At 70.9% G+C, this 48,969-nt stretch carries 45 protein-coding genes; 17 read left to right on the top strand and 28 right to left on the bottom strand.

From position 1 onward, the window contains the following. The 12 genes from Vqi01_RS22155 to Vqi01_RS22210 all read right to left on the bottom strand — a co-directional run. A partial coding sequence (locus Vqi01_RS22155) for a hypothetical protein (protein WP_372444401.1) occupies positions 1-203 on the bottom strand: 203 nt, incomplete at its 3' end. A 173-nt stretch (positions 204-376) separates the two neighbouring features. Further along, positions 377-1,852 (bottom strand): Asp-tRNA(Asn)/Glu-tRNA(Gln) amidotransferase subunit GatA, encoded by a 1,476-nt coding sequence (gene gatA / locus Vqi01_RS22160; protein ID WP_204036759.1) that lies wholly within the window; start codon positions 1,850-1,852, stop codon positions 377-379. Next, complete coding sequence (gene gatC / locus Vqi01_RS22165) at positions 1,849-2,154, bottom strand: Asp-tRNA(Asn)/Glu-tRNA(Gln) amidotransferase subunit GatC (protein WP_204036760.1); 306 nt, start codon at positions 2,152-2,154, stop codon at positions 1,849-1,851. The genes gatA and gatC overlap by 4 nt, the downstream gene beginning before the upstream one ends. A gap of 189 nt (positions 2,155-2,343) precedes the next feature. After that, positions 2,344-4,767 carry a putative bifunctional diguanylate cyclase/phosphodiesterase gene (locus Vqi01_RS22170; protein WP_204036761.1) on the bottom strand — a complete coding sequence of 808 codons (2,424 nt, stop codon included), beginning with the start codon at positions 4,765-4,767 and terminating at the stop codon, positions 2,344-2,346. A gap of 157 nt (positions 4,768-4,924) precedes the next feature. Next, positions 4,925-7,060: an NAD-dependent DNA ligase LigA gene (ligA, locus tag Vqi01_RS22175; RefSeq protein WP_204036762.1), complete on the bottom strand. Its 2,136-nt coding sequence runs from the start codon at positions 7,058-7,060 to the stop codon at positions 4,925-4,927. Positions 7,061-7,164: 104 nt separating this feature from the next. Next, a complete protein-coding gene (locus tag Vqi01_RS22180; protein ID WP_204036763.1) occupies positions 7,165-8,178 on the bottom strand; it encodes an ADP-ribosylglycohydrolase family protein in 1,014 nt (337 codons plus the stop codon). A gap of 78 nt (positions 8,179-8,256) precedes the next feature. Then, a complete protein-coding gene (locus Vqi01_RS22185; protein ID WP_204036764.1) occupies positions 8,257-9,321 on the bottom strand; it encodes a methionine synthase in 1,065 nt (354 codons plus the stop codon). 539 nt (positions 9,322-9,860) lie between these two features. After that, the gene (gene mnmA / locus Vqi01_RS22190) at positions 9,861-10,934 is read right to left on the bottom strand and encodes a tRNA 2-thiouridine(34) synthase MnmA (RefSeq protein WP_204036794.1); all 1,074 of its coding nucleotides are present in this window, start codon (positions 10,932-10,934) and stop codon (positions 9,861-9,863) included. A 53-nt stretch (positions 10,935-10,987) separates the two neighbouring features. Then, entirely contained in the window at positions 10,988-12,163 is a 1,176-nt protein-coding gene (locus Vqi01_RS22195) for a cysteine desulfurase family protein (RefSeq protein WP_204036765.1), read from the bottom strand. A gap of 449 nt (positions 12,164-12,612) precedes the next feature. Further along, the gene (locus Vqi01_RS22200; protein ID WP_204036766.1) at positions 12,613-13,572 is read right to left on the bottom strand and encodes an electron transfer flavoprotein subunit alpha/FixB family protein; all 960 of its coding nucleotides are present in this window, start codon (positions 13,570-13,572) and stop codon (positions 12,613-12,615) included. 12 nt (positions 13,573-13,584) lie between these two features. Further along, a complete protein-coding gene (locus tag Vqi01_RS22205; RefSeq protein WP_204036795.1) occupies positions 13,585-14,364 on the bottom strand; it encodes an electron transfer flavoprotein subunit beta/FixA family protein in 780 nt (259 codons plus the stop codon). 124 nt (positions 14,365-14,488) lie between these two features. Then, positions 14,489-14,929: a hypothetical protein gene (locus Vqi01_RS22210; RefSeq protein ID WP_204036767.1), complete on the bottom strand. Its 441-nt coding sequence runs from the start codon at positions 14,927-14,929 to the stop codon at positions 14,489-14,491. Between the two features lie 41 nt (positions 14,930-14,970). Here Vqi01_RS22210 and Vqi01_RS22215 point away from each other — a divergent pair, with 41 nt between their 5' ends. The 3 genes from Vqi01_RS22215 to Vqi01_RS22225 are packed head-to-tail and all read left to right on the top strand — an operon-like array spanning position 14,971 to position 16,103. Beyond that, positions 14,971-15,357: a YidH family protein gene (locus tag Vqi01_RS22215; RefSeq protein WP_204036768.1), complete on the top strand. Its 387-nt coding sequence runs from the start codon at positions 14,971-14,973 to the stop codon at positions 15,355-15,357. Next, on the top strand, positions 15,357-15,659 hold the full coding sequence (locus tag Vqi01_RS22220) for a DUF202 domain-containing protein (RefSeq protein WP_204036769.1): 303 nt from the start codon (positions 15,357-15,359) through the stop codon (positions 15,657-15,659). The genes Vqi01_RS22215 and Vqi01_RS22220 overlap by 1 nt, the downstream gene beginning before the upstream one ends. Before the next feature lie 30 nt (positions 15,660-15,689). Then, entirely contained in the window at positions 15,690-16,103 is a 414-nt protein-coding gene (locus tag Vqi01_RS22225) for a PLD nuclease N-terminal domain-containing protein (RefSeq protein ID WP_204036770.1), read from the top strand. Between the two features lie 13 nt (positions 16,104-16,116). Here the strand turns inward: Vqi01_RS22225 and Vqi01_RS22230 are convergent, their stop codons facing one another. Together Vqi01_RS22230 and Vqi01_RS22235 are read right to left on the bottom strand one after the other, a co-directional pair. Beyond that, positions 16,117-17,739: an acetolactate synthase gene (locus Vqi01_RS22230; protein WP_204036771.1), complete on the bottom strand. Its 1,623-nt coding sequence runs from the start codon at positions 17,737-17,739 to the stop codon at positions 16,117-16,119. A gap of 78 nt (positions 17,740-17,817) precedes the next feature. Then, positions 17,818-18,591 (bottom strand): enoyl-CoA hydratase/isomerase family protein, encoded by a 774-nt coding sequence (locus Vqi01_RS22235; protein ID WP_204036796.1) that lies wholly within the window; start codon positions 18,589-18,591, stop codon positions 17,818-17,820. Between the two features lie 99 nt (positions 18,592-18,690). Between Vqi01_RS22235 and Vqi01_RS22240 the strand changes: the two genes are divergently transcribed. Both Vqi01_RS22240 and Vqi01_RS22245 read left to right on the top strand, forming a co-directional pair. Then, positions 18,691-19,164, top strand: a complete 474-nt coding sequence (locus Vqi01_RS22240) for a DUF6232 family protein (protein WP_204036797.1) — start codon at positions 18,691-18,693, stop codon at positions 19,162-19,164. Positions 19,165-19,239: 75 nt separating this feature from the next. Continuing rightward, a complete protein-coding gene (locus Vqi01_RS22245) occupies positions 19,240-19,722 on the top strand; it encodes a DUF6232 family protein (RefSeq protein ID WP_204036798.1) in 483 nt (160 codons plus the stop codon). A 47-nt stretch (positions 19,723-19,769) separates the two neighbouring features. Here the strand turns inward: Vqi01_RS22245 and Vqi01_RS22250 are convergent, their stop codons facing one another. From Vqi01_RS22250 to Vqi01_RS31370, 3 genes are read right to left on the bottom strand one after another with little or no spacing between them, the layout of a single operon-like run. Continuing rightward, positions 19,770-21,401, bottom strand: a complete 1,632-nt coding sequence (locus tag Vqi01_RS22250) for an amidase (protein WP_204036772.1) — start codon at positions 21,399-21,401, stop codon at positions 19,770-19,772. Beyond that, the gene (locus Vqi01_RS22255) at positions 21,398-21,700 is read right to left on the bottom strand and encodes a hypothetical protein (protein ID WP_204036773.1); all 303 of its coding nucleotides are present in this window, start codon (positions 21,698-21,700) and stop codon (positions 21,398-21,400) included. The genes Vqi01_RS22250 and Vqi01_RS22255 overlap by 4 nt, the downstream gene beginning before the upstream one ends. Further along, on the bottom strand, positions 21,672-21,806 hold the full coding sequence (locus tag Vqi01_RS31370) for a hypothetical protein (protein ID WP_275408837.1): 135 nt from the start codon (positions 21,804-21,806) through the stop codon (positions 21,672-21,674). Before Vqi01_RS31370 ends, Vqi01_RS22255 begins: the two co-directional genes overlap by 29 nt. A 60-nt stretch (positions 21,807-21,866) precedes the next feature. Here Vqi01_RS31370 and Vqi01_RS22260 point away from each other — a divergent pair, with 60 nt between their 5' ends. Continuing rightward, positions 21,867-22,622, top strand: coding sequence for a hypothetical protein (locus Vqi01_RS22260; protein ID WP_204036774.1), 756 nt, complete (start codon positions 21,867-21,869; stop codon positions 22,620-22,622). Between the two features lie 78 nt (positions 22,623-22,700). Here the strand turns inward: Vqi01_RS22260 and Vqi01_RS22265 are convergent, their stop codons facing one another. Together Vqi01_RS22265 and Vqi01_RS22270 are read right to left on the bottom strand one after the other, a co-directional pair. After that, positions 22,701-23,600 carry a ribokinase gene (locus Vqi01_RS22265; RefSeq protein WP_204036775.1) on the bottom strand — a complete coding sequence of 300 codons (900 nt, stop codon included), beginning with the start codon at positions 23,598-23,600 and terminating at the stop codon, positions 22,701-22,703. An 81-nt stretch (positions 23,601-23,681) separates the two neighbouring features. Beyond that, the gene (locus Vqi01_RS22270; protein WP_204036776.1) at positions 23,682-24,524 is read right to left on the bottom strand and encodes an ABC transporter ATP-binding protein; all 843 of its coding nucleotides are present in this window, start codon (positions 24,522-24,524) and stop codon (positions 23,682-23,684) included. 99 nt (positions 24,525-24,623) lie between these two features. Here Vqi01_RS22270 and Vqi01_RS22275 point away from each other — a divergent pair, with 99 nt between their 5' ends. Continuing rightward, on the top strand, positions 24,624-25,631 hold the full coding sequence (locus tag Vqi01_RS22275) for an ABC transporter ATP-binding protein (protein ID WP_204036777.1): 1,008 nt from the start codon (positions 24,624-24,626) through the stop codon (positions 25,629-25,631). Then, positions 25,628-26,668: an ABC transporter permease subunit gene (locus Vqi01_RS22280; protein WP_204036778.1), complete on the top strand. Its 1,041-nt coding sequence runs from the start codon at positions 25,628-25,630 to the stop codon at positions 26,666-26,668. The genes Vqi01_RS22275 and Vqi01_RS22280 overlap by 4 nt, the downstream gene beginning before the upstream one ends. Before the next feature lie 6 nt (positions 26,669-26,674). Here Vqi01_RS22280 and Vqi01_RS22285 read toward each other — a convergent pair whose 3' ends face one another. Then, complete coding sequence (locus tag Vqi01_RS22285; protein ID WP_204036779.1) at positions 26,675-27,850, bottom strand: ROK family transcriptional regulator; 1,176 nt, start codon at positions 27,848-27,850, stop codon at positions 26,675-26,677. A gap of 144 nt (positions 27,851-27,994) precedes the next feature. On the opposite strand from Vqi01_RS22285, the gene Vqi01_RS22290 reads away from it, so the two are divergent. Further along, a complete protein-coding gene (locus Vqi01_RS22290; RefSeq protein ID WP_204036780.1) occupies positions 27,995-29,446 on the top strand; it encodes a glycoside hydrolase family 3 N-terminal domain-containing protein in 1,452 nt (483 codons plus the stop codon). Positions 29,447-29,661: 215 nt separating this feature from the next. On the opposite strand, the gene Vqi01_RS22295 is transcribed toward Vqi01_RS22290, so the two are convergent. Then, the gene (locus tag Vqi01_RS22295; RefSeq protein WP_204036781.1) at positions 29,662-30,321 is read right to left on the bottom strand and encodes a GNAT family N-acetyltransferase; all 660 of its coding nucleotides are present in this window, start codon (positions 30,319-30,321) and stop codon (positions 29,662-29,664) included. 159 nt (positions 30,322-30,480) lie between these two features. Between Vqi01_RS22295 and Vqi01_RS22300 the strand changes: the two genes are divergently transcribed. Beyond that, positions 30,481-30,666 carry a DNA repair protein gene (locus Vqi01_RS22300; RefSeq protein ID WP_204036782.1) on the top strand — a complete coding sequence of 62 codons (186 nt, stop codon included), beginning with the start codon at positions 30,481-30,483 and terminating at the stop codon, positions 30,664-30,666. A 146-nt stretch (positions 30,667-30,812) separates the two neighbouring features. Further along, positions 30,813-31,331 (top strand): hypothetical protein, encoded by a 519-nt coding sequence (locus Vqi01_RS22305; protein WP_204036783.1) that lies wholly within the window; start codon positions 30,813-30,815, stop codon positions 31,329-31,331. Positions 31,332-31,335: 4 nt separating this feature from the next. On the opposite strand, the gene Vqi01_RS22310 is transcribed toward Vqi01_RS22305, so the two are convergent. Then, complete coding sequence (locus tag Vqi01_RS22310; RefSeq protein ID WP_204036784.1) at positions 31,336-32,049, bottom strand: Clp protease N-terminal domain-containing protein; 714 nt, start codon at positions 32,047-32,049, stop codon at positions 31,336-31,338. A gap of 181 nt (positions 32,050-32,230) precedes the next feature. Between Vqi01_RS22310 and Vqi01_RS22315 the strand changes: the two genes are divergently transcribed. The 3 genes from Vqi01_RS22315 to Vqi01_RS22325 all read left to right on the top strand — a co-directional run bounded on the left by Vqi01_RS22315 (position 32,231) and on the right by Vqi01_RS22325 (position 36,284). Beyond that, on the top strand, positions 32,231-33,478 hold the full coding sequence (locus Vqi01_RS22315) for a glycoside hydrolase family 16 protein (RefSeq protein ID WP_204036785.1): 1,248 nt from the start codon (positions 32,231-32,233) through the stop codon (positions 33,476-33,478). A 119-nt stretch (positions 33,479-33,597) separates the two neighbouring features. Beyond that, positions 33,598-34,449 (top strand): DUF72 domain-containing protein, encoded by an 852-nt coding sequence (locus Vqi01_RS22320; protein ID WP_504740172.1) that lies wholly within the window; start codon positions 33,598-33,600, stop codon positions 34,447-34,449. Positions 34,450-34,673: 224 nt separating this feature from the next. Next, positions 34,674-36,284 carry a DHA2 family efflux MFS transporter permease subunit gene (locus Vqi01_RS22325; protein WP_239098578.1) on the top strand — a complete coding sequence of 537 codons (1,611 nt, stop codon included), beginning with the start codon at positions 34,674-34,676 and terminating at the stop codon, positions 36,282-36,284. An 84-nt stretch (positions 36,285-36,368) separates the two neighbouring features. Here Vqi01_RS22325 and Vqi01_RS22330 read toward each other — a convergent pair whose 3' ends face one another. Next, positions 36,369-36,770, bottom strand: a complete 402-nt coding sequence (locus tag Vqi01_RS22330; RefSeq protein ID WP_239098579.1) for a hypothetical protein — start codon at positions 36,768-36,770, stop codon at positions 36,369-36,371. 204 nt (positions 36,771-36,974) lie between these two features. Here Vqi01_RS22330 and Vqi01_RS22335 point away from each other — a divergent pair, with 204 nt between their 5' ends. Then, entirely contained in the window at positions 36,975-37,517 is a 543-nt protein-coding gene (locus Vqi01_RS22335) for a helix-turn-helix transcriptional regulator (protein WP_204036787.1), read from the top strand. On the opposite strand, the gene Vqi01_RS22340 is transcribed toward Vqi01_RS22335, so the two are convergent. From Vqi01_RS22340 to Vqi01_RS22360, 5 genes are all read right to left on the bottom strand, one after another. Further along, on the bottom strand, positions 37,442-38,029 hold the full coding sequence (locus Vqi01_RS22340) for a DUF4760 domain-containing protein (protein WP_204036788.1): 588 nt from the start codon (positions 38,027-38,029) through the stop codon (positions 37,442-37,444). The two genes, Vqi01_RS22335 and Vqi01_RS22340, sit on opposite strands and share 76 nt — an antisense overlap. A gap of 160 nt (positions 38,030-38,189) precedes the next feature. Beyond that, positions 38,190-40,883: an RICIN domain-containing protein gene (locus Vqi01_RS22345; RefSeq protein ID WP_204036789.1), complete on the bottom strand. Its 2,694-nt coding sequence runs from the start codon at positions 40,881-40,883 to the stop codon at positions 38,190-38,192. A gap of 117 nt (positions 40,884-41,000) precedes the next feature. Then, on the bottom strand, positions 41,001-42,443 hold the full coding sequence (locus Vqi01_RS22350; protein ID WP_204036790.1) for an RICIN domain-containing protein: 1,443 nt from the start codon (positions 42,441-42,443) through the stop codon (positions 41,001-41,003). 177 nt (positions 42,444-42,620) lie between these two features. Then, positions 42,621-43,997 carry an endo-1,4-beta-xylanase gene (locus tag Vqi01_RS22355; protein WP_204036801.1) on the bottom strand — a complete coding sequence of 459 codons (1,377 nt, stop codon included), beginning with the start codon at positions 43,995-43,997 and terminating at the stop codon, positions 42,621-42,623. Positions 43,998-44,329: 332 nt separating this feature from the next. After that, positions 44,330-44,920, bottom strand: a complete 591-nt coding sequence (locus tag Vqi01_RS22360) for a TetR/AcrR family transcriptional regulator (RefSeq protein WP_204036791.1) — start codon at positions 44,918-44,920, stop codon at positions 44,330-44,332. A gap of 53 nt (positions 44,921-44,973) precedes the next feature. Between Vqi01_RS22360 and Vqi01_RS22365 the strand changes: the two genes are divergently transcribed. Then, positions 44,974-45,399 carry an SRPBCC family protein gene (locus Vqi01_RS22365; protein WP_204036792.1) on the top strand — a complete coding sequence of 142 codons (426 nt, stop codon included), beginning with the start codon at positions 44,974-44,976 and terminating at the stop codon, positions 45,397-45,399. 182 nt (positions 45,400-45,581) lie between these two features. Beyond that, positions 45,582-48,599, top strand: coding sequence for an immunoglobulin-like domain-containing protein (locus Vqi01_RS22370; RefSeq protein WP_204036793.1), 3,018 nt, complete (start codon positions 45,582-45,584; stop codon positions 48,597-48,599). Positions 48,600-48,969 lie beyond the last annotated feature (370 nt).

The following is a 48,969-nucleotide window of genomic DNA, read 5'->3' on the forward strand; positions in this document are numbered from 1 at the left end:
GAACGCAACGACGCAGCGTACGGGGCGATGCCGCCCGAGGCGGTGAAGGTGTGCGTCGGGTACGGCTCGTGGGCGGTCACCGGCGACGCGGGCATCCCCGAGGTGATGGTGACGCCCTCGGGGGCGGCCACCGCCGCCGGCGCACCGCCGAGGACCAGCACCATGAGCAGCGAGACGATCGTGATCGGTCGCAGCGTCTTCATCGCGCACATCCAGAGATCGATCGGAAGGCCGTACCCGCGTTCCACCAGGGAATTGGCACTCTATCCGACCACCGTCAACGCCAAACCTCGGCGCGTCGACCCAACCTCGGGAAGTTGCATGACTGTGCGGCGGCAACTTCCCGAGTTGAGTGGATCGTCCCCGACAGGCCGGTTCAGAGCTCCGGTGGGGTGAGGGTGCCGACGGCGGTTTCCAGGGCGGCGGCGACCCGGTACATGCGGTCGTCGGCCATGGTCGGGGCCATCACCTGGAGGCCGACCGGCAGTCCGCCGGAGAGCCCGCACGGCACCGAGATGCCCGGCCCGCCGTACAGGTTCGCCGGGACGGTGAACAGGTCGGCCAGGTACATCTGGTAGGGGTCGGAGGTACGCGCGCCCAGCGGGAAGGCCACGAACGGGGTGGCCGGCGAGATCAGCGCGTCGACCCGCTCGAACGCGGCGGTGAAGTCCCGGGTGATCAGGGTGCGGACCTTCTGCGCCTGACCGTAGTAGGCGTCGTAGTAGCCCGAGGAGAGCGCGTACGTGCCGATCATGATGCGCCGCTTGACCTCGGGGCCGAAGCCGGCCTCCCGGGTCAAGGACATGACCTCCTCCAGCGACCGGTTGCCGTCGTCGCCGACCCGCAGGCCGAACCGGACACCGTCGAAGCGGGCCAGGTTCGAGGAGCACTCGCTCGGGCCGATCAGGTAGTACGCGGGCAGCGCGTACTTGAAGTGCGGGCAGGACACCTCGACGATCTCCGCGCCCAGCTTCGTCAGCGCGTCGACGGCCTCGTTGAAGGCGGCCAGCACGCCCGGCTCGGCGCCCTCGCCGGCGAACTCGGTGACCACACCCAGGCGTACACCGGTCAGATCGCCGGTCGCGCCGAGCTTCGCCGCGGCCACCACGTCCGGCACCGGGGCCGGGATGGAGGTGGAGTCACGCGGGTCGTGCCCGCCGATCGCCTCGTGCAGCAACGCGGCGTCGAGCACCGTACGCGCGCACGGGCCGGGCGTGTCCAATGAGGAGGAGAACGCCACCAGCCCGTAGCGGGAGGTGCCGCCGTAGGTCGGCTTGGCGCCGACGGTGCCGGTGACCGCGCCGGGCTGGCGGATCGAGCCGCCGGTGTCCGAGCCAATGGCCAGCGGCGCCTCGTACGCGGCGAGCGCCGCGGCGCTGCCCCCGCCCGAGCCGCCCGGAATGCGGTCGGTGTCCCACGGGTTGCGGGTCGGCCCGTACGCGGAGTATTCCGTGGAGGAGCCCATCGCGAACTCGTCCATGTTGGTCTTGCCGAGCATCACCGTGCCGGCGGCCCGGAGCCGCTGCACGATCGTCGAGTCGTACGGCGGACGCCAGCCCTCCAGGATCTTCGACCCGGCGGTGGTCGGCACACCCTTGGTGGTCAGCACGTCCTTGACCGCGACCGGCACGCCGGCCAGCGGGCCCAGCGCCTCGCCAGCGGCACGCCGGGCGTCCACGTCGCGGGCGGCGGCCAGCGCACCTTCGCCGTCGACGTGCAGGAAGGCGTTGACCCGGCCGTCGACGGCGGCGATCCGGTCCAGATGTGCCTGGGTCACCTCGACGGCGGAGGTCTCGCCGGCGGCGACCAGCCCCGCGATCTCGACAGCACTCAACTTCGTCAGTTCGGTCACGATGCCACATCCTCGTCGAGGATCCGCGGTACGCGGAACCGCTGCTCCTCCGCGTCGGGCGCGCCCGACAGCGCCTCCTCGGGGGTCAGGCCCGGCGTCACGACGTCCTCGCGGAGCACGTTGGTCAACGGCACCGAGTGCGAGGTCGGCGGGATGTCATCGGCGGCGACCTCGCCCACCTGGGCGACCGCCTGAAGGATCACGTCGAGCTGGCCGGCGAAGGTGTCCAACTCCTCCTCCGACACGGCGAGCCGCGACAGTCGCGCCAGGTGCGCGACCTCCTCGCGGGAGATGGCGACCATCGGTGCCCCCTTCGTGGCTGTCCTGGGTCTGGGTTGTCCCACCTTCGGTCCGGCTGAGCGCGACCCGCGGTGACGGCAGCGAGTCTATTGTTCCGCGCCCGGCCGGCCGCCCCCGGCTCCCCCGCACCGGCGAATCGACCACGCCACCCGCTGCGCGCGCCGGGCCGCGAGCCGGACGGACAGCGCGGGTCACCGCGTACGGCGGTGAGGCAGGTCCGCGTCGTCGTGGCCGCCGAACGGGCGTAGCGGGCGATACCGGGCCAGCCAGGCGACGAGTTCCTCGGCCGGCATCGGGCGGGCGTAGAACCAGCCCTGGGCGACGTCACAGCCAGCGGCGTGCAACATCCGCCAGCTCCGCTCGTCCTCCACGCCCTCGGCCACCACCCGCAGCCCCAGCGCCTTGGCCAGCTCGATCGTCGACCGTACGATCGCCGCGTCGTCGGCGTCGTCGACCATGCCGAGGACGAAGGACCGGTCGACCTTCACCTCCGACAGCGGCAGCCGGCGCAGGTGCTGGAGGGAGGAGTATCCGGTGCCGAAATCGTCGAGCGCGATGCCCACCCCGATCCGGTGCAGCCGGGTGATGGTGGTCAGCACCCGGCGCGGGTCGGCCATCAGGGCACCCTCGGTGATCTCCAGTTGCAGCCGGTCCGGGGCCAGGCCGTAGCGGGCGAGCCGGTCGGCGATCTGGTCGGCGATCTCGCCGGTGTGCAGGTCGCGCACGCTGACGTTGACCGCTGCCCGTAGCCGGAGACCCGCCGCCGACCACTTGGCGAGCTGCTCCATCACGTCGTCGACCACCCGGCGGGTGAGCAGGCGCATCACCGCGCTCTGCTCGGCGACCCGGATCAGCTCCTCCGGGTCGACCATCCCCCGTCGCGGGTGCCGCCAGCGCAGCAGCGCCTCCACGCCGACCAGTTCGCCGGTGGCGATCGCGATCTGCGGCTGGTAATACATCATGATCCCGCCCGCGTCCCCGGCCGGCTCGGGTGGCTCGTCGGGTCGCACCTGCCGGGCCCACACCTCGTCGGGGGCCGGCGACTCGGCGGACTGGGCGGCGCGGCGCAGGATCGGGTCCGCGCCGGTGACGATCCGTTTTATCAGCTCGTCGTCGTGCGCCGCGATCGGCGAGCGGCCCCGGTGCCGGCTCCACCACCGGTGGCCGGGGCGCTCATGCGTCACGGCTTCCGTCGGCGTCACCCCGGCCGGGTCGGTGGGCGCCGTCGGCACTGCGGGCAACATGGCGCCGTCTCCGCCGCGTACCGCGGGTGCGGCCGACACGTCCCCCTCGCCCGGTGGGCCCGCCGGCCCCGCCTCCAGCGCCCGGCGCAGGTCGGCCAGCAGGCTCAGGCGCTCGGCGGAGTTGTGGTCGGACTCGGCCGTGTAGACGGCGACGGTGTCGTTGCGGTGCTTCGCGTCGTACATCGCCACGTCGGCGTGGCGCATCAGGGTGGCGAAGTCCTCGCCGTGTTCCGGGTACAGGGCGATCCCGATGGAGCCGCCGACGTCCAGCGGCAACCCGTCCAGCGGCACCGGCTCGGCCAGCACCTGCACCACCTGGCCGGCCAGGTCCCGGGCCTGCGCGACGTCGGTCAGCCGGGTCATCACGATCGCGAACTCGTCACCGCCGAGGCGGGCGACCAGGTCCGGCGGCTCGACCACATCGGTCAGTCGGGCGCTCACCTCGACGAGCAGCCGGTCACCGACCTCGTGCCCGAGCGCGTCGTTGACGTTCTTGAACCGGTCCAGGTCGATCAGCAGCAGGGCGAGGCGGGCGTCCGGCTCATCCCGCGCGCGGCGCTCGGCGTGCCGGTGGATCTGTTCGCTGACCTCGGTCAGCAACGCCTTGCGGTTGGCCAGGCCGGTGAGCGGGTCGAGTGAGGCGAGTTGGTGCTGCTCGACGGTGAGCCGGGCCATCCGGTACACCGCGAAGAGCGGCACCAGCACCAACGGCACCAGGGCCGCGCTGGCCCGTGCGGCGGTGACGAGCACCGGCGCGAGCAGCAGCAGGCTGCCGGTGGAGAGCAGCTCGAAGGGCAGCCCGTGCCAGGCGTTGGGCCACCACCGCTCGCCGAACCGCAACCGTACGGCGGCGGTGACCAGGCTGTAGTTGACCACGAGCCAGGCCAGCCCGGCACCGCCGATCGCGGCGATGTCCGTCCAGGCGAGCGGCCCGCCGTCGAAGACACCACCGGGCCCGAGACGGGTGACGGCGTACGCGGCAGCCAGGGAGCAGGCGTACTGGCCGGCGTTGAAGGACGTCCGCCAGGGGGCGTGCCTCATCCGGACCCCCGACACCAGCACGGCGACCGCCTGCACCGCGACCGCGGGACCGAGCCCCCAGCCGAGCAGGATCGCGAAGGTGAAACAGGTCGACGGGAAGACTGCCGAGGACTGCCGCCGGCCGGGTGGGACGAAGGGACGCGCGTCGCAGGCCACCGCGAGCACCGCCATGGTCCAGAACGCCACCGGCAACTCGGGCGGGCTGGTGGCCAGCGACACCAGCGGGTCGGCCGAGACCAGCACGGCCAGGGTGAGCACGCCGCCGACGAAGGCCGCGAACTGTGCCGCCCGTCCAGGCGGGACCAGGTTGCGCGGGTCGGGCGGCTCCATCACACCTCCCCGGTGCGTCATCGCGGCACGTGGGTTCACGCGCCGTGTTCCCAATGAAACGCCCCTGGTGGCTGATTTCCCGCCACGACAGACAATCGGCCCTAGTCGTAATTAAGTTGGTATCTGGACGAGTGACCACGGACCGGCCGGCGGTGACTCACTCCTCGACGCGCGCCACCGCGCGGGCCGCCTCCGGGCCCGCGTCGAGCAGCACCTGGAAACCCTCCTCGTCGAGGATCGGCACCTTGAGGTCGGCCGCCTTGTCCGCCTTGGACCCCGGGTTGTCGCCGACCACCACGAACCCGGTCTTCTTCGACACCGAGCCGCTCACCTTGCCGCCCCGGGACTGGATCGCCTCGGTGGCCTGGTCCCGGGAGAACCCGCTCAGGGTGCCGGTGACCACCACGGTGACCCCCTCCAGCGGGCGCGGTCCCTCCGCCACCGCCGCCTCGGTCATCCGTACGCCCGCCTCGGCCCACTTGCGGACCACCTCGCGGTGCCAGTCGACGGCGAACCACTCGCGGATGCTGGCGGCGATGGTCGGCCCGACCCCGTCGACGGCGGAGAGCTCCTCCTCGGTGGCGTTGTCGATCGCCTCGATCGAACGGAACTGCCGGGCCAGGGCCTGCGCGGCGGTCGGCCCGACGTGCCGGATGGAGAGCCCCACCAGCACCCGCCACAGGTCGCGTTCCTTGGCCACGGCCAGGTTGTCGAGCAGCTTGACCGCGTTGCTGCCGAGGCTGCCGTCCTTGTTGACGAAGAACGGCGACCGGGCCAACTGCTCCGCGTCGAGCGAGAAGAGGTCGCCCTCGTCGGTGATGATCTGCGCGTCGAGCAACGCGGCCGAACTCTTGTAGCCGAGCGCCTCGATGTCGAACACCTTGCGGCCGGCCAGGTGGAAGACCCGCTCGCGCAGCTGAGCCGGGCAACTGCGGGAGTTGGGGCAACGGATGTCGACGTCGCCCTCCTTGGCCGGGGCCAGCGGCGTCCCGCAGGCCGGACAGCTGGTGGGCATGACGAACGGTCGGGCGTCGGCCGGACGCAGGTCCACCACCGGGCCCAGCACCTCGGGGATCACGTCGCCGGCCTTGCGGATCACCACCGTGTCGCCGATCAGCACCCCCTTGCGCTCGACCTCACGCGCGTTGTGCAGGGTGGCCAGGGCGACGGTGGACCCGGCCACCCTGACCGGTTCCAGCACGGCGAACGGGGTGACCCGGCCGGTCCGCCCGACGTTGACGTCGATGTCGAGCAGCCGGGTGTTGACCTCCTCCGGGGGGTACTTGAACGCGATCGCCCAGCGCGGTGCCCGGCTGGTGGAGCCGAGCCGGCCCTGGATCGGCACCGGGTCGACCTTCACCACCACCCCGTCGATCTCGTGCTCGACGTCGTGCCGGTGCTCGGCGTAGTGCGCGATGTAGTCCCGGACGCCGGTCAGGTCGGGCACCACCCGCCAACGGTCGCTCACCGGCAGGCCCCAGGCCCGCAAGGCGGCGTACGACTCGGACTGGGCAGCCGGTTGGTAGCCGCGGCGGGCGCCCGTGCCGTGCACCACCAGGCGCAGCGGCCGGGAGGCGGTGATCCGCGGATCCTTCTGCCGCAGGCTGCCGGCGGCGGCGTTGCGCGGGTTGGCGAAGGGCTCCTTGCCCTGCTCCACCAGGCCGGCGTTGAGGTCGGCGAAGGCGGCGACCGGAAAGTAGATCTCCCCGCGCACCTCGATGAACTCCGGCGCCGGACCGAACTCCGCCGAGTCGGTGAGCCGGCTCGGCACGTCCCGGATGCTGCGGACGTTGGCCGTGACGTCCTCGCCGGTGCGGCCGTCGCCCCGGGTCGCCGCCCGGACCAGCCGGCCCCCCTCGTAGGTGAGGTTGATCGCCAGCCCGTCGACCTTCAGCTCGCACAGGTAGGGCACCGGCCCGCCGGCTTCCCGCTCGACCCGCTCCACCCAGGCCGCGAGCTCCTCGTCGGCGAAGGAATTGTCCAGCGACATCATCCGTTCGGCGTGGGCGACCGGGGTGAAGTCGGTGGAGAAGGTGCCGCCGACGCGCTGGGTCGGCGAGTCGGGGGTGCGCAGGGCCGGGAACTCCTCCTCCAGCGCCTCCAGCTCGCGCAACTGCCGGTCGAACTCGGCGTCGGAGATGGTCGGCGCGTCAAGCACGTAGTAGCGGTACTGGTGCTCGGTCAGCTCCTGGCTCAGCGTGGCGTGCCGCTCCCGCGCCTGCGGGGTGGGCTCGGCGCCGGCCGCCGCCTCCTGCGCCGCGCTGACCTGCTGGTCGATGGCTTCCTCGGACACCCCGCTACCTCCTGTGACTGCCTACCGGGCACGGTATCCGGCCGGTGGGACACTTCGCCGACCGGTCAGCCGGGTTTCCGTTCCCAGAAGGCGGCGAGCGCGGTTCAGCCGGGTTTCCGTTCCCAAAATGCGGCGAGGGCGGTGAGCTGGTCGGCGTACTCGATGCGATCGGCCCACCCGGCGGGCCAGGCAGCCATGCCGGCGGCGGCGCCGACGAAGGCGCCGGCGAGGGCGGCGATGGAATCGGAGTCGCCGGCGGTGCGGGCGCCCCGGGCGAGCGCACCGACCGGGTCGTCGGCGTGGCGCAGGGCGCAGTAGAGCGCGGTGGCGAGGGCCTCCTCGGCGATCCAGCCCTCCCCGGTGCGCCGGCCCGGGTCGCCGCCGTCGTCGGGCGCGGCCAGCGCCACGGCCAGCCGGCGCAACGCGGCCCGACACTCGTCCCAACCGGTGGCGATGAACTCCTCCGGTGTCGCGGCCCCCGCCCGCCGCCACAGGTCGCCGAGCCAGTCGGCCCGGTAGACGGTGCGCTGGTCGCGGGTGCGCGCGGCGAGCAGGTCGGGCAGCTCCGCCAGAGCGACGCCGTCCATCAGCAGCCGTACGGCGTACGCGGTCAGCTCGCTGGCGGCCAGCCCGGTGGGGTGACCGTGGGTCAGGCCGGCCTGGAGCTGGGCCAGCCCGGCGAGGGTGTCGAGGTCGACATCGAGCAGCCCGACCGGGGTGACCCGCATGTTCGCGCCGCAGCCCTTCGAGGCGACCACGGTGGCCTGCTGCCACGGCAGACCACGGGACAGCTCGGCGCAGGCACGCAGGCAGGTCATCCCCGGCGCGCGGTTGTTGTCCGGGCTGGCCGCCCAGTCGAGGAAGCGCCGCCGCAGCAGCGGCTCGACCGCCTCGGCGGTGTACCCGGGCGCGTCGTGCAGCGCCCAGGCCACCGCGAGCGCCATCTGGGTGTCGTCGGTGACCGGTGCCGGGTCGCCGACCAGCTCCCGGGGGCCGGCCGGACCGTACCGTCGGTCGATCTCGGCGACGCTGAGGAACTCGGTGGGCTTGCCCAGGGCGTCACCGTAGGCCAGACCGAAGAGCGAGCCCGCGGCTCGCCGTGATGCTGGGCTGATCATGCAGGCGATGATGCCCACCGCCCGCAACCCGCGCCCGCCCGGCGCACGGTCAGTCCCAGCAGAGGCAGAACGGGAACCTCACTCCTCGTACAGCCGGCGGCCGGCGTCGCGGCAGGCGGTGAGGACCGCCCGGGCGTACGCCGGGGTGGCCCCGGCCAGACCGCAGGCGGGGGTGACCACCACCTGCTCGGCGAGGCGGCGGCGCGGAAAGCCGAGGCGGTCCCAGAGGGTGCGTACCCGATCGGCGACCTGGGCCGACGTCGGCGCGCGACCGTTGGCCGGGCTGGTCGGCGCGGCGCCGGCCGACGAGCTGGTCGGCGCGGTGGTCGCCGGCCCGGTGGCGGCCGTGGTCGGCGCGGCGCCGGCCAGCAGCCCGAGCCCGGCGTCGAGCGCCTCACCCAGCGGGTCCAGGTCGGTGACCAGGCTCAGGTCGAGCGCGACGCCGACCGCGCCGGCGGTACGGATCAGCTCCAGCGGCACGTCCGGCGCGCAGCAGTGCACCACGGTCGGCACCCCGGCCGTCTCGATGACCGCGCCCAGCAGCGCGCGGACGTCCGCCTGCTCCACCGGCCGGTAGGTGCCGAGGCCGCTCTCGGTGGGCACCCGGCCGCCGAGCACCGCCGGCAGGCTCGGCTCGTCCAGTTGGAGCAGCACCGACGCGCGGGGCACCCGCCGGGCCACCGCCTCGACGTGGCCACGCAGCCCCTCGGCGAGCGAGCCGGCCAGGTCGCGGACGGCACCGGGATCACGCAGCATCCGGCCGCCGATCGGCAGCTCCACCGAGGCGGCGAGGGTGAACGGGCCGACCGCCTGGATCTTCAGCGGGCCGGCGTACTCCTCGGCCTGCTCGGCGAGCTGGTCGAGGTCGCGCTCCATCAGGTCACGCGCCCGGCGCAGGTCCTTGCCGGGGCGCGGGGCCACTCGCCAGCGGGCGGCGTACAGCTCCACCGGCAGCTCGACCAGCAGGCCGCCGGTGCGGCCGATCATGTCGGCCCCTGGCCCGCGCGCGGGCAGCTCCGGCAGATGCGGCAGCGCCGGCAGTTCCCCGAGCACCACCCGCTGCGCCTCGGCGATGTCGCTGCCCGGCAACGACCCGATTCCCGTCGCCGCCCCCGCCGGCCACGGCCAAGCCTGATTGTTCACGGCCGAAGCGTACCGCCGCCGACCTCACCGACTGTTGATCAAGAAGTTTTCGTCTCGATCCCGCCGTCCGCAAACGTAAGTGCGGCCGGCGATAGGCAAGGTGGGGGCCAAGGCCCGGTGATGCTGCGCCTGGGGTGGTGGGCGGCGCGGGATGCGGCATGTCGGAGTGCTCGGGCCGATCGGACGGGCACGAGTTGCGGCATGCCGGGCTATCCCGTCCGGCAAGCGGCACGAGTTGCGGCATGTCGGGGCATCCGGGCCCGCTAAGGCCGCGAGTTGCGGCATCTCGCGGCGCAGACCCCGAATTGCGGCATCTCGCGGCGCAGACCCCGAATTGCGGCATCTCGCGGCCCAGACCGCGAGATGCGGCATCTCGCGGCACGGACCGCGAGATGCGGCATCCTGCGCGCGATGCTGTCGGATGAGAGTGCCTCAGGCTGGTCGGCCGGTCGCCGCACGGGCCAGGACCCGCCTCGTCGCCCCTCCCTATTGCCGGACTCACCAAACTTCCTTGATCAACTCCGGGCCGCGGGGGTGGGTCAGGTGGTGATGGTGGCGGAGGCCAGGACGATGTCGCCGGCGGAGTCGGGGCGGTAGGCCACGATCGCCTGGCCGGCGGCGACGCCCCGGACCGGGCGGCGCAGATCGGCGTGGAGGCTGTCGCCGTCGACGGTCACGGTGGCGGGGACCACGACGCCGTGCGCGCGCAGCTGGACCTCGCACTCGATCGGGCCGTCGGGACGCGGGCCGCCGCTCCAGACCGGGCGGGTGGCGGTGACCTCGGAGACCTCCAACGCCTCGGCCGGGCCGACGGTCACCGTGTTGGTCTTCGGCGTGATGGAGAGCACGTAGCGGGGTCGGCCGTCCGGGGCCGGCCGGTCCAGGTGCAGCCCGCGCCGCTGGCCGACCGTGTAGGCGTACGCACCGGCGTGCTGACCCACGACGGCGCCGGTGGTCGCGTCGACCACGTCGCCGGGGGTCTCGCCGAGCCGCTGGGCCAGGAAGCCGCGGGTGTCGCCGTCGGCGATGAAGCAGATGTCGTGCGAGTCCGGCTTGTCGGCGACCGCCAGGCCCCGGCTCGCCGCCTCCTGCCGGACCTGCGCCTTGGTCGAGTCGCCGAGCGGGAAGATCGCGCGGTCCAGCTGCTGTCGGGTCAGCACGGCCAGCACATACGACTGGTCCTTGGCCTCGTCGACGCTGCGCCGCAGCAGACCGTCGGGGCCGAGCCGGGCGTGGTGGCCGGTGACCACGGCGTCGAAACCCAGGGCCACCGCCCGGTCCAGCACCGCGGCGAACTTGATCTTCTCGTTGCAGCGCAGGCACGGGTTCGGCGTACGCCCGGCCGCGTACTCGGCGACGAAGTCGTCGACCACGTCGGCGTGGAACCGGTCGGCCATGTCCCAGACGTAGAACGGGATGCCGAGCACGTCGGCCGCGCGCCGGGCGTCCCGGGAATCCTCCAGCGTGCAACAGCCGCGCGCCCCGGTGCGGTAGGTCTGCGGGTTCCGGGCCAGCGCCAGGTGCACGCCGGTGACGTCGTGGCCGGCGTCCACCGCCCGCGCCGCCGCCACGGCGGAATCGACCCCGCCGGACATCGCCGCCAACACCCTCACCCGGACCACGCTCCCTTCCTCGGTCGAGCCTATCTCCGCACCGGTTGCCGGGATCAGCGAGGAGTACGCAGGGCAGCGGCCCGCCGGGCGCGGTCGACGGCGGCCGGCAGGGCGGCGATGAGCGCGTCGACCTCCCCGGCGGTGCTCGTGTGCCCGAGGGAGAAGCGCAGCGAGGAGCGGGCCCGGTCGTCGTCCGCACCCATCGCCAGGAGCACGTGCGAGGGCTGGGCCACCCCGGCCGAACAGGCCGAGCCGGTCGAGCAGGCGATGCCCTGGGCGTCCAGCAGGAGCAGCAGGGCGTCCCCCTCGCAGCCGGGAAAGGAGAAGTGCGCGTTGCCGGGCAGCCGGTCGGCCGGGTCGCCGTTGAAGACGACCTCGGGCACCGCCTGCCGGACCCGCCGGACCAGGTCGTCGCGGAGCGCGGCCACCCGGGTGGCGTACTCCTGCTGGCCCTTGACCGCGGCCTCGACGGCGACCGCGAACGCGACGATGCCGGCGGCGTCCAGGGTGCCGGAGCGCACGTCGCGTTCCTGCCCGCCACCGTGCAGCAGCGGCACGGCGGCGACGTCACGGGCCAGCACCAGCGCGCCGACCCCCACCGGGCCGCCGAGCTTGTGGCCGGTCACGGTGAGCGCGGCGACCCCACTGGCGGCGAAGTCGACCGGCACCTGGCCGACCGCCTGGATGGCGTCGGTGTGGAACGGCACGCCGTACTCGGCGGCGACGGCGGCCAGCTCGCCGATGGGCTGGACGGTGCCGACCTCGTTGTTGGCCCACATGGCGGTGATCAGGGCGATCCGGTCGCCGTGCTCGGCCAGCTCGGCGCGGAGCGCGTCGGGGTGCAGTCGTCCGGTGCCGTCGACCGGCAACCAGCCCACTTCGGCGTCCTCGCGCCGGCCCAGCCACTCCACCGCGTCGAGCACGGCGTGATGCTCGACCGCGCTGGAAACCACCTGGTCCCGGCGCGCGTCGGCGTCCCGGCGGGCCCAGAAGATGCCCTTGACCGCGAGGTTGTCGCTTTCCGTACCGCCACCGGTGAAGATCACCTCGGAGGGTCGGGCGCCCAGCGCGGCGGCCACCCGCTCCCGCGACTCCTCCACCCGGCGGCGGGCACGCCGGCCGGACGCGTGCAGGGACGACGCGTTGCCGACCTCGCGGGCGGTCGCGACGTACGCCTCGAGTACCTCGTCGAGCATCGGCGTGGTCGCGGCATGATCCAGGTAAGCCATCACGGTTCAGCCTAACGACCGTCCGCGCCGCGACCGCAGGCCGGATTGCCAGGTCCCATCCGTCCGGCCACCCTCGTCGTCGCCGTCGGTGGCGAAACCTTCCCGCCGGTGGCGAATCTTGCGACCGCAGCCGGGTATGCCCCGGTGGGCGCTGCCGCCGTCACCGCTGGCCGATCGGTCGCAGTACCCCTGGTCGTCGACGTTTCGTCGGACGTGCCACGATGACAGCACTCACGCCCGTTACCGATTGTCGAGGGCGCACTGACTGCTGATCGGCGGGCCGGATCAGCTCCCCGGCCCGCCGATCAGCTTCCTCGCCCGGATGCCTCCTCCGCCGAGCACCATGCCTCCTCCGCAGAGCACCATGCCTCCTCCGCAGAGCACCAGGCGGCCGACGGCAATGACGAAGCCGCCGCCCGGAGACCGGACGGCGGCTTCTCGCGTACGCGTCACTTGCGCTTGCGGATCTCCTCGGCGGCCTGCGGTACGACCTTGAACAGGTCGCCGACCACGCCGTAGTCGGCGAGTTCGAAGATGGGCGCTTCGCCGTCCTTGTTGACCGCGACGATCGTCTTCGAGGTCTGCATGCCGGCCCGGTGCTGGATCGCGCCGGAGATGCCCAACGCGATGTACAACTGCGGGGAAACCGTCTTACCGGTCTGCCCGATCTGGAACTGGTGCGGGTAGTAACCGGAGTCGACCGCGGCCCGGGACGCGCCGACCGCCCCGCCGAGCAGGTCGGCCAACTCCTCGACCAACGCGAAGTTGTCCGCGTTGCCGACGCCCCGGCCGCCGGCCACGACCACGCCGGCCTCGGTCAACTCCGGGCGGGAGCCCTTCTGCTCGGCCACCCGCTCGACCACCCGGGCCAGCTTGTCGGTGTCGCCGATGGTGACGGTGAGCTGCTCCACCGCGGGGGTCGCCGCGGCCGGTGTCGGGGTGACCGAGTTCGGCCGGACGGTGACCAGCGGCAGACCCCGGGTGACCTTGGACTTGACGATGGCCGAGCCGGCGAAGACCACCTGGGTGGCGGTGCCGTCGGCCTCGAGCGCCACCACGTCGGTCAGGATGCCGTTGTCCAGCTTGACGGCCAGCCGGCCGGCGATCTCCTTGCCCTCCTGCGACGAGGCGAGCAGCACCGCGGCCGGCTGCACCCGCTTGACCAGGTCGGCCACGACGGTGGCCTTCGGCGCCACCAGGTAGCCGTCGATCTGGTCACCCTCGGCCGCGTACACCTTCTGCGCGCCGTACTCACCGAGTTTGCCAGCGAGCGCGTCGGCCGCGCCGGCACCGCCGAGCACCACCGCCGACGGGGTGCCCAGCTCCCGGGCCAGGGTCAGCATCTCCAGCGTGACCTTCTTGACGCCGAACTCACCGGTGGCTTCGACGACGACGAGAACCTCAGACATATCCCCCACCTCTCACACGAACTTCTCGGTGGCGAGGAACTCGACCAGCTGCACGCCGCCGGAACCCTCGTCGGTGATCTTCACCCCGGCCGAACGCGGCGGGCGCTTGCTGTGCTCCACCACGACACTGGTCGCCCCGGCGAAGCCCACCTCATCGGCGGCCACGCCCAGGTCGGCCAGGGCCAGGGTCTGCACCGGCTTCTTCTTCGCCGCCATGATGCCCTTGAAGGACGGGTACCGCGGCTCGTTGATGGTGTCCCACACGGAGACCACCGCCGGCGTCGAGGCGGTGACCACCTCGTAGCCCTCCTCGGTCTGCCGTTCCACGGTCAGCGCGGACCCGTCGACGGTCAGCTTGCGGGCGCCGGTCAGCGCCGCGATTCCCAGCCGCTCGGCCAACATGTGCGGCATCACCTGCACCCGGCCGTCGGTCGACTCCGATCCGCAGAGCACCAGATCCGCGTTGAGCTGACCCAGCGCTGCGGCGAGCACCTTCGAGGTGGCCACCGCGCACGAGCCGTGCAGCGCGTCGTCCAGCACGTGCACCGCCCTGTCCGGGCCCATCGACAGCGCCTTACGGATCGACTCGGTCGCCCGCTCCGGACCCATGGTCAGGATCGTCACCTCGCCGCCGTGCGCCTCCTTGATCTTCAAGGCCTCCTCGATGGCGTACTCATCCATCTCGTTGATGACGTTGTTCGCCGAACCGCGGTCGACGGTGTTGTCGTCAGAACGCAGGTTGCGGTCCGCGCCCGAATCGGGCACCTGCTTGACGAGTACGACGATGTTCATCGCGCTTCGACGACCCTCCTGCTGTGGTGGTGTGATCATTCACCCGGCCTGTGGGCCGCAGCCTCGCTCCTTAGTCACCGTTAGGTCAACCATGAACCGCTGTGCGGTTGCCCACGGCACAAGGTTACCTGCCAGTAGCATCGACGCCCAGCACGCCCCTGACCCGCGCGATGACCTCGGCTTCGGCGGAGCTGACGCCGTTGTGGGCCCGCGCCGCGCGATCGGCGGCGGCCAGCACCACCGCACGGTAGACCGACACCTCCCGTGGGGCCTTCTCGGTCAGGATCTCAACCGCCCGGCGCAGCGCCGGCAGCGTCACCGACTCGATTTCGACCGCCGACTCCCGCCGCAGCTCCGGCAACGGCCCCCTGGTCAACGCCTCCTGCACCAGGCCGCTGGCGTCGGCCATCGCCCCGGCGGCGGCGAAGCTCTCCCGGAACAGGGCGAGCATCCCCGGGTCGGCGTTCGCGACCAGGAACACCGCGCCGAAGGCGCCGGTCTTGAGGGTCAGTTTCTCCTCGTCCGTCAACCGCTGCCCAGGCGTGCTCGCGTCAAGATCCGTCATGTCTCCAGGCTATTCCCGCTTCACACCGGATAATCACCAGCGTGTGGCAAGGCATCAAGAACTGGTTCGACCCCAGGGAACTGCGGTCGGTGGGCGAGACCCCCGACTACCGCTTCTCGCTGGCCAACGAGCGGACCTTCCTGGCCTGGCTGCGCACCGGGCTGGCGCTGGTCGCCGGCGGGCTGGCCGCCGCGCAGTTCCTGCCGAAGCTGCCACTGCCTCACCTGCGCGAGGCGATCGCCGTGGCGTTGCTGCTGCTCGGCGGCGCGGTCGCGATCCGGGCCGTCGACCACTGGGCGCGTACCGAACGGGCCATCCGGCTCGGCCGTGAGCTGCCCGCGTCCCGCTTCCCGGCCGTGCTCGCCCTCATCGTCGGCCTCGGCGCGCTGCTGCTGGTGGCGGCGGTGGTGCTCGGCGCGGTCAACTGATGACCGGCCCCCGCGATCCCGGGTTGCAGCCCGAACGGACCCGGCTGTCCTGGCGACGCACCGCACTGGTGATGACGGTGGTGGCGCTGCTGACCGTCCGGCTCGCCCTCACCGGTGGCCGGGCCAGTGCGGGACTGGCGGCGCTGACCATCCTCGACTGGGGCGCCGTCATCGCGCTCTGCTGGCGGCCGGCCACCGGCACCGGCCCACCCCGCACGGGCGGTCCCACCCTCGCCGGAGTGGCGCTGGCCACCGCCGGATTCGCCGTAATCGGCGCCCTGCTGGTGGTGTGCGGGCTGTAACCACGATGCCGGGTAGGCCATGATGGGTACATGGCCCGGCTGTACATCCTCCTCTTCGTGGTGCAGGTCGTCCTCGGCGTCTGCGCTCTGATCAGCTGCCTCTCGGCCGAGGAGGACGACGTCCGTCACCTGCCCCGGATCGTCTGGGTGCTGATCATCCTGTTCTTCCCGCTGGTCGGCTCGATCGCCTGGTTCGTCGCCGGACGCGAGCGCAGGATCGGGACCGGCACTCCGTGGCCGGGCAGCCGCCCTGCCCAGCACCAACCCGCCCGGCCGCTCGCGCCCGACGACGATCCGGAGTTCCTCCGCTCGATCGAGGAACGCTCCCGTAAGGATGACCAGGAACTCTTCCGCCGCTGGGAGGAGGACCTGCGGCGGCGCGAGGACGACCTGCGCCGCCGCGAGGGCGAACCGCCGCGCGAGGAACCCCGCCCCGAGGTGTAGCGGGGGCCCGCGGTCAGGCCAGGTTCGAGGAGCGGGGGTACGCGTCGGCCGGGTCGGTGATCACATTGACCAGGTACGGCACTCCGGCGTCGAACGCCCGTTGCAGCGCCGGACCCAGGTCGGCAGCCTTGGCGACCGTCTCCCCTGCCCCGCCGAGCGCGCTCACCACCTGGTCGTAACGCAGCTCGGGCTGGAGGTCGGCGGCGACGTCGTAGCCGTACATGGCCCGCATCGGGTGCTTCTCCAGGCCCCAGATGCCGTTGTTGCCGACCACGATGACCACCGGCAGTTGCTGCCGGGCCAGGGACTCCACGTCCATCAGCGAGAACCCGGCCGCGCCGTCGCCCATCAGCACGCAGATCTGCCGGTCCGGGTGGGTGACCCGGGCGCCCATCGCGTAGCCCATGCCGGTGCCGAGGCAGCCGTACGGGCCGGGGTCGAGCCAGGTACCGGGTTGGGCCGGCTCCAGGTAACGCCCGGCGTACGAGACGAAGTCGCCACCGTCGCCGATGGTGACCGCGTCGCTGGCGAGCACCTTGCGCAGCTCGCCGTAGATCCGGGCCGGGCGGATCGGGTCCGTCTCGGCGGCCATTTCCTCCGCGTCGCGGGCCTTCGCCGCGTCCTCCGCGGTACGCAGCTGCGCGATCCAGTCAGCGTGGTCAGCCCGGTCACCGGTGTGGTCGGCCAGCGCGGTGAGGATGGCGCGCAGGTCGCCGGCGGGCGCGGCGGCGGGCTGCACGTGCGAGGCGCGTTGGCTGGGTGCGTCGACGATGTGCACCACCTTGGCGTCGCCGAAGTCTCCGAAGGAGAGCCGGAAGTCCAGCGGCGTGCCGATGACCACGACCACGTCGGCCCCCTTCAGGGCCACCCGGCGGGCCTTGGCGAAGGCCAGCGGATGCTCCGGCGGCAGCGCGCCGCGCCCCATGCCGTTGGTGAAGACCGGCACTCCGAGCGCCTCGGCGGCGGCGCGCAGGGCGTCCACGGCGTCACCGGCCCAGACGTCGGAGCCGGCGACGATGACCGGGCGCGCCGCGCCGGCGATCAGGGCGGCTGCGGTGGCCACCTCGTCGGGGTCGGCCTCGATCGGGGCGATGGTCGGGCCGGCCGGCACCTCGACGTCACCGGTGGAGAAGATCGCTTCGAGGGGGAAGTCGAGGAAGACCGGGCCGCGGTGCGGGGTGAGCGCGGCGTCCAGCGCGGCGGCGACGGCCCGGGGGATGTCGTCGGCGCCGAACACCGTCTCGGCGTGCTTGGTGACCGGGGCGACCAGTGGCAGATGGTCCAGCTCCTGGAGGCTGCCCGAGCCCCAGCGGAACTGCGGTGCCCGCCCGCCCAGCACCAGCACCGGCGAGGCGTTGAAGTACGCGCTGGTCAGGCCGGAGATGCCGTTGGTGACGCCGGGGCCGGCGGTGAGCACGGCGAGACCGGGGCGGCGCTGGAGCTTGGCCACCGCCTCGGCGGCGAAGACCGCGGACTGCTCGTGCCGTACGTCGTAGATCGGAAAACCGGTCCGGTGCGCGGCGTCGTAGAGCGGGAACACGTGCCCGCCGGAGAGGGTGAACATCTCCCGCACCCCGTACGCGCGCAGCGCCGCGAGGGCGAGTTCTCCGCCGTGGCCGTCGATCCGCTCCGTCATGCCCGCTCCTACCTCGTCGCCCTCGTCGCCTGACCGAAGTCACACGCTACTGGCCGGTAAGGGGAATGTGAACCATCCTCACCGGCCGGTGAAGTCCGGCTTGCGCTTCTCGACGAAGGCCGTCATCCCCTCGCGCCGGTCCTCGGTGGCGAACAGCGCGGCGAAGAGCTGGCTCTCCCAGGCCAGGCCAGAGTTCAGGTCCATGTCCAGGCCGCCGTCGACGGCGAGCTTCGCCGCGCGCAGCGCCTGCACCGGGCCGTTGAGGTACGGCCGCACCAGCGCCACCGCGGTGTCGTAGACCTCGGCGGCCGGGGCGACCCGGTCGGCCAGGCCGATCCGCAGCGCCTCATGCGCGTCCACCATCCGCCCGGACATGATCAGATCCTTGGCACGGGCCGGGCCGACCAGCCGGGCCAGCCGCTGGGTGCCCCCGGCGCCGGGGATGATGCCGAGCTTGATTTCGGGCTGGCCGAGCTTGGCGTCCTCGGCCACCACCCGCCAGTCACAGGCCAGCGCCAACTCGCAGCCGCCGCCGAGGGCGTAGCCGGTGATCGCGGCGACCACCGGCTTGGGGATCCGGGCGATCGCGCCGAGCGCGCTGGACAGGTCGTTGGCCCGCTCCGCCATGTCCACATAGGACATGTCGGCCATCTCCTTGATGTCCGCGCCGGCTGCGAAGACCTTCTCCCCGCCGTACACGATGACCGCGCGGACCTGCGGGTCGGCGGTGGCCGCCGTCGCGGCGGCGCGCAACTCCTCCTGCACCTGGGTGTTGAGGGCGTTCATCGGTGGCCTCTCCAGCCGAATGGTGCCGATGCCGTCCCTGGTCTCCAGCCGCACGAACTCGCCCACGCTGCCCCTGCCTTCCTCGTCGAAGTCGCGTGCCAACCTTACGACCTGGCCTTGTCGGCACGTACCCTGGTGCCAATCCCACGACCCGGAGTTCCCGTGATGGTCACGTACTACGACGACAGGTCCGTGCGGATCACCTCCGTCGCGGTCACCGTCGACGGCGACGCCTACCCGCTGACCGAGATCACCGAGGTCTGGCATCACCGGGGCAGCCGGTCGTGGCGGGTGCTGGCCGGTCGGGGCGCACTCGGCGCGGCGATGATCGGCCCCGTGGTGGCCGCAGTCGCCGGCATCGCGCTCGCCGTCTGGCTCGACGGATCGGCGACCCTCACCGTCGCCATCATCGGTGTCTCCATCCTCACCGGGCTGGCCGCCGGGCCGCTCGCCGACCAGCTCTTCGAGCACTTCGACCGCTCGTACGCCCGGGGCAGCCGCCCCCGGGAGGTCTGGATCCGCTGGCGCGGCCACCCGGTCCGGCTGCTGCGCACCCCCGACGCCCTACGCTTCGGCCAGATCTACCGCGCCCTGCAACGCGCCCTCGAAGCCGAGATGAAAGGAAGGGCACCCTATTAACGCCTCGTGTATAGGAAGGGCCCCTTTTTAACAGCCTCAGCTACACGGGTTGCCCAGGGATGCTTAGGCTTAGTGATGGTGCTCTATTACCGAGACGACGCGGTGCAGGTCACCTCGGACTCGATCCAGGCGGGCGGACAGGTCATCCCGATCAACGAAGTCACCTACGTCTGGCACCAGAAAGGGCGCACCACGCTGGCCGTACGAGGTCGGGTGCTCGGTCGGGGCGTACTGGTGCTGCTGCTGTCCCTGCCGCCGCTGGTCGGGCTGGTCTGCGTACTCTCGCTGGCCTGGTCTGCGCAGGACCGGGGCGAGTGGCTGCCGGCGCTGGTCGTGCTGGTGGCCTGCGTGGTCATCGCGTTGGCGTTGACGCCGTTCCTGGAGATCCCGCTCGGTTGGCTGGACCGCTCGTACGAGCGCGGCAACCGGGTGCACGAGCTCTGGATGCAGTACCGAGGACAGGAGGTGCTGGTGCTGCGCACACCGGACGCCCTGCGCTTCGGGCAGATCTACCGGGCGGTGCAGCGGGCCGTGGAGCACGACACCCCGGGCCGGTGACCGACAGCAGTGGTGGCCGAGCGCGATTGCACCCGGCCACCACCACCTCACTGGGTGAGTTCGGCGACCTGCTCAGCGGTCAACCGAGGCGCGTCCGCGATGGCGGCCCGATGCGTCCCGGCGACGGCCGGCGGATCGGCCGGTCGACGAAGGTGCCAGTCCGTCACCGCCTGGTACGCCGCGACCACCGACAGAAGCCGGTCCTCGGCGTACGGCAGGCCACCGAGGATGGTGCCGATGGGCATCCCGGCAGCGGTTGCCCCGATCGGGAACGCGATCTCCGGCAGGCCCAGGATGTCGAAGGGCAGCGGGCCGGTCTGCACCACCACGTCGCAGTGCTCGAAGAGGCCGTCGAGCACCCGCTCCATCAGCAGCAGCTTGGCCCGCTGGCCGGTGATGAACTCGTTGCCGCCCAGCAGCGCCCCCTGTAGCCAACTGGTCACGGCCACCCCGAAGCCGCGCAGGTCCGTACGCAGGTACGGCATGAACGGCTCGCTGCGCTCCGGCAGCCGGATGTTGTTGAAGGTGGTCCCGGTCAGCTCGTTCCATCCCTCCGGGAGGGACACGTCCACCAGCGTGACGCCGGGGATCGCAGCGAGTTGGGCCAGGTACGCCTGCCGGGCCAGCGCGGTGGCCGAGGTGCCGTTGGCGAAGCCGGGCAGCACCCCGATCCGGGTGTCCCAGCGCAGCCTGACCCGCCGTCCCCGGCGCACCGGGGTGGCCGCGGCGATCAGGTCGGGTACGTCGGGCAGCCCCTGGCTGCGCGGGTCGGCGGGGTCCTCGCCGGCCATCGCGGTCAGCATGATGGCGGCGTCCTTGGCATCGCGGGCCAACGGGCCCGGATGGTCGCGGGTGTAGCTGAGCGGGATGATGCCGGCCGCCGAGATCCGACCCATGGTCGGCTTGAGTCCGGTCAGGTTCTGCGCGTTCGACGGGCTGGTGATCGAGCCGCCGGTCTGGGTTCCGATGCCCGAGGTGGCCATCCGGCCGGCCACCGCCGTCGCGGTACCGGTGGACGATCCGCCCGGGTCGGTGTTGCGGTTGGTCGGCGCCCAGGCGTTCACCGTGGTGATCACACCTGCCGGCGTGGTGGCACGGGTGGTCGCCAGCGGGCCCATCTGCGTCTTGCCGAGCACAATCGCGCCGCCTGCCCTCAGCCGCGCCACGGCGGTCGCGTCGTAGGGCGGCCGGAAGTCCTTGAACAGGAAGGAGTTGGCGGTGGTCAGCACCCCTTCGGTGTAGAAGTTGTCCTTGATGGCCAGCGGGATGCCGTGCAGCGCGCCGTGTCGCGGCCGACGGCGGGCATCTCGCGCCGCCGCGATCGCCGCATCGGCGAGCACCAGGTTGAAGGCCTGGTAGCGGTCGTCGTACGCGGTGATACGCGCCAGGTACGCCTCGACCAGTTGTTCGGGGGTGAGCTTGTCGGCCCGGATGAGCCAGGCGGCCTCGGCGATGGTGAGTTCGCTCGGGTCGGCGATCGCCTCCGGCCGCGGCTTGACGTAGGCGTCGGGGTGGTCCAGCGCCTTCATGCCCGTACGGTTCGCCGACAACGGGCTGCTCGCCCCGGCCATCGAGGGAAGCGCGACAGTGGTCCCCACGGCAGAGGCCGTGGCCAGCGCGGCGGCGCGGGCCAGGAAGGCCCGACGATCGATCGAACGGTCGAGTGGTTGAGCGGTCATGCCTTCCACCATTCGGTGCTGTTCGAGGGGTACAGGATCGGGGCGCGCTGCTGTGACAGCGCCTTCGCGGTGTCCGGGTCGTCCGCCCCGGGCGTCGGCAACTGGTACGCGGCCAGCGTCGCCACGGTGCCGCGCAGGAACGAGCGCAGCGAGGCGAGCACCGAGTCCCGGCCCGGCGAGCCGGTTTCCGGGTCGGCGGTGGTGCCGGGCGGAAGTTGATCGAGGTCGATGCCGAGGGCGGCGAGCCGGGCCCGGATCAGGATGTTCAGCTCAGCATCGGTCGGCGGAGTAGGCGCCATGGTGCTCCTCCAGGTGCTGATCGGCGATGGCGGTGATCCACAGTGACCCGAAACTAGGCGGCTCGCCGTCGCCCAGGTCGATGCCGATCATGGAATTGAGCAACATTTGACCTGGCTCTGCACCGGCCGTCGGCGTCACGCGCCGGCCTGGCGCACACTTGACTCCATGCCGATCCCCTTTCCCCGGCCGGCCGCGGTCGTCGGTCTCACCCGTTCCGCCCTCGACCAGGCCACCGCCTTCGCCGCGCTCCCGGCCCGGGCGTTCGCCGTGCTGGACGGGGTGGAGGCGCTGCTGGCCCGGATCAACGGGGTGGTGGACCGGGTCGAGCAGACCCTCGACCGCACCGAGCAGATGCTCACCGACGCCGAGCACGCGGTCCGCGAGGTGGCGGTGATCAGTGCCGCCGCCACCGCCGCCGTGGACAACGCCACCGAGATCGCCGCGGCGGCGGCTGTGGTGATCGGCGAGGTCGAACAGGTGTCGGCCGCCGCCGGGGCGGCGGTCGCGCAGGCCGACCGCGTGGCCCAGGCGGCAGCGGGCGTGATCGACACCGCGGAGGGGGTTTCCGGCCGGGCGGCCACCACGGTGGGGGTGGCGGCCGAGGCAGCGGCCACCGCCGCCGAACTGCTGGAGGCGTACGAGCCGGCGCTGCGGCGGGCCGCCCCGATGGCCGACCACTTCGTCGAGCAGCTCAGTCACGAGGAGGTGGCCGCGGCGATCCGACTGGTCGACGAGTTGCCGAAGCTCCGGCAGCACCTCACCTCGGACATCCTGCCCATCCTGGCCACCCTGGACCGAGTCGGCCCGGACCTGCACGACCTGCTCGACGTGACCCGGGATCTCAAGCTCGCCGTGGCCGGCATTCCCGGCCTGGCGATGCTGCGCCGCCGGGGCGAGAAGCTCAGCGACAGCGCCGAATGACAGCACCGGCGCGCGGCGGGTGAGCTTCCGCTGACGTACGCCAAACCAGCCAGCACCGCCGCGCGGCGGCTGAGCCGCTCAGGGCGCGGGTGAGTACAGTTCGTCGATCTCGGCGCGGCGGGGCAGTGACACGCTCGCGCCGAGCCGGCGGACGCAGGCGGCGCCGGCCGCCGCGGCCCAACGCACCGCGTCGACCAGGTGACGGCCCTCGCCCCAGGCCACGGCGAGCGCGCCGGTGAACGCGTCCCCGGCGGCGGTCGAGTCGACCGTCTCCACCGACACGGCGGAAACGTGCACGGCGGTGCCGTCCCGGTCGCCGTACCAGGCGCCCTGCGCGCCGAGGGTGAGCACCGCTCGGGGCACCAGGTCGAGCAGGGCGTACGGCTCCTCCCGGCCACGGCCGGTGTACGCCTGTGCCTCGTTCTCGTTGACCACCAGCAGGTCCACGGCGGCGAGCAGCTCCGGCGGGAGCGGGACGGCGGGCGCCGCGTTGAGCACCACCCGGGTCCCGGCGGCGCGGGCGGCCACGGCGGCCTCGGCCACCGTCTCGACCGGGATCTCCAACTGCGCGACCAGCACGTCGGCGTCGCGTACGACGGCGAGTTCGGGCTCGGTGAGCGCGGTCAGCGAGGCGTTCGCGCCCGGCGTCACCAGGATCGCGTTCTCCCCCTCGGCGTTGACCATGACCAGGGCCACCCCGGAGGTACCGTATGTGACGCGCAGTTGGCTGGTGTCGACGCCGGCGGCGGTGATCCGGGCCCGCAGGGTCACGCCGAAGGAGTCCGAGCCGATCGCACCGAGGAAGGAGCAGTCGGCGCCCGCCCGGGTGGCGGCGATGGCCTGGTTGGCGCCTTTGCCGCCGGGCACCATGACGAAGTCGGTGCCGAGCATCGTCTCGCCTGGCCGGGGCAGGGCCGGGGCGGTGGCGACCAGGTCCATGTTCGCGCTGCCCACCACGACGACGCGGGGCTGTCGCACGGCGACCTCCTGGCGGTTGTGGCTGTTAATAGGGGGCCCTTCCTCTACCGCAGGCGTTAATAGGGGGCCCTTCCTTACACCTCAGGCGGCGCGGGCGGTGTAGCGCCGCCGGGTGCGCTCGACGAGCAGCGGCAGGCCGAAGGTCTTGGTGAGGTTGTCGGGGGTGAGGGTGTCCTCCAGCAGGCCCTGGGCCATCACGGCGCCCTCGCGCAGCAGCAGCGCGTGGGTGAAGCCGGGCGGGATCTCCTCCACGTGGTGGGTGACCAGCACCAGCGCCGGGGCGTCGGGGTCCTGCGCCAGTTCGGCGAGGCGGGCCACCAGCTCCTCCCGGCCGCCCAGGTCCAGCCCGGCCGCCGGTTCGTCGAGCAGCAGCAGCTCCGGGTCGGTCATCAGCGCGCGGGCGATCTGCACCCGCTTGCGCTCACCCTCCGACAGGGTGCCGTACGTCCGGTCGGCCAGCGCGCCGACGCCGAGTTGGTCGAGCAGTGCGCGGGCGCGGGCCTCGTCGGCCGGGTCGTAGTTCTCCCGCCAACGGCCGACAACCGACCAGGCGGCGGTCATCACCACGTCGCGGACCCGCTCGTCGGTGGGCAGACGCTCGGCGAGCGCGGCGGTGGTCAGGCCGATGCGGGTACGCAGTTCGGTGAGGTCGGTGCGGCCGATCCGCTCCCCCAGCACGTGCGCGGTGCCGGTGGTGGGGTGCAGTCGACCGGCGGCGAGGTTGAGCAGGGTGGTCTTGCCGGCGCCGTTGGGCCCCAGCACCACCCAGCGTTCGTCCAGTTCCACCCGCCAGTCCACGTCGTGCAGCAGGGCGGTGCCGGACCGGCGTACGTCGACGCCGTCGAGGCTGACCACCAGATCCGCGTCCACGGGCGAGGGGGCGGCTGCGGCGCCGGCGGCGCCGGGGATCAGGCTTCCAGTCACCTGCCCATCCAATCACGCACGACCGACCGGTCCCCACCGGCGTACGAGGTGGCCGTATGGTGAGGCGCCGTGTCGTTGCTCACCCCATCCGGAGGGATCATGCCGAGCGGGGTCATCGAGATCGAGGGTCTGCGCAAGACCTTCCACAGTGTGCGCCGGGGCCGCCGGGTCGCCGTCGACGGTTTCGACCTGCGGGTCGAGGCCGGCCAGGTGCACGGGTTCCTCGGTCCCAACGGGTCGGGCAAGACGACCACGCTGCGGGCTCTGCTCGGGCTGGTCCGCGCCGACGAGGGGCGGATGAGCGTGCTCGGGGCCGCCGCGCCGGACCAGTTGCCCCGGGTCACCGGGCGGGTCGGCGCAATCGTGGAGAGCCCGCAGTTCTTCGGCAACTTCACCGGCTACCGCACGCTGCGGCTGCTCGCCCTGGCCGGTGGCGTACCCGTCGCCCGGGTCGACGAGGTGCTGGAGGAGGTGGGCCTGGGCGACCGGGGCCACGAACGGGTCAAGGGCTACTCGCTCGGCATGAAGCAGCGCCTGGCTGTGGCCTCGGCCCTGCTCAAGCGCCCCGAGCTGCTGATCCTGGACGAACCGGCCAACGGGCTGGACCCGGCGGGCATCCGGGAGATGCGCGACCTGATGCGAGGGTTGGCGGCGAACGGGGTGACGGTGCTGCTCTCCAGCCACATCCTGGCCGAGATCCAGCTGATCTGCGACCACGTCACGATCATTTCGCGGGGGCGGCGGGTGGCGGCCGGTCCGGTGCAGGAGGTGCTGGCCGGCTTCGACCGCGCCGAGTGCCTGGTCCGCGCCGACGACCTGGTTCGGGCCGAGGAGTTGCTGCTGGCCGCCGGGCTGACGGTCACCGGGCACGGCGACCATCTGGTGGTCGGCGGCGTGCCGGATCCGGTCACGGTCAGCCGGACGCTGGGCGAGCAGGGCGTCTGGGTACGCGAACTGACCCCGTTGCGGCCGGATCTGGAGAGCGTCTTCCTGGAGCTGACCGGCACCACGCCGCATCCGGGCGTACCGCGGCAGCCGGACGGCTCGACGCCGCGCCCGGACCCGACCGTGATCGACCTCGACGACGTACGGGGAGTGGACGCGTGAACCTGATCCGGGCCGAGGTGGAGCGGCTGGCCGCCCGCCGCTTCGTGCAGCTCATGGTCGTCCTGTTGGCGTTCGCCTTCGCGGTGACGGCGGCCACCACGTTGGCCGGCTCGCACCAGCCCAGCGCCAGCGAACTGGCGCAGGCGCAGCAGGAGGCCATGGCCGAGCGGCGTGAGATGGAGGTGCGGCACGCCAACTGTCTCGCGCGGGAGCAGGGCGCTCCGCCGCCCGTCGAGGACTACGGCTACCTGCCGGGCGACTGTTCCGAGTTGGATCCGGCGCTGCGGGACCGGTTGCCGGTGACGGCCGACTATTTGAACGGGGTGTTCACCTTCACCCGGCAGGCCGAGCCGCTGCTGTACTTCCTGGTGGCGTTCCTGGTGCTGTTCGGCTTCCTGGTCGGCGCCTCCTACATCGGCGCCGACCTGAATTCCGGTGGGGTGGTCAACCTGCTGCTGTGGCGGCCGCGCCGGCTGGCGGTGCTCGGCACCAAGCTGGGCACGCTGCTGGGGGTGACGCTGGCGGTGTCGGTGCTCGCCTCAGTGGCGTACCTCGTCACCTTCTGGATCATCGCGCAGGTCGCCGGCTATCCCGGCCCGACCGACGCGTCCTTCTGGACGTCGCTGGGCGCGATCTGGGGACGTGGGTTGGTGCTGGTGCTGCTCGCCACGGCGGTCGGCTTCGCCGTCGCGGCGATGGGTCGGCACACCTCGGCGGCGCTCGGCGCGGTAGCCGCGTACCTCGTGGTGTGGGAGTTGGGTGGCCGGATCGTGCTGGAGATCCTCCAGGCGGCCCGGCCCGACCAGCTCATGCTCTCCACGTACGTCGGCGCGTGGCTGACCGGTGAGATGACGTTCTGGGACAACAGCGCCTGCATAGGTGATCGCCACGGACAGTTCGGCCCGGGCCTGGCCTTCGGCTACTGCGACGGCAGCTACACGCTGGGCTGGCCGGCGGCGCTGGCCGTGCTGCTGCTGCTCACCGGCGGGCTCACCGCCGCGGCCTTCGCCGTGTTCCGGCGTCGTGACCTGATCTGATCCCGCTCAGCCGACCGTGGAGCCGAAGACCTCGTCCCGGACGGCGTCCAGGGCGGTACGCAGCGCTCCGTGCAGGATCGGCTCCTCGGTGAGCCCGGTGGGCACCACCCGGGGGCGCACCAGCGTGATCGCGGCGACCTCGTGCTGTACCCGCTCGGCCAGCGCCGCACCACCGGCCTGGCCCACCTCCCCGGCGAGGACCACCAGCGGCGGGTCCAGCACCACGCAGGTGCTCGCCACACCGAGGGCAAGCCGGCGGGCCACCTCGTCGAGCATCGGTCCGCCGGCGGTGCCGTCGGCGATCGCGGCGCGCACGGCGTCGGCGGCGGCAGTGTCGGGATAACCATGCTCGCGGGCCAGCGCCCGGATCGCGTCCGCGCCGGCCACCTGCTGGAACGCCGGTTTGGCCCGGCGGGAGACATCGCGCGGGATCGGCGCGCCGGGCACCGGAAGATAGCCGATCTCGCCGGCCGCGCCGCTGCTGCCCTGGTGCAGCCGCCCGCCCAGCATTATCGCCAGGCCGACACCGGTGCCGACCCAGACCAGCACGAAGTCCGAGAGCCCCCGAGCCGCGCCGGACTGTGCCTCGGCCACCGCCGCGAGGTTGACGTCGTTCTCGAACACGACCGGGGTGTCCAGGTCGTCGCGGAGCGCGGCGAGCAGACCGCGATGCCAGCGGGGCAGGTTGAACGCGAAGGTGATGTCGCCGGTGCCCGGGTCGACCAGGCCGGGGGTGCCCAGCACGATCCGGCGTACGCTCGACAACTGCGCTCCGGCGCTGCTGGCGGCCTGGACCACGGCGTTGTGCACCACGCCCACCGGGTCGTCGGTGTCCCGGGTGGACTGCTCGACCCGGGAGATCACGGCACCGGTGATGTCGGCGCAGGCCGCCACCACACGCTCCGGGCCCACGTCCACGCCGACCACGTGGGCGCTGCCCGGCCGCACCGCGTAGAGCTGGGCGTTCGGCCCTCGCCCACCGGCCTGCTCACCGACCCGGGTGACCAGTCCGCGTTCCTCCAGCCGCTCCACCAGCTGAGACGCGGTGACCTTGGACAGGCCGGTCAGCTCGCCGAGGCGGGCCCGGGTCAGCGGCCCCTGTTCCAGCAGTAGTTCCAGCGCCGCGCGGTCGTTGAGGGCTCGCAACAGACGTGGGGTGCCCGGCAGCCGGGTGGCGCTCATGTCATGTCCTCAAGTTCAGTAAACCTTGCTAACTGTAAACTGCCCTGCGAACGGGTAGCCGTAGCGTATCCGGCCGCGCGGACGGGAAGCTTTCCGCCGACCCGGTACGACATCCGCGCCGGCCGGCGGGAGAGGAGAGATCACGTGGGGCTGGACCCAGGACTTCGTCGCCTCGCGCTGGGCACCCTGCTGGCCGCGTACCCGGGACCGGTCCCACCCGACTGGGCCGTCGACCTGGTCGCCGACGGACTCGCCGGGCACACCCTGTTCGGCCGAAACATCCACCAGCCGGCCCAGGTGGCGGCGAGCACCGCCGCGCTGCGTACCGGCCGGCCCGACGTGCTGATCGCCATCGACGAGGAGGGTGGCGACGTCACCCGGCTGGCGCACGCCACCGGCAGCCCGTACCCCGGCAACGCCGCGCTCGGCGCGATCGGCGACGTGTCCCTGACCCGCCGGATCCACCACGCCATCGGCGCGGAACTGGCCGGTCTCGGCATCACCGTCAACCTGGCGCCCACCGTCGACGTCAACAGCGCCGACGACAACCCGGTGATCGGCACCCGGTCGTTCGGCGCCGATCCGGCGCGGGTTGCCGCGCACGCCGCCGCCGCGACCGCCGGCCTGCAGTCCGCCGGGATCGCGGCCTGCGCGAAGCACTTTCCCGGGCACGGCGCCACGGTCGCCGACTCCCACTACGAGCTACCCACCGTGGACGTCCCGCCGGACGTGCTGCGCCGGCGCGACCTGCCGCCGTTCGCCGCGGTGGTGGCCGCCGGCGCCCGGGCGGTGATGACCGCGCACATCCGGGTGCCCGCGCTGACCGGCGACCGGCCGGCGACGTTCAGCCGCGCGGTGCTGGTGGACCTGTTGCGCGACGAGTACGGCTTCACCGGCGCTGTGATCACCGACGCGCTGGAGATGAAGGGTGCCGCCCTCGCCGCCGGCGGGATCGCCCCCGGCGCGGTGCTGGCCCTGGCTGCCGGCGCGGACCTGCTCTGCATCGGCGCCAGGGTCGACGCCGAACTGGTCGAGCGAGTGGCCGCTGAGATCGTGGCCGCGCTGGGCGACGGCCGGCTGACCCGGGACCGGGTCGAGCAGGCGGCCGGTCGCGCCGCGGAACTCGCCGCCTGGACCCGGGCCGCCGGCAGGTCCTCCGGCATCCCCACCGAGCTGGGGTACGCGGCGGCGCGCCGGGCGGTACGCGTGGAGGGCGTCCTGACCGGGTTGGCGAATCCGCTGGTGGTGCAACTGCACGCCGCCACCACCATCGCCGAGGGGCGGGTGCCGTGGGGGCTGGAGCCGCACCTGGACGGCACCGAGCAGATCCGGGTGGTGGCCGCCGAAGCCGACCCGGAAGACCTGCGCCGCCGCGCGGGGTCCCGGCCGATCGTGCTGGTCGGTCGGCACCTGCACCGCCTGCCGGGCGGGCCGGAGCTGGCCGCCGCGCTGGCCGCCCGGCACCCGGTGGTGGTGGTCGAGATGGGCTGGCCGGCCAGCTGGCGGCCACCCGGCGCCCAGGCCTTCGTGACCACGTACGGCGCGAGCCACGCCAACGGTCGAGCCGCCGCAGAAGCGCTGGGCCTGATCCGCTGACCGCACCCTGCGTCACTGGCCCGCTCGGTCGACGTTCGACACGTCACTCCAGGTCAAGTCCACTATTGGACACCTTGGAGGCGGCGTTGACATCTTGCCGACGAGGGTCCGAATACGTAGCGTGATCGACGTCGAGTCACCTGCGGATCTGGGGAGGACGGCTGCGGACCGTGGATCCGGCCCGGGATCCACGGTCCGCGCCCTGCCGTGGCTGGTCAGCTGGGATAGACCCCGTACGAGCGCCAGCCCCGGTCCGGGAAGCCGGCCGCCTCGGCCACCCGGGCGGAAGCGGCGTTGCGGCGGTCGTGCAGATAGGTCGGCACGGCGCCCTCGTCGAGCACCCGGCGGGCGGCCTGGGCGACCAGTCGCCGGGCCAGTCCACGCCCCCGCGCGGCCGGCACCGTGCCCACCGCCAATTCGTGTCCGTACCGGTCGTGGCGTTTGATTCCGACCCCGGCCAGGTAGCGGCCCCGGTCGTCGCGGACCACCAGCACGGCCCGGTCGAACAGCCGCATCCAGGAGGGCAGGCCGACGGTGCCGGGCGGAATCCACTCGCCCACGTCGGGCAGTGGCGCGGGCGCGACGCTCCAGCGGAACACGTCGTCGTGGACCGCCCACCCGGTGTGGCCGACCTGTGCCGGCAGGGCATGCAGCAACCGCTCCGGCCGCCGGGCCAGCTCGCGCACGGCCGGGACCCGGTCCGGCGGCACGGAGAGCACGGTGCTCGCCCCGGCGCGGATCGCGACGGCCGGCCGTAGTCGCCCGTCCCAGGCCGGGCGGGTGCGCCGCCACGATCCCACCACGTGCAGACCCCGGCCCGCCGGCCACTGCCCCAGCCAGGTCGCCAGGTGCAGGTGGAGTCGCCGGTCGAGCATCGGTCACCTCCCGCGCCGCCGCTGCCGCTGACGTCCTCACGGTACGACGACCGGGCGCGACCGCGCCGACCGATGATCGACGGGCCGGGAACCCGGTCCATCGACCGAGCGTCATATCCATTTCCATACATGGACAACTTTCTCTGCAACCGTGAGGGCATGCCATTTCAGTCGAACGACCGCTGCCAGCAGCACACCGAACGGATCTGGCGGCCTCGCCGACTCGCCGGCCACTTCCCGGCCCAGCCGCCGTACCGTGATCACCGCAACGGCACGCTCACCTGGCGCGAGCTGAACAGTCTGCCGCCCGGCGCCTCGACCCGCCGGCACCTGAACACCCGCTGACACATCAAGATCGGGGTCGTGTTGGTGTGTCCGGAAGGGATGCCTCTGACACCGCGCCGGCACGGCGAGCCAACGCTCTCGTTCGCACACCTGTCGGGTAACGTCTGCTGGTCCCTCGACCGGTTACGACAGGAGCTACTGCACTCATGGCCAAGAAGACGATCCGCGTCTCCGACTTCAGCGGCACGGTGCTGCGCCCCGACGACGAGGCGGTCCGCGTCGTCGTCCTGGAGCACCCTGACCTGGTGGCCGGGCCCGTGCAGCTGGACGCGACCCCGACCGAGGTGGAGAGCATCGACGACGCCGCGCTGGACGTGGCGGTGGTCGAGATCCACGACCGGCACGGCCAGGGCGAACCACGCCGGGTGGTGCTGACCGCCAGCGAGTTCGACGCCATGGCCACCGACACGCCGATGGCGCAACTGCTGAAGACCGCCGAGCGGGTACGCCCACCGAAGGCCCGCCGCGTCGCCGAGAAGGTCGATTACGGCACGATCGAGCATGCCGGCAAGCCGCACCGGGGGCGGGTCACCCCGGAAGAGGCCCAACTGGTGCGCGAGCGGCTCGACGAGGTGAACAAGCGCCTCGCCGACGCCGGGCTGCGCCAGATCGACCCAACCGACCCGGAGCACGCCGCCCGGTACGGCTTCCCGAGCGATTCCTGATCAACTACTCGAACGCCCGCAGCTTGTCCAGGGCCGCCACGAGGTACGCCTCGATGGCGGCCTTGTCCACACCGAGACCGCTGAGCACGCCCTCGCCGTTCTCCTGCTCCAGCAGGGCGAGCAGGATGTGCTCGGTGCCGATGTAGTTGTGCCCGAGCCGCAGCGCCTCGCGGAAGGTCAGCTCCAGCACCTTCTTGCTGGCGGCGTCGTACGGAATCAGGTCGGGAACCTCGCCGACCGACGGCGGCAGCGCGCCCGTGGCGGCCTCTCGCACCGCCTCGGCGGACACGCCGCCGGCCGTCAGCGCCTTCGCGGCCAGCCCTTCCGGCTCGGCGAGCAGGCCGAGCACCAGGTGCGCCGGGGTGACCTCGGCGTTGCCGGCGGCCTTCGCCTCGTTGTGCGAGGCCATCACCACGTTGCGAGCGCGCGGGGTGAACCGGTCGAATCCCTGCTGCGGGTCCATCGCCGGATTCACGAAGCGCTTCTGTGCGGCCTGCTTGCTCACTCCCATGCTGCGGCCGATCTCGGTCCAGGACGCGCCGGAGCGCCGGGCCTGGTCGACGAAGTGGCCGATGAGGTGATCGGCGACCTCGCCGATGTGGTCGGCGACCAGCACCGCGCCGGCGAGTTGGTCGAGCGCGTCGGTGTGGGTCCGCTTGATGGCCTGGATCAGGTCGTCGAGGCGGACGGGCTTGCTCATCTGCACAGGATCAGTCATGCGTCAACCTTAGGTTGACGCACCTGTCATCGTCAACCATTGGTTGACGATGAGCGCCCAAGCCGGTGACAGCCGTTAACAAGCTTGACTAAATCTCCGCGCATCGACAGACTCGGATTGGGAGAGCGCTCTCCCAATCCTCGCCGGCGCATTCGTCCCTCCACCCCCGAGGAGAACCATCGTGCACGCCATCTCCCGCAGCCTCCGGCGGGCCGCCGCGGCCTGCGCCGCGGCCCTCGTCACCGGCGCGCTCGTCCTACCCGTACAGTCCGCACCGGCCGCCGCCGCCATCGGCGGGCTCACCTGGCAGGACGAGTTCAACGCACCCGCCGGCACGCCCGTGGACCAATCCAAGTGGCGCTTCGACATCGGCGGCCACGGCTGGGGCAACAACGAACGGCAGTACTACACCAACAGCACGAGCAACGCGGTGCACGACGGTCAGGGCAACCTCGTCATCACCGCCCGCCGCGAAAACCCGGCCAACTACCAGTGCCACTACGGTCGGTGCGAGTACACCTCGGCCCGGCTGCTGACCGCCGCCACGTTCAGCCAGGCGTACGGCCGCTTCGAAGCCCGCATCAAGATCCCCCGGGGCCAGGGCATCTGGCCGGCGTTCTGGATGCTCGGCAACAACTTCGGCAACGTCGGCTGGCCAGCCTCCGGCGAGATCGACATCATGGAGAACATCGGCCGGGAGCCGAACACCGTGCACGGCACCATCCACGGGCCGGGCTACTCCGGTGGCGGCGGGATCGGCGGCAGCCGCACCATCGGGCAGCCGCTCGCAGACACCTTCCACACCTACCGGGTGGACTGGGAGCCGAACGTCATCCGCTGGTACCTCGACGGCCAGGAGTTCTTCCGGGTCGACCCGGGTCGCCTGGGCGGCAACCGTTGGGTGTTCGACCACCCCTTCTTCATGATCCTCAACGTCGCGGTCGGTGGTGACTGGCCCGGCTACCCCGACGGCTCGACCCAGTTCCCACAGCAGATGCTCGTCGACTACGTCCGGGTCTACGGCCACGTGCCGGACGGCAACTCCGGCACCACCCGGATCCGGGGCCAGCAGAGCGGCCGGTGCATCGACATCCCCAGCGCGAACCCGTACGACGGCGCGCCGTTGCAGATCTGGGACTGCAACACCACCGCCGCCCAGGCGTGGACCTTCGCCGCCGACGGCACCATCCGTGCCATGGGCAAGTGCATGGACCCGGCCTGGGCCGGCACCGCCAACGGCACCGAGGTCAACCTGGTCACCTGCAACGGCAACCCGGCCCAACGCTTCACTCTCAACGCCGCCGGCGACCTGGTCAACCTCAACGCGAACCGCTGCGTGGACGTACGCGACAACAACCCGAACAACGGCGGCCGGTTGCAGCTGTGGGACTGCGCTGGCACCCCCAACCAGAAGTGGTCACGCGCCTGACGGTGCCCGGCACCCGTGCTCAGCCATAGTCAGGGCGGCGGCCGGCAGGCGTTCGGGTACGGTAACTCCGGAGGGCGGGTCCTGCCGTCGGGCGGGTGGTGGGCGGAGGTCCGGTGGGCATGCGTCTGCACGTCGGGTGTGCGATGTGGACGCACAAGGCATGGCAGGGCCGACTGCTCCCCCATCCGCTGCCCGCGCAGGACCGACTGCGGCACTACGCCGGCTGGTGCGACGCGGTCGAGGGCAACACCACCTTCTACGCGACGCCGACCCCGGAAACCGTGGCCTCGTGGGCGCAGCAGACCAGCCCCGACTTCCGGTTCGTGGTCAAGCTGCCGAAGATCGTCACGCACGAACGCCGGCTCACCGACGTCAACGCGCCGATGCGCACGTTCCTGGACGCGATCGAGCCGCTCGGTCCCCGCGCCCACGCCCTCTGGGTCCAACTGCCCGGCTCCTTCGGTCCGGCCGACGTACCCACGCTCGCCCGCTTCCTGCGCCGGTTGCCCGGCGCCCACCGCTGTGCCGTCGAGGTCCGCCATCCCGCGTTCTTCACCGATGCGCGCGCCGGGCGGGAGCTGGAGTCGGTGCTCGCCACCGTAAAGGCCGAGTGGATCCCCTTCGACACCACGGCGTTCTTCACCGACCCACCGACCAGTGACGCCGAGCGGGACGCCTGGACGAAAAAGCCCCGCCTGCCGTTGCGGACGGCCGCGCTGACCGACCGGCCGATCGTCCGCTACCTCGGTCGCGACGACCCGACCCGGACCGTCGAGGGCTGGCAGCGCTGGCTCGACATCACCGCCGGCTGGCTGCGCGAGGGCCGCTCACCGACCGTCTTCATCCACACCCCGGACAACGCCGACGCACCCACGCTGGCCCGCCGTTTCCACGACGAGGTACGCGCCCGCGTGCCCGCCCTGGCGCCGCTGCCCGAGCCGATCCCGGTCGAACCCACCACCCTGTTCTGAGGACCCGAGCCGGGCCACGTGGTGGCGATCGCCGGGCGGGCCGGGCGGCATTCGGCGTACCCGCACTGTGCTGCCGCGTGACGAGGAACACGCCGCCGAACCCCTCGGTAGCCCGCAAAACCGGCGGCGCGCTGTCGGTGGCGATGGCTAGTCTTCCTGACGGTCCGCGCGCCGCGCCACCATCACCGGATTCCTCCGGTCATTTCCGACTCCCAGGAGACCTCGTGACACAGCAACCTGTCGCGGCATCGCCGCCGGTCGCGACATCCGACAAGCTCGACGCCGCCGTGCTCAAGGTGGCCGGCGTCGTGGTGCTCGGTGCGATCATGTCGATCCTCGACGTGACGGTGGTCAGCGTCGCGCTGCCGACATTCCAGAGCGAGTTCGACGCCACGTACGCCCGCGTCGCGTGGACGATGACCGGTTACACGCTGGCGCTGGCCACGGTCATCCCGCTCAGTGGGTGGGCCGCCGACCGGTTCGGCACCAAACGCCTCTACATGATCGCGTTGATGCTGTTCACCATCGGGTCCGGCCTGTGCGCCACCGCCGACACCATCGGAGAGCTGATCGCGTACCGGGTGTTGCAGGGCCTCGGCGGCGGCATGCTCATGCCGATCGGCATGACGATCATGACCCGGGCGGCCGGCCCGCACCGGATCGGCCGGCTGATGGCCGTCCTCGGCATCCCGATGCTGCTCGGCCCGATCGGCGGCCCGATCCTGGGTGGCTGGCTGATCGACGTGGCGAGCTGGCACTGGATCTTCCTGATCAACCTGCCGATCGGCGCCATCGCGCTGGTCTACGCGCAGCTTGCCCTGCCGAAGGACAGCCCCGAGCCGTCCGAGTCGTTCGATTTCGTCGGCATGCTGATGCTCTCGCCCGGTCTCGCCCTGTTCCTCTACGGCGTCTCCACGCTGCCCGAGACCGGCACCTTCGCCGACCCGGAGGTCTGGGGGCCGATGCTGGTCGGTGCGGCGCTGGTGGTCGCTTTCGTCTTCTACTCGTTCAAGCCCCAACACCCGCTGCTCGACCTGCGGCTGTTCCGCAACCGCAGGCTCACCATCGCGGCGGTGACCATGTTCGTCTTCATCATCGCGTTCATGGGCGCCGGGCTGCTGTTCCCGAGCTACTTCCTCCAGGTGCGCGGCCAGTCGACGCTGCACGCCGGCCTGCTGATCGCGCCGCAGGGCCTCGGCGCGATGCTCACCATGCCGATCGCGGGCGTGCTGGCCGACAAGTTGCCAGTTGGCCGCACGGTGCCGTTCGCGCTGCTGCTGATCGTCGGCGGGCTCTTCACCTTCACCCAGCTCGACGCGGACACCTCGTACGTGCTGATCTGCGGCTCGCTGTTCGTGATGGGCCTGGGCATGGGCGGCACGATGATGCCCATCATGACCTCGGCGCTGAAGACCCTCACCGGTCACGAGGTGGCGCGCGGCACCACCCTGGTGAACATCCTCCAGCAGATCGGCGGTTCCGTCGGTGCCGCGGTGATGTCGGTGATCCTCACCAGCGAGCTCAAAGGCTCTCCGGCGATTCCCGGCCTGACCGGCCCGAACGGCGAGCCGGTCACCGAGGCCGGGCTGGCCATCGCCGCCCAGCAGCGACCGGAGCTGGCCCAGCAGATTCCCGACCCGTCGCTCATCCAGCGCGGGCTCGACTTCGCCGCCGACTCCTTCGCCACCACGTTCTGGGTGGCGTTCGGGCTGGTCCTGCTCACGTTCATCCCGGCCGCGTTCCTGCCCCGCAAGCGGGAACGCTCGCACCTGCTGGACGACCAGTCCGGAGGCGATCCCGGCGAGCAGCTGAAAACGCCCGCCATCGTCCACTGACCTTCGGTCGTCGGGGCCGCCGGACACCAACGTCCGGCGGCCCCTCGTCCGGTGACGCCACCTCACTCGACGTGAAGCCGTCCATCAGGCGGGAGTTATCTCACCTACGGCGAACTCCAGATCCGGAAACTCGTACCGCTCCCGCATGGCGGCGGCCAGTTCCGCGCCGACCCGATCGACCATGACCTTGATTCCGGATCCGTCGGCGCGCGGTGTCACCGCCGCGACGGCAACCCCTTCGCCACGCCAGTACGCGATGTCCGTCCCGATGCGCTCCGCGACCTCATGCAGGAGCGTGCGGGGATGTCGCGCGTCGGCGAAGGTGAGCCGGAATTCCGGGTGCCGCCCGCTGAGGCCGGCGTCGCTCGAGCATTGCAGCAGTAGAGCCCGACACGTCCGCTTCGCACACAGCCAGCCGCGTGCCGTGGACACATGCAGGTCGGCCCTGTCGAGCTGACAGCGCCAACGAATCGCGGCAAAGACCACCAGCAAGCCGCCGCCCCAGGTCCGCCCAGGAACGGCCCGGCCCGGCTCGGCCGGGTGCTCACCTATGAGTGATGGCATAAACGGTTCAGCTCGACAGGGCCCAAACGAAGGGATACGCATCCCGTTCAGCAGCACGGCGTTCAGGTCGGTGACGGCTGGCTGCCCGGGCCGGCAGACCCAGCTCGGGCGGGTAGCGTCAACGCCATGTCACTGGAGGCCATCGGGGCGCTGCGGGAACCGGCGCGCCGGGCGGTGTACGAGTACGTCGTCGGGCGGGCGGAGGCGGTGAGCCGTAACGAGGTGGCCGAGGCGGTGGGCATCGGCCGTACCTTGGCGGCATTTCATCTGGACAAGCTGGCCGAGGCGGGGCTGTTGGAGACGGCCTACGCGCCGCGCAGCGGCGGACCGGGGGCGGGGCGGCCGGCCAAGCTGTACCGCCGGTCGGCCGCCGAGCACGCGGTGACGCTGCCGCCGCGCGACTACCGGCTGCTGGCCGAGGTGCTGGCGGAGGCGGTCGAGCGGGCCGGTGTGGAGCCGGCGGCCTACGCGGCGGCCCACGAGGTGGGCGCGAAGCTCGCCGGAGACGAGGTCGTTTCGCGCTTGAGGGTGCTGGGCTACGAGCGCGCCCGACGGCCGGGTCGCCGGTCCCGCGCCGAGGCAGCCCACGTAGGTCAGCGGTCCGCTTCTGCGGCACCGGGCTCGGAGGGGCTGGCTGCCCTGGCCGGCAGACCCAGCTCGGCCGGGTAACGGTCGAAGCGGCGCAGGCCCAGCTTGCGCGCCGCGACCGGCCACGGCGTCTCGGTGGCGAGCACGACAAGATGCTCGAAGTTCGACAGATATGCCTCGCTGCGCACGGCCCGCTCGGCGAGGATGTACGGCTCCAGCACCGCCCATGCCTCCCGAGCGCGGAAACCGCCTGAGCCGAGCAGCAGGGCCGGATCGACCACGTTGAAGGCCAGCATCTGGCCCAGGCTGTTGTAGTACAGCGCGATCCGGTTCACATGTTTACGGGCATCGGGCGGCAGCCCGCTGACCGGGACAGCCGTCGGGTGCCGCGCCGGCAGCTCGGTGAGCACGAACTGCTGGCTGTCCAGGAAGTCGTCGCTCATCCGGTCGCGGGTGAGCAACTCGATCGCGACCAGGGTGTGGTTGGCGCTCTGCGACAGCCGCAGCTGCCGGAGCGCGAAGAACGCCGAGACACCGACGGTGATCACCGAGACTGCGGCCACGACCGCGTTGGTCACGATGGCGACATCCATGGCAGTCATCGTACGAAGTTTGTGCGACATGCCGACCTCGGCCAGTCTGCACCTCACTTCATCAGGCTGTGCCAGCCGTGCCGCCGCTGAAGCGACCGCCGCGAGTCGGCGAGGTGACCGGCCCCGGGGCCAGGCAGGTTACGCCCGGCCCCGGGGGTTCTCAGTTGCGCCGGCTCCACTGCTGGTTCGCACCGCCGTTGCACGACCAAAGAATGATCTTCGTGCCGTTGGCGGTGGCGGCGCCGTTGGCATCAACGCACAGTCCGGATTGCGCGTTGGTGATGGTGCCGTCGGCGTTGATGTTCCACTGCTGGTTGAGTCCACCGTGGCAGTCCCAGATGATGACGGCGGTGCCGTTGGTCGTGCCCGCCCCCGAGGCGTCCAGGCACTTGTTGCCGTACACGGTCAGTTGCTTGCTCGCGGTGTAGGTCCACCGCTGGTGTGTGCCGCCGGAGCAGTCCCACAGTTGCACCTGAGCCCCGTTGGCGGTGGTGGCGCCAGGGACCTCGATACAGCGTCCCGACTGGCCGCCCACGAGCTGCGTGCCCTGCCCGCCGCCGGTGCTCTGCTGCCGGACGATCGACTTGGACTCAGCCGATCGATTGCCTTGTGCGTCGAGGACGTAGAGCCGGTACTCACCCGGCGACGTGGGAACAGCTATGGAGGTGGCGTTGCCGTCTGCCCTGGTCATCGTCGGGCCTACGGCGAAGGTGGTGGTACCGGAGGGAGCCAGCCAGATCGTCCGGGTCGGGTCGCCGGTGCTTCGGATCGGAATCGAGGACGTCCCGCTGCTGACGAACGTGCTGGCCGGCAGGACGTAATCCTGCATCGGCAGGTTGCGTGGCTGCGTGATGTCCCGGAACGATTCCTCAAGCCCGGATTTCACGGCGATGGCATAGGCAGGTGCCGGCCAGACATAGTCTGCGGAAACGAGAATGTCGTGGATCGTGCTGTTCGGCAGATTCTTGTTGGAGACCTTGTTGATCGGCCCGTACGTCTGCGTGATGTTCAAGTCGTGCTTGCGACCCCAGTCATCGGAGTTGATCATCCACGTGATGTTCTTGTCCACGCTCAGGACGTTGTCGCGGAACGTCATGTACGCCGAGCCCTCGTCCGGGTGAAGCCCGTACTTGTGGCCGGCCGGCACGCCCTGCAGATAATTGTTGTTGATCGTGGTGCCCGGCTGGCTGCCCAGCGTGTAGATGGGAGCCGTGTCGCTGAGGCGCTGCACCGTGTCGATGATGTGGTTGTAGCTGATGTTGTTGTTCTTCGCCGTCGTGGTGGGTCGGTTGGGCACGATCGACCCTGCGGACCCGTCGAAGTTCCACCATCCCCAACCGAGCGTGATGCCCGCCCACGGAGCCTTCTCGATCCGGTTGTACTGCACGGTGAGGGAGTCGGCGAAGTATGCCGCGACTGCGCCGTGCCCGTTGAACAACACCGCACTGTCGTGGATGTAGTTGTTCTTGATCTCGATATTCTTCGGGAGCCCCTCGACCTGAGCGGGATACTTCTCGCGATTGTTCGACGTGTGATCCCCGATGTAGACATGCTGGGGGTGGCCCACGGTGACGGCTGATCCGGCGACGTCGTTGGTGTAGTTGCCGATCAACTGCGTGTTCGTCACGTCGTTGACCATGTTGATCCCGTCGGCCCCGGTGTGCTGGATCCGGTTGCGTTGCAGCAGGATCCCGTCGGCGTTCTGCATGTGGATGATGCCGGGCGTGACGTCGACGTTGCGATAGTGATAGACGTGGAAGTTGCCCTTCGCGTACGCGAAGGCGCTCAGGTTGCCCTGTTGCGCTTGCTTGAACACCGAGCCGGCCACGTTCATCAGGTTCCAGTCGGAGTGCTGCACGGTGAGGCCGGAGAACGTGATGTTACGCGCGTGGTTACTGGTCGAGGTGCCGGCGACTCGCAGCACCGTGGCCACGTTGTTCGGCGCGAAGACCGTCGCGGTCGACATGTTCTCGGCGTTGGCCTTGTAGTAGTACAACGTCCGGCTGGACTTGTCGAAGTAGAACTCGCCCGGCGCGTCCAGGAACTCGTAGGCGTTCATGACCTTGTGGGTCCCGCCGACCTGCGCGTTGCCGTTGAACGCCCCCTGCGCGATCGCGGCGCCCGGTTGCTGAAACAGCGCGATCCGGTTCGCGCCATCAGCACTTGTCGTCACCTGTCGGACGCCTACGATGGCCGTGGTCCAGGTCGTCGCCGTCTCGATTTCGATGTCTTCCTGATTTCGGGACACGGCAGGGAAATCGGCCGTGCGATATCTCGCACCATCACACTGCGACCCTGACTCCCAGGCCCAGTCGGCCTGCCCTGCCGTGATGTTGTACGTGCCGTGGCATCCCGCCGAGTTGATCGTTTTGGACGCCATGTAGGCCCGCTGGCCGTTGACATAGAGCGTACGCAACTTGTTGGCCCGATCGAGCGGCGCTTTCCAGATGTTGCCGCTGTGCTGGGTCCAGCCGGTCACCTGCACGCCGCCCTCAAGGACCGGCGTCTCGCCAGGGTGAGCGGCATATGTGATCCGGTGGCCGTTGGTGCCGGAGTCACTCGGCCCGAACTCGATCGTACTGCTCACCGGATAGCTACCACCGCGCAGGTAAACGTAGATGTCGCCGGTCATGTTCGCGTTCACCTGGCGAACGGCGTCCCGGGCGCGCTGCAGCGTTCTGAATGGCGATGTGATCGTGCCGGGGTTGGTGTCGTTGCCGCTCGGCGCAACGTAATAGGTTGCCTGGGTCGCGGCCGAAGCCGGAACCGGATTCGCAACTATGGCCGGCAGTGCGGTGGAGACGAACACCGCCGCTGCCAGCAGTGCGCTTTTTCCGATGACGAATCGTCTCATTTGCTGCTCCTCTCACTCCGTCGACAAACCGTTCGCTGAGCAGGTGCGCACCTTCCGAACGCAACGACGGGATCGACAGCGGTCTTATCGCGGACGTGTGACGGGGGCGGGGCCGGGTCAGGCGTTCTGTACCTGCCACTTTTGGTTGTCGCCGCCCCAACAGGCCCAGAGCTGGACCTTGAGCGTGGTGGTGTTCACGTCCAGGCAGAGACCGGACTGGACGCCGCGGATCGTGCCGTCGCCACCGATCGTCCACCGCTGGTTGTCGCCGCCGTTGCACGCGTACGTGCCGACGACGGTGCCGTTCGCCGTTCCGCGGTTGTACGCGTCCAGGCATCGCTGGCCGGCGAGGGCGGTGAGTTGTCCGCCGGCCGTCACGGTCCAGCGCTGGGCGGCGGTGTTGCCACAGGGGTACACCTGGACCTGGATGTTGGCGGTGGTGGCCCCGGGGATGTCCAGGCACTGCCCGGTCCCGAGGTTGCGCAGCAGGCTGACCCGGTCCGGAACGCCGCCGTCGGTCAGGCCCCAGGCGTACCTGAGACGGTCGAGGCCGCTGGCGTTGGGGGTGCTCAGGGTCAGGTTGGTGCCGGTGCCGTGCAGCTTCTGCATGGCGTACCAGTCGTCGCTCTGGCCGGCGGTGACCTTGCCGCCCAGGCCCGGCCAGTAGATGGAGCCGATCCTCAGCTCGCGCAACACGGCGGTGGTGGCGCGGAAGTAGCGCACGAAGTTGTCGGTGCTGGTGGCGTCGTGGTAGTTGAGCCCGGTGTCCATCGGCGCGCCGAACTCGTCCAGCACGGTGCGATCCGCACAGGAGCCGATCGCGTCCCGCAGGAACGTCACCCACTGGTCGTAGGTCTTCGCGCCGCTGAAGAAGGTGTAGTGGTGCAGCGACAGGATCGTCCCGTCCAGCCGACGGTCGGCACACATCGACTTGATGTCGGTGTTCAGGCCAGCGCCACTGACGAAGACACGGGCGCGTGGGATCGACGGTCGGGCGTTGAGCCAGTTGTTGACCACATTGGCCCAGTCGGCGGCGCTGTGCCCGCCGGGCTCGTTCATCGGCTCGAAGTAGACCAGGTCGTTGGTGCCGTACCTGGTGACCACGGTGTTCCACATGTTGTTGAAGGCGCTGGTGTTGACGATCCGGCCACCGCTGGCCGCCACGCCGTCGTCCCAGTAGGAGAGGACAACCTTGAAGCCCTTCGCCGTGGCCGCGTCGATCGCGCCGGTGTAAGCGGCCCACCAGGTCGTACCGACGGTGTAGGTGTTGATCGGGAGCCGGACCGTGTTGGCGCCCAGGTTGCGCTGAAAGCCGGTGTAGATCGTGTCGGCTTTGGCCAGCACCGTCGCATAGCTGTCGGAGTTGCTCAGCCCGTGCAGCACCAGCGGTCCACCATGGAAGTTGTCACCCAGCCTGGCCCAGTTGACACCGCGGAACGCAGCGGTGTCCGCGGCGGCTGGCGAGCTGCCGGCGAGCACGGCGGCCGGCACCGCCCCGAGAGCGGCCAGGGCGCAGGTGAGTATCCGGGTCAAGTGGCGTCTCGCGCGGGACCGGGCCATCGTCGTTTCCCTTCTGGGTGGCGCTCGCTGTCGTGGTCGTCCGCTGCTGCCGAGGCCGGGCCGGCGGGAGTTCGCCTCTCCGCCGGCCCCCCTGTCCAGGTCAGGCCACCGGGTGGCAGGTGAATGCCCGAGGTGAGCGACCGGCACCAGCGGCGTCGGTCGCCTCCTCCGTCATGCTCAGGCCCTTGCCCAGCGTTGGTTGGTGCCGCCGTGGCAGTTCCACACGATCACCGCGGAGCCGTTGGCGGTGTTGGCGCCGTTGACGTCCAGGCACAGCCCGGTCTGCGCGTTGCTGATCGTGGCGTTGCTGTTGAAGACCCACTGCTGGTTCACACCGCCACTGCAGTCCCAGATCTGCACCCGGGCGCCGGCGGCAGCATTGTTCGGCACGTCCAGGCATTTGCCCATCACCTGCAGCGCCCGCCCGTTCTGGGTGAACTGCTGATTCGCCCCACTGTGGCAGTCCCAGATGATCATTTGCGCGCCGTTGGCGGAACTCGCGCCGTTGACGTCCAGGCACCGGCCGGATGCGTCGTTGCGCAGCCTGTTGCCGGTCGGGTTCGGGGGCGGGTTCGTACCGCCGCCGTTGAGGGCGTCGAGGACCGCCGTGTACGCGGCCTTCTTGTTGCCCGCGCAGTCGAACAGCAGGGCATTGTCGCCGCCGCGCCAGGAGTCACAGTCGCGCACGCCCCACACCGTGATGCCGGTGCAGCGTGACACCGCCAGGCAGGCGCGGGTGACGGCGGCGTAGATGTTGGCCTGGTTGCCCCCCTGGGTGACGTCCAGTTCGGTGATCTGCACGTCCACGCCGAGATCGGCGAAGCGTTGCAGGTTGGCCTGGTAGTCACCGGGGATCGAGGTGCCCAGGTGGGACTGGAAGCCGACGCAGTCGATCGGCACGCCCCGGGACTTGAAGTCCCGGACCATGTTGTAGATGCCGGTCGACTTCGCGTTGATCCCGTCGGTGTTGTAGTCGTTGTAGCAGAGTTTCGCGCCGGGGTCGGCCGCGCGGGCGGCGCGGAACGCCGCTTCGATCCAGTCGTTGCCGGTGCGTTGCAGGTTCGAGTCACGACGACCGCCGCTGCCGCCGTCGGCGAAGGCCTCGTTGACCACGTCCCAGGAGTGGATCTGCCCCCGGAAGTGGGTGGCCACCTGGGTGACGTGGTTGATGGCGGCGTTGCGCAGGTCACCGCCGGAGAGGCCCTGTGCCCATCCGGGCTGCTGGGCGTGCCACAGCAGAGCGTGCCCACGTACCGACATGCCCCGCGATCGGGCGTGGTTGACGATGCGGTCGCCGGCGCTGTAGTTGAACACGCCCCGCTGTGGCTCGGTCGCGTCCCACTTCATCTCGTTCTCGGCGACGAGGCTGTTGAACTCGCGGTTCAGCACCGTCATGTACGTGTTGTCGTTGAACTTGTACGTGCCGACCGCAGCGCCGAAGTAGCGGCCCTTCTCCGCCGCGGAGGCGCCCAACGTGGTGGCCGCGCTGGCGGCGCCGGCGGGCACCAGCACCATGCCGGCCGCCAACAACCCGGTGACCAGCACGGGCAGCATCGCTGCGGTCCGCCGCGGTCGCCGTGGGGAACTGCGGGGATGTACGAGATCTTCCATGTGTCTCAGCACCTTCCGAAGTCGAGTCACGTCGACGGTTAGCGCTAACATCACCGGCCGGCTCGGGCTGCTCGCCGGGAGAAACAGGGATCAAGAGAACGCTACGCGTCGATGAAAGCGAGATTGCCACAAAGTTTCAGGGCACTCAAGAAGCCCAGCCCAGGAAGCTCAAGAAATTCACACCCATCGAGCAATCCGAGGTGGTGATCATCGACCTCGGCACCATCCGGCGTGCCTGATGTTGCGGAGGTGAGCGATAACGAAGATGGCACCGGTCAAGATGCGAACCGCATCGGGTGCGCCCCCTGGGAGCCAGGGAGCACCAGGTCGACGAACAGGTCCATCGCCGCGTCCGCGCCCGCCGCGTCACCCGTGATCAGGGCGTCGTGCAGCAGCCCGCGGGCAACGCCGAGCCCGAGGCGGGCTTGCACCCGCGCCCGCTCCGGGGGCACACCGGCTCGCTCGCAGATGCGCGCCAGCAGCTCGACCCACGGCTCGACGGCCGTCTCGGACAAGCCACTGGCATGCGATCGGCCCTGCATGGCGTGCGCGGAAAGCTCGAAGAAGAGGGGCCCGTACCGCCGGGCCGCCGCCGACACCGCCGACCAGAACTGGCGCACGACCGCGCGCGGGTCGGCGTCGGCATCCGCGGCGAGTGTGGCCAGGGCGTCGCGCTGGCCCGCCTCGACCGCTTCGCACACCTGGACGAGCAGCCCCTCGCGGGAGCCGAAGTGGTAGATCAGCATCCGGTGGCTTGTGCCGAGCCCCTCGGCGATCGCACGCAGGCTGTGGTCGCCGACGCCACGCTCGGCGAAGTACTCGACAGCCGCCTGCACCAGCTGCTCTCGCCCTCTGGACGCTGCCATGTTCCAAATGGTACACCTGGATTTGTACCACTCGGTACAAACGAGGAGGGCCGATGGAACTGGTCGCGGAGCGCGATGTGCACGCCAGCGCCGCTCGGGTGTGGGCCGTACTGACCGACGTGCAGAGCTGGCCACGATGGACGGAGTCGATGCGCGAGGTCCAGCTTCTCGACGGCGGCCTCGGGCTGGGCAGCCGGGTACGAATCGTCCAGCCGCGCCTGCTTCCGATGATCTGGACGGTCACCGAGTTCGTCGTCGAGCGGGAGTTGACCTGGACCGCGCGGGCGACCGGGGTCGTCACGACCGCCACCCACTCGCTGCGCCCTGCAACGGACGGCGCGACCCGGCTACGGCTGGGTCTCCACCAGCACGGGCTGCTCGCTCCCGTCGTCGCCGCGCTGCTTGAGCGACGCTCCCGCCGCTACGTCGAATTGGAGATCGAGGGACTCCGAACGGCCGCGGAGGCGCCGACCCTATAGCCGCATCGCCACCCGAACCAGACAAGCCGGTAGGGGCAGCGCAAATTAGCCAAGCTCCACAAAAGGCTCATCGCTGCCAGGTCTTCGGCCGTTCGCCCAGGTCACCGCAGCGCATCGGGTGGTTGACCTCGCAACGGCGTCGTTGTTAGCGTTAACAACATTCATCCATGTGAGAAGGAGTCTTGCCGCGCTTCGACGGTGAGGCCGTCGCCGAGCTGCAACGACTCAAGGAGGATCAGTTGACATTGCGACAGCAAAGGCCACGTCACAGACTGAGTCGGGGAGGTAGAGGCGCCGCCGGCCTGGCGCTGGGCGCGCTTCTCTCGGTCTCGTTCGCAGCGGCGCCCTCGCACGCCGCCGAGAGGGACCTCACCAAGGGCCTGGTGCACCACTTCGCCCTCAACGAGACCAGTGGGACGACGCTGGTCAACTCGGGCAGCGCGGGCTCGGCGGCGAACGCCACGCTCGTGAATCCCGAGAAGGCGACCTTGACCGGCGAAGGAATCAGGTTCAACCCCGACTCCTACGAGAGCGCCCTCGACGGTGCGTACGTGGCGCTGCCGAACGACCTCACCGCCGGCATGTCGAACTTCACCGTCGACTACGACGTGTGGATCGACCCGGCGAACGTCGGCGAGCACCAGATGTGGAGCATCGGCAGGAAGTCCGGCTCGTGCGACGTCAACACCGGCGCCGAGGGCTCCATCTTCGCGTCGAACACCCAGCGGTTCCGCGTCGCGGTGGGTTCGACGAACCTCCAGCAGAACCGGGTACGTATGCACGAGGGGGCGTGGACGCACGTCACCTACACCCAGTCGCTGAACGAGAACGGTACGAGCTGGACCGGCAATCTCTACCTCGATGGCGTGCTGCACGCGACGTCGACGAACCTGACCACGCCGCCGTCGGTGAACGCTGCGGGGACCAACTGCAACTTCCTCGCTCGCTCGCAGAATTCGGGCCACTACTCGTTCCGCGGAACGATCCGGGACTTCCGGGTCTACGACCGGGCAGTGAGCCTCGACGAGACACTCGCCCTGGCGGATAGGACCGTCTCCACCGGCGTTCGCGCCGATGCCGACGCCATCGACCTCGGCCGGACCAGCGCGATCGTGCGCGACATCGTCCTGCCCAAGTTGGGCTCCGTGGCGGGCTCGGCCATCACGTGGACGAGTTCCGACCCGTCGGTCGTCGACGTCTACACCCCGCCGGCCATCCCCAGCGCACGCAAGGTCGCGGTGACCGGCAAGATCACCCGACCCGCGAAGGGGCAGCCCGACGCGACAGCCACCCTCACGGCGACTCTCCGCAAGGGCGCCGAAGCGGTCGCCACACGGGAGATCCCGATTGTGGTCAAGGCCGAGTTCGACGACGCGCAGGCGGTCGACCGTGACACGGACGACCTGACCCTGTACGCCACCGACGACGTGCGCGGAAACCTCAACCTCCCGGCCACCGGCGAGTTCGGCTCCACGATCACCTGGAAGTCGACCACCGACCTCATCACCCCGACGGGTGAGGTGACCCGCCCGGCCTTCGGCCGTGCGGACGTGGACGCCACCGTGACGGCGACCATCACCAAGGGATCGGCCTCGCAGACGAAGTCGTTCCCGGTGACCATCACCGCCATGCCCCGTACCGAGGAGTACGAGCGGTACTTCATGGGGTACTTCAAGGGCGAGGGAATCGCCGACGGCGAGCAGATCATGTTCGCGACGTCCAACGGGAACACCGCTCTGGACTGGACCGGCCTGACCGGCGGCTGGCCGTCGCTCATTTCCCAGCAGGGCGACCAGGGCCTTCGTGACCCGCACATCGTCCGCTCGCCCGACGGCGACACGTTCTACATGATCGCCACCGACCTGAACTGGTACGACCAGGGCGGATACGCCATCAACGACACCCAGTACATCGAGGTGTTCGAGTCGAACGACCTCGTCAACTGGACTCCTCAGCGGCACGTGAAGGTCGCGCCCGACGACGCGGGCAACGCCTTCGCACCCGAGTCGCTGTGGGTCGAGGAGATCGGCGCCTACGCCGTGTTCTGGGCACAGTCGCTGTGGAACGACCCCGTGAACCGCACCGGTCAGGGGAACGCGCAGATGTGGTACGCCACGACGCGCGACTTCCAGACGTTCTCCGCTCCCCAGGTCTGGCAGGACCCGGCCCCTCTGTCGCGGATCGACACGACCGCGATCAAGGTCGGCGACTACTACTACCGCGTGACCAAGAACGAGGCCGGCAACCGGGGCTCGGACATCTTCTCGGAGAAGCACACCGACTTCCTGGACAGCGATGTCAACAGCTGGACGTTGCTGGCTCCGGCTCTGGGGCGCACGACGTGGGACCCCAACCAGGGCTACGAGGGGCCGGTCATCTTCGAGGCCAACCCCGGTGACACCGCCTGCCCCGGCCAGTTCTACCTCTGGGGTGACCGGTACACGAACGGTGGTGGCTACCAGGCCGCGTGCCACGAGGACATCGAGGCCCCGACCTGGAACACCAAGGCGCTCACGATGACCAACGCAGGCGTCACCCGCCCGCGCCACGGCACCGTGATCCCGATCACCCTCCGCGAGTGGAACGACATCCGCGAGATCCCGAACAGCGACGTCAAGACCACCACTGAGGTGGCTGTCAAGCCGTACGCGAGCGGGGCCCAGACGACCACGGCCACCGCCACGGTCAAGGCGACTGACGGGTTCGAGACCGGCGGCCAGGTGCGGTTCAGCATCGGCTCCTGGTCGAAGCTCGCCTACCTGAAGGACGGCGCGGCCACGGTCACGCTGCCGGCGGGTCTGGCTGCGGGTACCCGGACGGTCAAGGCCGAGTACCTCGGCTTTGACTACCTGGAGGCGTCGGAAGCCAGCGCGTCGTTCGAGGTGCCCGCCGGCCCCGACGCCGTCAAGGTCCACGCGAAGACCGCGCCGGCGTCGGTCGTCCGCGGGGACACGTTCGAGCTGAACGTGACTGTCCGGGCAGCGCGCGGGCAGAAGCAGGACGCTCCGACCCCGACCGGCGAGGTCACCGTCACCTTCGGCGGCACCGAGCAGGTCGTGGCACTGGTGGACGGCAAGGCCGTCGTCACGCTGCAGACTGCTGATCTGCCGCGTGGCAACTACAAGGTCCACGTTGCCTACTCCGGCAACCCGACCTACCAGCCGCACGCCGCGGACTACCAGAACCTGACGGTGCGGTAATCGGCAGGTGGCGGGCCGGGGAGTTCATCCTCGTCGGCCCGCCACCAGCGGCCTGGGCGGGTCGACGAGCTCATCCTCGTCGGCCCGCCCAGTTTTTTGTGGAGCAGACATATGCCGCGGGTCGTCCGGGCCGTCGTTGCCCTCCCGGCCGGTCCAGCCGATTGCCGTTCAGCGTCGTCGGGACCGTCCATGCTGGCCCCGGAGTAGCCGCAACCCGTGTCGTCCACATCCCCGGGCACAGCGGCCGCCACGCCTGGATCCGCCTCGCCGTCACGACCTGTTGCCGGTACCTCAGCCAGCGTTGATCCATTTAGCGAGTCCGGCAATTGGGCGGTGGCGACGAGGCGAGTCCTGCCCGTACAGCGACCGA

The organism is Micromonospora qiuiae (assembly GCF_016863555.1).
In the GTDB taxonomy this organism is placed as follows: Bacteria; Actinomycetota; Actinomycetes; order Mycobacteriales; family Micromonosporaceae; genus Micromonospora; species Micromonospora qiuiae.

Bases quoted from the DNA above. Each gene is read 5' to 3' on its own strand.
- Vqi01_RS22250 (WP_204036772.1), bottom strand. From the start codon at position 21,401: ATGACCGCTCAACCACTCGACCGTTCGATCGATCGTCGGGCCTTCCTG.
- Vqi01_RS22220 (WP_204036769.1), top strand. From the start codon at position 15,357: ATGACCGGCCCCCGCGATCCCGGGTTGCAGCCCGAACGGACCCGGCTG.
- Vqi01_RS22305 (WP_204036783.1), top strand. From the start codon at position 30,813: ATGGCCAAGAAGACGATCCGCGTCTCCGACTTCAGCGGCACGGTGCTG.
- Vqi01_RS22350 (WP_204036790.1), bottom strand. From the start codon at position 42,443: ATGGCCCGGTCCCGCGCGAGACGCCACTTGACCCGGATACTCACCTGC.
- Vqi01_RS22205 (WP_204036795.1), bottom strand. From the start codon at position 14,364: ATGAACATCGTCGTACTCGTCAAGCAGGTGCCCGATTCGGGCGCGGAC.
- Vqi01_RS22335 (WP_204036787.1), top strand. From the start codon at position 36,975: ATGTCACTGGAGGCCATCGGGGCGCTGCGGGAACCGGCGCGCCGGGCG.
- Vqi01_RS22245 (WP_204036798.1), top strand. From the start codon at position 19,240: ATGGTGCTCTATTACCGAGACGACGCGGTGCAGGTCACCTCGGACTCG.
- Vqi01_RS22310 (WP_204036784.1), bottom strand. From the start codon at position 32,049: ATGACTGATCCTGTGCAGATGAGCAAGCCCGTCCGCCTCGACGACCTG.
- Vqi01_RS22365 (WP_204036792.1), top strand. From the start codon at position 44,974: ATGGAACTGGTCGCGGAGCGCGATGTGCACGCCAGCGCCGCTCGGGTG.
- Vqi01_RS22275 (WP_204036777.1), top strand. From the start codon at position 24,624: ATGCCGAGCGGGGTCATCGAGATCGAGGGTCTGCGCAAGACCTTCCAC.
- Vqi01_RS22295 (WP_204036781.1), bottom strand. From the start codon at position 30,321: ATGCTCGACCGGCGACTCCACCTGCACCTGGCGACCTGGCTGGGGCAG.
- Vqi01_RS22180 (WP_204036763.1), bottom strand. From the start codon at position 8,178: ATGATCAGCCCAGCATCACGGCGAGCCGCGGGCTCGCTCTTCGGTCTG.
- Vqi01_RS22240 (WP_204036797.1), top strand. From the start codon at position 18,691: ATGGTCACGTACTACGACGACAGGTCCGTGCGGATCACCTCCGTCGCG.
- Vqi01_RS22255 (WP_204036773.1), bottom strand. From the start codon at position 21,700: ATGGCGCCTACTCCGCCGACCGATGCTGAGCTGAACATCCTGATCCGG.
- Vqi01_RS22225 (WP_204036770.1), top strand. From the start codon at position 15,690: ATGGCCCGGCTGTACATCCTCCTCTTCGTGGTGCAGGTCGTCCTCGGC.
- Vqi01_RS22300 (WP_204036782.1), top strand. From the start codon at position 30,481: ATGCCATTTCAGTCGAACGACCGCTGCCAGCAGCACACCGAACGGATC.
- Vqi01_RS22320 (WP_504740172.1), top strand. From the start codon at position 33,598: ATGCGTCTGCACGTCGGGTGTGCGATGTGGACGCACAAGGCATGGCAG.
- Vqi01_RS22260 (WP_204036774.1), top strand. From the start codon at position 21,867: ATGCCGATCCCCTTTCCCCGGCCGGCCGCGGTCGTCGGTCTCACCCGT.
- Vqi01_RS22210 (WP_204036767.1), bottom strand. From the start codon at position 14,929: ATGACGGATCTTGACGCGAGCACGCCTGGGCAGCGGTTGACGGACGAG.
- Vqi01_RS22345 (WP_204036789.1), bottom strand. From the start codon at position 40,883: ATGAGACGATTCGTCATCGGAAAAAGCGCACTGCTGGCAGCGGCGGTG.
- Vqi01_RS22285 (WP_204036779.1), bottom strand. From the start codon at position 27,850: ATGAGCGCCACCCGGCTGCCGGGCACCCCACGTCTGTTGCGAGCCCTC.
- gatC (WP_204036760.1), bottom strand. From the start codon at position 2,154: ATGGTCGCCATCTCCCGCGAGGAGGTCGCGCACCTGGCGCGACTGTCG.
- Vqi01_RS22170 (WP_204036761.1), bottom strand. From the start codon at position 4,767: ATGGAGCCGCCCGACCCGCGCAACCTGGTCCCGCCTGGACGGGCGGCA.
- Vqi01_RS22360 (WP_204036791.1), bottom strand. From the start codon at position 44,920: ATGGCAGCGTCCAGAGGGCGAGAGCAGCTGGTGCAGGCGGCTGTCGAG.
- Vqi01_RS22340 (WP_204036788.1), bottom strand. From the start codon at position 38,029: ATGGATGTCGCCATCGTGACCAACGCGGTCGTGGCCGCAGTCTCGGTG.
- Vqi01_RS22195 (WP_204036765.1), bottom strand. From the start codon at position 12,163: ATGGCTTACCTGGATCATGCCGCGACCACGCCGATGCTCGACGAGGTA.
- Vqi01_RS22355 (WP_204036801.1), bottom strand. From the start codon at position 43,997: ATGCTGCCCGTGCTGGTCACCGGGTTGTTGGCGGCCGGCATGGTGCTG.
- Vqi01_RS22200 (WP_204036766.1), bottom strand. From the start codon at position 13,572: ATGTCTGAGGTTCTCGTCGTCGTCGAAGCCACCGGTGAGTTCGGCGTC.
- Vqi01_RS31370 (WP_275408837.1), bottom strand. From the start codon at position 21,806: ATGTTGCTCAATTCCATGATCGGCATCGACCTGGGCGACGGCGAGCCG.
- Vqi01_RS22230 (WP_204036771.1), bottom strand. From the start codon at position 17,739: ATGACGGAGCGGATCGACGGCCACGGCGGAGAACTCGCCCTCGCGGCG.